The organism is Pseudomonas sp., assembly GCF_036387035.1.
Lineage (GTDB): Bacteria > Pseudomonadota > Gammaproteobacteria > Pseudomonadales > Pseudomonadaceae > Aquipseudomonas.
The window spans coordinates 1-40,729 of the sequence record NZ_DASVUM010000130.1; the positions used below are offsets into that span (position 1 = coordinate 1).

Annotated in this window: 39 protein-coding genes and 1 pseudogene; 19 read left to right on the forward strand and 21 right to left on the reverse strand. The window is 62.2% G+C overall.

The annotated features are described in order from the left end of the window. Positions 1-124: pseudogene (locus tag VF672_RS12485) on the reverse strand (GlxA family transcriptional regulator); the annotation flags it as partial. A gap of 234 nt (positions 125-358) precedes the next feature. Between VF672_RS12485 and VF672_RS12490 the strand changes: the two are divergent. The 4 genes from VF672_RS12490 to VF672_RS12505 all read left to right on the forward strand — a co-directional run bounded on the left by VF672_RS12490 (position 359) and on the right by VF672_RS12505 (position 3,551). Continuing rightward, a complete protein-coding gene (locus VF672_RS12490) occupies positions 359-883 on the forward strand; it encodes a GNAT family N-acetyltransferase (RefSeq protein ID WP_331104896.1) in 525 nt (174 codons plus the stop codon). Between the two features lie 459 nt (positions 884-1,342). Next, positions 1,343-1,696, forward strand: a complete 354-nt coding sequence (locus tag VF672_RS12495) for a hypothetical protein (protein WP_331104897.1) — start codon at positions 1,343-1,345, stop codon at positions 1,694-1,696. A 142-nt stretch (positions 1,697-1,838) separates the two neighbouring features. Further along, positions 1,839-2,321 carry a DUF2938 family protein gene (locus tag VF672_RS12500; RefSeq protein WP_331104898.1) on the forward strand — a complete coding sequence of 161 codons (483 nt, stop codon included), beginning with the start codon at positions 1,839-1,841 and terminating at the stop codon, positions 2,319-2,321. A gap of 168 nt (positions 2,322-2,489) precedes the next feature. Further along, positions 2,490-3,551 (forward strand): SDR family oxidoreductase, encoded by a 1,062-nt coding sequence (locus tag VF672_RS12505; protein ID WP_331104899.1) that lies wholly within the window; start codon positions 2,490-2,492, stop codon positions 3,549-3,551. A 104-nt stretch (positions 3,552-3,655) separates the two neighbouring features. Here the strand turns inward: VF672_RS12505 and VF672_RS12510 are convergent, their stop codons facing one another. The 3 genes from VF672_RS12510 to VF672_RS12520 are packed head-to-tail and all read right to left on the reverse strand — an operon-like array spanning position 3,656 to position 6,525. Then, a complete protein-coding gene (locus VF672_RS12510) occupies positions 3,656-3,865 on the reverse strand; it encodes a DUF2945 domain-containing protein (RefSeq protein ID WP_331104900.1) in 210 nt (69 codons plus the stop codon). Between the two features lie 16 nt (positions 3,866-3,881). Further along, complete coding sequence (locus VF672_RS12515) at positions 3,882-5,732, reverse strand: glycoside hydrolase family 15 protein (RefSeq protein WP_331104901.1); 1,851 nt, start codon at positions 5,730-5,732, stop codon at positions 3,882-3,884. Beyond that, on the reverse strand, positions 5,725-6,525 hold the full coding sequence (locus tag VF672_RS12520; RefSeq protein ID WP_331104902.1) for a glucose 1-dehydrogenase: 801 nt from the start codon (positions 6,523-6,525) through the stop codon (positions 5,725-5,727). The genes VF672_RS12515 and VF672_RS12520 overlap by 8 nt, the downstream gene beginning before the upstream one ends. A 347-nt stretch (positions 6,526-6,872) precedes the next feature. On the opposite strand from VF672_RS12520, the gene VF672_RS12525 reads away from it, so the two are divergent. The 8 genes from VF672_RS12525 to VF672_RS12560 all read left to right on the forward strand — a co-directional run bounded on the left by VF672_RS12525 (position 6,873) and on the right by VF672_RS12560 (position 16,359). Beyond that, a complete protein-coding gene (locus VF672_RS12525) occupies positions 6,873-9,305 on the forward strand; it encodes a type VI secretion system Vgr family protein (protein ID WP_331104903.1) in 2,433 nt (810 codons plus the stop codon). Further along, the gene (locus tag VF672_RS12530) at positions 9,302-10,129 is read left to right on the forward strand and encodes a DUF4123 domain-containing protein (protein WP_331104904.1); all 828 of its coding nucleotides are present in this window, start codon (positions 9,302-9,304) and stop codon (positions 10,127-10,129) included. Before VF672_RS12525 ends, VF672_RS12530 begins: the two co-directional genes overlap by 4 nt. Then, positions 10,126-10,599 (forward strand): DUF3304 domain-containing protein, encoded by a 474-nt coding sequence (locus VF672_RS12535; RefSeq protein ID WP_331104905.1) that lies wholly within the window; start codon positions 10,126-10,128, stop codon positions 10,597-10,599. The genes VF672_RS12530 and VF672_RS12535 overlap by 4 nt, the downstream gene beginning before the upstream one ends. 96 nt (positions 10,600-10,695) lie before the next feature. Further along, complete coding sequence (locus VF672_RS12540) at positions 10,696-11,169, forward strand: DUF3304 domain-containing protein (protein ID WP_331104906.1); 474 nt, start codon at positions 10,696-10,698, stop codon at positions 11,167-11,169. Between the two features lie 13 nt (positions 11,170-11,182). Next, on the forward strand, positions 11,183-13,084 hold the full coding sequence (locus VF672_RS12545; protein WP_331104907.1) for a DUF2235 domain-containing protein: 1,902 nt from the start codon (positions 11,183-11,185) through the stop codon (positions 13,082-13,084). After that, entirely contained in the window at positions 13,081-13,572 is a 492-nt protein-coding gene (locus tag VF672_RS12550) for an META domain-containing protein (RefSeq protein ID WP_331104908.1), read from the forward strand. Before VF672_RS12545 ends, VF672_RS12550 begins: the two co-directional genes overlap by 4 nt. Continuing rightward, positions 13,572-15,182 (forward strand): type VI lipase adapter Tla3 domain-containing protein, encoded by a 1,611-nt coding sequence (locus VF672_RS12555; RefSeq protein WP_331104909.1) that lies wholly within the window; start codon positions 13,572-13,574, stop codon positions 15,180-15,182. The genes VF672_RS12550 and VF672_RS12555 overlap by 1 nt, the downstream gene beginning before the upstream one ends. Positions 15,183-15,435: 253 nt before the next feature. Then, on the forward strand, positions 15,436-16,359 hold the full coding sequence (locus tag VF672_RS12560) for a LysR family transcriptional regulator (protein WP_331104910.1): 924 nt from the start codon (positions 15,436-15,438) through the stop codon (positions 16,357-16,359). A 92-nt stretch (positions 16,360-16,451) separates the two neighbouring features. On the opposite strand, the gene pstB is transcribed toward VF672_RS12560, so the two are convergent. The 8 genes from pstB to VF672_RS12600 form a co-directional block, all read right to left on the reverse strand. Next, positions 16,452-17,231, reverse strand: coding sequence for a phosphate ABC transporter ATP-binding protein PstB (pstB, locus tag VF672_RS12565; protein WP_331104911.1), 780 nt, complete (start codon positions 17,229-17,231; stop codon positions 16,452-16,454). After that, on the reverse strand, positions 17,231-18,109 hold the full coding sequence (gene pstA / locus VF672_RS12570) for a phosphate ABC transporter permease PstA (protein WP_331104912.1): 879 nt from the start codon (positions 18,107-18,109) through the stop codon (positions 17,231-17,233). Before pstA ends, pstB begins: the two co-directional genes overlap by 1 nt. Beyond that, complete coding sequence (gene pstC, locus VF672_RS12575; RefSeq protein WP_331104913.1) at positions 18,106-19,101, reverse strand: phosphate ABC transporter permease subunit PstC; 996 nt, start codon at positions 19,099-19,101, stop codon at positions 18,106-18,108. The genes pstA and pstC overlap by 4 nt, the downstream gene beginning before the upstream one ends. Positions 19,102-19,170: 69 nt before the next feature. Beyond that, the gene (gene pstS / locus VF672_RS12580; protein ID WP_331104914.1) at positions 19,171-20,193 is read right to left on the reverse strand and encodes a phosphate ABC transporter substrate-binding protein PstS; all 1,023 of its coding nucleotides are present in this window, start codon (positions 20,191-20,193) and stop codon (positions 19,171-19,173) included. Positions 20,194-20,589: 396 nt separating this feature from the next. Further along, complete coding sequence (gene bla, locus VF672_RS12585) at positions 20,590-21,480, reverse strand: class A beta-lactamase (protein ID WP_331104915.1); 891 nt, start codon at positions 21,478-21,480, stop codon at positions 20,590-20,592. Positions 21,481-21,669: 189 nt separating this feature from the next. Next, positions 21,670-21,873, reverse strand: coding sequence for a hypothetical protein (locus tag VF672_RS12590; protein WP_331104916.1), 204 nt, complete (start codon positions 21,871-21,873; stop codon positions 21,670-21,672). 33 nt (positions 21,874-21,906) lie between these two features. Next, positions 21,907-23,964, reverse strand: coding sequence for a pyridoxamine 5'-phosphate oxidase family protein (locus tag VF672_RS12595; protein WP_331104917.1), 2,058 nt, complete (start codon positions 23,962-23,964; stop codon positions 21,907-21,909). 28 nt (positions 23,965-23,992) lie between these two features. Continuing rightward, positions 23,993-24,616, reverse strand: a complete 624-nt coding sequence (locus VF672_RS12600) for a glutathione S-transferase (RefSeq protein WP_331104918.1) — start codon at positions 24,614-24,616, stop codon at positions 23,993-23,995. 293 nt (positions 24,617-24,909) lie between these two features. On the opposite strand from VF672_RS12600, the gene VF672_RS12605 reads away from it, so the two are divergent. Then, on the forward strand, positions 24,910-26,202 hold the full coding sequence (locus tag VF672_RS12605) for an MFS transporter (protein WP_331104919.1): 1,293 nt from the start codon (positions 24,910-24,912) through the stop codon (positions 26,200-26,202). Between the two features lie 4 nt (positions 26,203-26,206). Here VF672_RS12605 and VF672_RS12610 read toward each other — a convergent pair whose 3' ends face one another. From VF672_RS12610 to cydP, 5 genes are read right to left on the reverse strand one after another with little or no spacing between them, the layout of a single operon-like run. Beyond that, the gene (locus VF672_RS12610; RefSeq protein WP_331104920.1) at positions 26,207-26,509 is read right to left on the reverse strand and encodes a cyd operon YbgE family protein; all 303 of its coding nucleotides are present in this window, start codon (positions 26,507-26,509) and stop codon (positions 26,207-26,209) included. Then, positions 26,499-26,615 (reverse strand): cytochrome bd-I oxidase subunit CydX, encoded by a 117-nt coding sequence (gene cydX / locus VF672_RS12615; protein WP_331104921.1) that lies wholly within the window; start codon positions 26,613-26,615, stop codon positions 26,499-26,501. Before cydX ends, VF672_RS12610 begins: the two co-directional genes overlap by 11 nt. Before the next feature lie 24 nt (positions 26,616-26,639). Then, positions 26,640-27,782 carry a cytochrome d ubiquinol oxidase subunit II gene (cydB, locus tag VF672_RS12620; protein ID WP_331104922.1) on the reverse strand — a complete coding sequence of 381 codons (1,143 nt, stop codon included), beginning with the start codon at positions 27,780-27,782 and terminating at the stop codon, positions 26,640-26,642. 10 nt (positions 27,783-27,792) lie between these two features. After that, entirely contained in the window at positions 27,793-29,385 is a 1,593-nt protein-coding gene (locus VF672_RS12625) for a cytochrome ubiquinol oxidase subunit I (protein WP_331104923.1), read from the reverse strand. Continuing rightward, a complete protein-coding gene (gene cydP, locus VF672_RS12630; RefSeq protein ID WP_331104924.1) occupies positions 29,382-29,579 on the reverse strand; it encodes a cytochrome oxidase putative small subunit CydP in 198 nt (65 codons plus the stop codon). Before cydP ends, VF672_RS12625 begins: the two co-directional genes overlap by 4 nt. Before the next feature lie 658 nt (positions 29,580-30,237). Here cydP and VF672_RS12635 point away from each other — a divergent pair. The 5 genes from VF672_RS12635 (at position 30,238) to VF672_RS12655 (ending at position 35,796) form a co-directional block, all read left to right on the forward strand. Beyond that, entirely contained in the window at positions 30,238-30,975 is a 738-nt protein-coding gene (locus VF672_RS12635) for a substrate-binding periplasmic protein (RefSeq protein ID WP_414705600.1), read from the forward strand. Continuing rightward, positions 30,972-32,312, forward strand: coding sequence for a GGDEF domain-containing protein (locus VF672_RS12640; RefSeq protein ID WP_331104926.1), 1,341 nt, complete (start codon positions 30,972-30,974; stop codon positions 32,310-32,312). Before VF672_RS12635 ends, VF672_RS12640 begins: the two co-directional genes overlap by 4 nt. A gap of 15 nt (positions 32,313-32,327) precedes the next feature. Further along, the gene (locus tag VF672_RS12645; protein WP_331104927.1) at positions 32,328-33,068 is read left to right on the forward strand and encodes a transporter substrate-binding domain-containing protein; all 741 of its coding nucleotides are present in this window, start codon (positions 32,328-32,330) and stop codon (positions 33,066-33,068) included. A 244-nt stretch (positions 33,069-33,312) separates the two neighbouring features. Further along, a complete protein-coding gene (locus tag VF672_RS12650; protein WP_331104934.1) occupies positions 33,313-34,956 on the forward strand; it encodes a phosphoethanolamine--lipid A transferase in 1,644 nt (547 codons plus the stop codon). 6 nt (positions 34,957-34,962) lie between these two features. Then, positions 34,963-35,796, forward strand: a complete 834-nt coding sequence (locus tag VF672_RS12655) for an AraC family transcriptional regulator (protein ID WP_331104928.1) — start codon at positions 34,963-34,965, stop codon at positions 35,794-35,796. A 34-nt stretch (positions 35,797-35,830) separates the two neighbouring features. Here VF672_RS12655 and VF672_RS12660 read toward each other — a convergent pair whose 3' ends face one another. The 4 genes from VF672_RS12660 to VF672_RS12675 form a co-directional block, all read right to left on the reverse strand. Continuing rightward, positions 35,831-36,418 (reverse strand): LysE family translocator, encoded by a 588-nt coding sequence (locus tag VF672_RS12660; RefSeq protein ID WP_331104929.1) that lies wholly within the window; start codon positions 36,416-36,418, stop codon positions 35,831-35,833. Between the two features lie 107 nt (positions 36,419-36,525). Then, the gene (locus tag VF672_RS12665; RefSeq protein ID WP_331104930.1) at positions 36,526-37,995 is read right to left on the reverse strand and encodes an MFS transporter; all 1,470 of its coding nucleotides are present in this window, start codon (positions 37,993-37,995) and stop codon (positions 36,526-36,528) included. 338 nt (positions 37,996-38,333) lie between these two features. After that, positions 38,334-39,767 (reverse strand): NAD-dependent succinate-semialdehyde dehydrogenase, encoded by a 1,434-nt coding sequence (locus VF672_RS12670; RefSeq protein ID WP_331104931.1) that lies wholly within the window; start codon positions 39,765-39,767, stop codon positions 38,334-38,336. Positions 39,768-39,900: 133 nt separating this feature from the next. After that, on the reverse strand, positions 39,901-40,194 hold the full coding sequence (locus tag VF672_RS12675) for a helix-turn-helix domain-containing protein (protein ID WP_331104932.1): 294 nt from the start codon (positions 40,192-40,194) through the stop codon (positions 39,901-39,903). Between the two features lie 287 nt (positions 40,195-40,481). Here VF672_RS12675 and VF672_RS12680 point away from each other — a divergent pair. Continuing rightward, positions 40,482-40,729, forward strand: a 248-nt coding sequence (locus tag VF672_RS12680; protein WP_331104933.1) for an LEA type 2 family protein, incomplete at its 3' end; no start/stop codon positions are given.

The following is a 40,729-nucleotide window of genomic DNA, read 5'->3' on the forward strand; positions in this document are numbered from 1 at the left end:
AGGAGAAGTGTTCAAGCAGCACGAAGCCGGCTCGGGTCTGGGTCGATGGGCTTCGCTTGTCTTCATCCACGTAACGCAGGTTCTTGCCCTTCATGCACCCGCTGAATTCTCGCCGTTCGATCACTGCTGCCTCGCTTTTGCGTCCTGCCCAAGGAGTCGATAGGGGCTGCCGGGTGCGCCCAGCCTGAGGGCGGCTGAACCGGGTTGGCGTCATTCTAGCGGAACGGCGGGGCCATGGACGGTGAAGCGCTTTCGGGGCGAGACCGCTCAATACGGGGTGGACGAAAGCGAATTGAGGTGATAGATCACGGCCTTATCAGCAGCGATTCGCTGTGCACAGTTTGAAGGATGACCCACCATGCCCATGAGCAGTCCTCGCCTGATCTACCGCGCACCTACCCGGCATGACCTCCCCCGCCTGTTCGCCATCTACAGCGACCCGCAAACTCAGCTGTTCAATCCCTCCGGGCCGATGACCGAAGAGGCCCAGGCCAACGCGTTGCTGGAGCGCTGGATCGGGCACTGGGAAATACACGGTTATGGTTGGTGGGCGATCGCGCGCAGGGAAGAACCCGAGCACATCATTGGCTTCGGCGGCATCGCGCTGCATGATTTTCTCGGCGAACAGCGGCTTAATCTGGGCTATCGATTTGCGGTTGAGGCGTGGGGACAGGGTTTCGCTACAGAGGTGGGCAGAACGGCGCTGGAGCACGGATTTTCCAGCTTGAACCTTGATGAGGTGTATGGGTTCGTTAGACCGGCCAACGTTGCGTCGATTCGGGTGCTGGAAAAGATCGGCATGCAGCGCTGCGGCGACCTTGACGACGTGCCCGGACAGGCGCCGAGTCTGTTGTTCAAAACCGTCGTTGCGCCTTCACCGTGAGCAAATCGAAACAGTCGGTTTAGTGGGTGGACTGCATGGGGCAACTGGCGTCCAGTTCATCCCAGGGGTGGGCCGCTTCGCGGGCATAGCCGCACGTGGGCAAATGCACGAAGGTGGCTTCCCTTTCCGTCTCGCTTTGCCTGGCTTTGCAGGCCCTGCACAACACCGTGTGATCACTTAACCGCCAGTGGCTGTTCCACCGTATAAGATCGTCGGTCACCATCATACTTCCCCTGAACATCACTCACGTAACCAGTTGATCCACGTGGCCGTTCAAGGTTTCGTGGCGGCGACCGGTGGCTGATCGGCGGTCATGCGGTGACGCTGATCGATTCGACGATCGGGGCTTCGGGTGACCCCGGGGTTTACTCAACCTTTACCGATCCTAGACCTGGGTTTACACCGATTTGGTGTTTCATACGTCCATGGCGAACCCACTCTTTCGCCAAAGGAGACACCATGATTTCCAAGATGACCCAAGCCCTGATCCTGTCCGGTCTGCTCGCCAGCGCCGGTGCGGCGTCCGCCAGCGAACGCAACGTGATTGTGCCTGTCATCGCCGGAGCCGCCGTCGGTGCCGTACTCGCTGCCGTCATCAGTCAGTCGAACAATGACCGCCATGATCGCTACCAGGATTACCGCCCGCAACCGCGTTATGCGCCGCGCTATCAGCCTCAGTACCAGCCGGTTGCCTATGTGCCGGTGCGTGAGCGGGTCGAGTACCGCCGCTTCGCGCCACCGCCGCCCCGTGGTTACTACGACGGCGGTTACCGCAGGGGCTTTGACCACGGCCGTGGCAACGACCGCTGGTGATTGCCCATGCGCAGCGCTGACAGCCCTGCCTTGCCGTAAGGGTGGGACCTGTCCTTTCGCGCGGCGCCGCTTTTGCTGCCAAAACTGCTAACGTGTCCGGCCCATACTCGCCATCGCTCACTGACAACACGCAGGGACGGACATGTTCGAATTCATTTACCTGGCAATCCTCATCGGCATGGGCGGCACGGCGCTGCTTGATCTCTGGGCGCTGTTGCTCAAGACAGCGCTGGGTTTACCCACCCCGCCCTGGCACCTTGTCGGCCGCTGGTTCGCCGGGATGCCGACGGGGCGGTTCGTTCACGGCAGTGGCATCGGCAATTCCCCACCCATTGCCAGGGAGCTGGCGATCGGCTGGTTCATGCATTACGCCGTCGGCGTTCTCTTCGCTGCGGCACTGTTGTTCATCTGGGGCGTGCAGTGGGCCCACGCGCCGACCTTTCTGCCGGCGCTGATCGTCGGGCTGGTCACCATCGGCGCTGGCTGGTTCATCCTGCAGCCCGGCATGGGCGTTGGCGTGGCGTGCAACAAGGCGCCTAAGCCGAATGTTGCGCGACTGCAGAATGTCGCCGGGCATGTGGTCTTTGCGATCGGCATGTATGGGACTGCGTTGCTGATCGGCTGATCAAACCCCGTGCGGCCCCCGCGTACAACGGTTTACCCCAAGCGGCGCAGCGCGGTGTGGGGGCGCACCGGGGTAATCGCGCTGAACCTATTGGCCGCGATGCCGTTCTCACTCCTGAACGCTGAACCGTTATGAAGCCCGTTCAACTCGATCAATCAGGAGACCCTCATGACTCAAACGGCCTTGGTCGTCGGCGCCAGCGGCATCGTCGGCAGCGCAACCACTCAACTGCTGCTCGATAACGGTTGGCAAGTGGCCGCCCTCTCCCGCCGCCCTTCGCAAACACCGGGCGTCATCCCCGTCGCGGCAGACCTGCAAGACCCGGCATCGGTCAAGCAGGCCCTCGCGGACCTCAAACCCAGCCACGTTTTCATTACCACCTGGTCACGTCAGGCCACCGAGGCCGAAAACATTCGCGTCAACGCTGCCATGGTGCGCAACGTGCTGGAGGCCTTGAGCCCGGCCAAGAGCGTCCAGCATGTGGCACTGGTCACGGGCTTGAAGCATTACCTCGGCCCGTTCGAAGCCTACGGCAAAGGCACGCTGCCGCAGACGCCGTTCCGCGAGTCTCAGGGGCGGCTGGACATCGAGAACTTTTATTACGCCCAGGAAGATGAAGTGTTCGCCGCCGCCGAACGCGACGGCTTCACCTGGAGCGTGCACCGTCCACACACCGTCACCGGCGTCGCGGTGGGTAATGCGATGAACATGGCGACCACCCTGGCGGTGTATGCGTCGATCTGTAAAGCCACCGGCCGCCCGTTCGTGTTCCCCGGCTCCCGCGTGCAGTGGGACAGCCTCACGGACATCACCGATGCACGGCAACTGGCCAAACAGCAGCTGTGGGCGGCGACCACCCCGGCGGCGGCAAACCAGGCGTTCAATATCACCAACGGCGACGTGTTTCGCTGGAAGTGGATGTGGGGCCAGATCGCCGGGTACTTCGGTCTGCACCCTGCGGCCTTCCCGGAAAAGGTGTCACCGCTGGAAGAGCAAATGGCCAACGACCAGGGCGCATGGGACGACCTCGTGCAGGCTCACGGTTTGAAAGAGGCCGACATCACTCGCCTGATTTCGCCGTGGCACAGCGATGCCGATCTGGGTCGCCCCATCGAAGTGGTGACCGACATGTCGAAGAGCCGGGCCTTGGGCTTCACTGCCTTCCAGGCCAGCGACCAGGCCTTCTTCGACGTGTTCGATACGCTGCGGGCTCAGCGCCTGATTCCTTGATCGGCTGACCCGTACACAAAAAAACGCAGCGATGAGGGTGTTCATCGCTGCGTTTTTTGTTTCCGATCGCTGTGCCGTCAAAGAAAGCCCCTGGGCAAGCACATTCAAGCCTTCTCCAGCGCGTCCTCCTTGTGCATCGCCAGGTGGCCGGTCTTGTCGCTCTTGACCTCGTATTGCGGTGCGTCCGTCGAGGCATGGCGATGGCGGCCCATGAACTCGACCTCTTTGGTGTGCACTTTGGTGACCTTGCCGAGGATGTGCCCGGCTTCGGAATTCCAGCGCACGTGATCACCGACCTTGAATGCATGAGCCATGGCTCTTCTCCTGTTTTCAGGGCTGCCAGAGGGTCTGGCCGCCTTCGAGCTTGCGATCCAGAAAACTCGCCGCACTGATCAGCGCCAGGTGGCTAAGGGCTTGCGGCGTGTTGCCCAAATGATGGCCGTGGGCGTCGAACTCTTCGGCGTACAGGCCCACCGGGTTGGCGTAGCGCAGCAATTGCTCGAACTCCAGGTGAGCCTCTTCCACCCGCCCGGCACGGGCCAGGCATTCGACGTACCAGAACGAACAGGCGACGAACGCACCTTCTTTACCGCCGAGGCCGTCGTGGTAGTCATCGTCATTGCGGTAGCGGTACACCATGCCGTCGCGCACCAGCGCGCCTTCGATGGCGTCCAGGGTTTTGAGCCACTTGGGGTCGCTGGCGCCGACAAACCGCACCAGCGGCATCAGCAGCATCGACGCGTCCAGGTTTTTGCTGCCCTTGTGCTGGACGAAATGGCCAAGGTCGGCGTCCCAGAAGTTCTCCCAGATGTCGTCGTGGATGGCCTGACGCTCCTTGTCCCAGCGCTCGAATGGCGCCGGCAGCGAACGTTTCATCGACAGACGCAGCGCGCGGTCCAGGGCGACCCAGCACATCAGCCGAGAGTGAAGAAAATGCTGGTCCTCGCCGCGCATTTCCCAGATCCCGACATCCTTGTTGCGCCAGGTGCCGCACAGATCGTCGACCAGCCGGGTGACGTTCTTCCAGCCCTCGTGGGAAATGGCCTCGCCGTACTTGTTGGCCAGGTACACCGCGTCGAGCAGTTCGCCGTAGATGTCCAGTTGGGTCTGCTTGTAGGCCTCGTTGCCGATGCGCACCGGCGACGCGCCGCCGTATCCGGCGAGATGATCCAGCGTCTCTTCCGGCAGTTCCTCGCGGCCGTCGAGCGCATAAAGAATGCCCAGCTTGTTGGCGTCCTCACAGCAGTCGCCCATGCGGTCGCGCACCCAGTGCATGAAGGCGTTGGCTTCATCGGTGTAACCCAGGCGCATGAACGCGTACACGGTGAATGACGCGTCGCGAATCCACGTGTAGCGGTAGTCCCAGTTACGCTCGCCGCCCTCTTCTTCCGGCAGCCCGAAAGTCGCCGCCGCGACAATGCCGCCGTGCTTGCGCGAGGTCAGCAGCTTGAGGGCGAGGGCCGAGCGGTTGACCACTTCGCGCCAGCGCCCGCGGTAGTTGGAATGCCGACTCCAGTTCTGCCAGTACTTCACCGTGCTCTTGAGATCGCAATCGCATTGGGTCGCCTTGACCAGCGGATCCTCGGCGCCGCCCAGCATGAACTCGACGACATCGCCCTGTTTCATCTCGAACTCGGCCACCGCGGCCTGGCCTTCAAGCTTCAGTGCGGTGGTCGCCGCCAGACGCAGCGCCGGCTGGCCATCGGCGTCGAACCGCACGTCCTCGCCGTCCATCTGCGCGGTCGTGTCAGCGCGGCTGTAATCGTGCCGCACCCGGCACAGCATGCGCACTGCGGTCTGGCCGTGACGAACATGGATCCGGCGAATCAGGCGCGGCAGGTTGTCGACTTCCGAGGCGATGGGCATCAGGTCAGTGACTTCAACCACCGCGTCTTTGGCAATCCAGCGGGTCATCAGCACATTGGTTTGCGGCAGATACAACTGCTGGCGGCGGGCGTCCGGCAGGATCGGCGCCAGTTGGAAAATCCCGGCGTCAGGCGTGTCCAGCAGCGCGGTGAAAATGCTCGGGCTGTCGAAATCGGGCCAGCAGCAAAAGTCGATGCTGCCGGTGTCGGCGACCAGCGCCGCGCTGCGCATGTCGCCGATGATGCCGTGGTCTTCAATAGCGTTCTGCGGTTCTGGCCGGGTGTGATCGTCCGCCGTCGGCGTGTCTTCAGCCATTATTACGGAACTCCGGGTAAAGGCTCATCCCGCCATCGATGAACAGGGTCGTCCCATGCACATAGTCCGACGCATCCGAGGCCAGCCAGACGATGGCGTTCGCCACATCATCGGCCTCGCCCACCCGGCCGTACGGGATCAGCTCCAGCAGCTTTTTCTCCGCATCGCCGCTGGTGGCCTTGGTGTTGATCGCGGTGCGAATCGCTCCCGGCGCGATGCTGTTGACGCGGATGCGCTGCTCGCCGACTTCCTGGGCAATGCTGCGCATCAGCAGATCGACGCCGCCTTTTGAGGCCGCGTAATTGACATGGCCGGCCCAGGGGATGAGCTGATGCACCGAACTCATGTGGATGATCTTGCCGCGCGCACGCGACACGTCAGGGCGAATGTCCTGTTTGGCGAACTGCCGCAAGGCGGCGCGCGCGCAGAGAAACTGGCCCGTCAGGTTGACGTTGATGACGGTGTTCCAGTCTTTCAGGGTCATCTCGGCGATGGCGGCATCTTTCTGCAGGCCGGAGTTGGCGACGAGGATGTCCAGCCGACCGAACGCCTTCAGCGTCTCGGCAAACAGCTTCTCTACCTCCTCCTCGTTGGACACGTCGGCGCCGACCGCAATGGCCTGGCCCCCGGCATCGATAATGTCTTGCGCGAGCTTTTCTGCGGGTTCGGGTTGCGAGTGGTAGTTGATAACCACCGCCGCGCCGGACGCCGCCAGCCCCTTGGCCGCGCCGGCTCCCAGACCTGAGCTGGCGCCCGTGACGAGCGCGACCTGGCCTTTCAAGGAAATCTGCATGGAATGTCGAGCCTCATGGTGAGCGTTTTAATGCTGACTCACGGGGTTCTGCCGAAGTTCATCGGGATACCTGGATTGGAGGGTTCATTGGAATGCGGTGTGCAGATATGAAACCGACAGGACAAGTTCTCTAAAACCTTTAATGAGGAACGGTTTGTAAGGGAAGTCCCCTCGGCGAACCCGATCCCGCCTACGCCACGCCCAGAATCGGACTACATCCGCGCCTTGCTCGGGATGGTTGACTGCTGCCCGACTCTCGTCATCCCGCAATTCCTTGCATGGACGCAATGAACCCGATATCGCCTGCCTGCTGATCCCTCGGTCAGCGCGCAAGCGCAGGAGACCGCATGCCCAACACACTCGCCGAAATTTTCTCGCCGCAGAACCGCCGCCTGATCACCCTAAAGACCGCCCTTTGCGGCGAACAGGAATTGCTCCTCGATTCATTCACCGGCCGCGAAGCGCTGTCAGAATTGTTTACCTACGAACTGGAACTGCTTGCACTGGACGCACACATCGAGCTCAAGTCGCTGATCGGCACGACGGCGCAGTTGCAGGTCGAACTGGCGGACGGCGGGGCTCGCGTCATTGACGGCTGCATCAGCCGCTTCAGCATGATCAGCAGTGATGGCGGGCTGTGTCGCTACTCTGCGACGTTAAGCCCATGGGTATGGTTGCTGAGCCAGCGTCAGGATTCGCGGATATTTCAAGAGAAAACCGTCGAAGAGACTCTTCGCGCGGTGTTCGCCGCTTACGGCGCAGTTGCATGCTTCGAATTTCGCCTGTTCCACGAACTGAAGCCGCATAGCTATATCACTCAGTATTTCGAAAGCGATCTCGATTTCATTCTGCGCGTGCTTGAACACGAAGGGCTGCTGTTCTACTTCGAGCACGATGCGGACGGGCACCGGCTGGTGGTCACCGACCGCTCACGGGAACTGACCGAATTGCCGGAGCAGCCGCGCATTCGTTACCACCGCGCATCGGTCACCGAAACTGAAGACGCGATCACCCGATGGAGCGCCCACCGGCACCTGCAGTCCACCCGCATCAGCCTGCAGACCAACGATTACAAGCAGCCCGCCAACGCACTGCCGGTGAGCATGAACAGCCTCAATCGGCAGGGTGACGTGCTGCCATTGGAAATCTACGACCGTACCCAACCCTACTCCCATGGCGACTACCTGGCGGGCGAAGCGCTGCTGCGCCGGCGCATCGAAGCCCACGAGAGCACGGGCAAAAGCTTTACCGGCGCCAGCAACTGCCGCAGCTTGCGCGCGGGCTTCACCTTCGAGCTGACCGAGCACTTCGACCACGACCAGGACACAAGGGAGGAACGCCAGTTCCTGCTGCTGAGCGTTGAGCACGAAGGCCGAAACAATTACCGGTCCGCCAATCCCGCCGAGTACAGCAACACCTTCAGCTGCATTCGCCGCACGATCCCCTTTCGCCCGATGCTGACCGTGCCGCGACCGGTCATCAGCGGGCCGTTGACGGCGGTGGTGGTCGGGCCAGAAACCGAGGAAGTATTCACCGACGAGCTGGGACGGGTTCGTGTGCGCTTTCACTGGCAACGTCGTGTCGAAACCCCGGACAAGGCGGTGCGCGAGGACGCCGAAGACACCGCCTGGCTGCGCGTCGCGATGCCCAGCGCCGGCACCGGGTTCGGTCATCAGTTCGTGCCGCGTATCGGGCAGGAAGTCTTGGTGCAGCACGTCGCCGGTGATGTGGACCGGCCGGTGGTGACCGGCGTGATGTACAACGGCACCCACGCCCATCCTTATTTCAGCGGCGAGCCGGGCTTGCCTGGCAACAAGGCGCTGTCAGGCATCAAGAGCCGCGAGCACAGCGGCCGGGGCTACAACGAGCTACTGTTCGACGACACGAGCGGCGAACTGCGGACCCGCCTGGCGAGCACCCAACACGCCACCGCGCTGAACATGGGCAAACTGACCACCCCACGCGTGCGGGGCAGCGCCAGCCCCCGTGGCGAAGGGGCTGAGTTGCGCACCGACGCGGCCATCGCCTTGCGCGCGGCCCAGGGCATGTTGCTTACGACCTATGCACGCACCCAGGCCAACGGCGCGCAACTGGACCGGCGCGAGCTCCTCGACTTGCTGGCCGAATGCGGGGAACTGTTCAAGGCGCTCGGGCAGACGGCCGGTGCACAAGGCAGCCAGCCTGTCGACGAACGAGGCTTCGACGGTTTGCAGCAATCCTTGAGGCAATGGCCTGAACCGGACAGCGCTCAGTCCGGTGATCCCGTTCTGGCGATGGCCGCTGTCGCCGGGACAGTCAGCGCAACGCCCGCCTCGCACCTGCAGGTGGCCGGGGAAAACCACGACACCCTCGCCCGCCGCCATGTGCAAGTCACCAGCGGACAAGCAACGCGCATCAATGCCGGACAAGGCATCGCCCTGTTTGCCGAGGATCACGGCATCAGCGCCATCGCCAATCGCGGCGCGGTGCGGGTTCAGGCGCAGAACGCCGATATCGCCCTGACCGCGCAGCAAAACGTGCAGATCAGCGCGCAGCAGGGCGAGGTGGTGATCAGCGCGCCCAGCCTGCGGTTTGTCGCCGACGACGGCAGCTACATCAGGATCGGCGGCGGCATCGAGATGGGCACCCAAGCCAAGGTCGTGACCCATGCCAGCGCTTATCACTGGGTGGGCCCGAAAACCGATCGGGCGTCGGTGGCGATGCCGCCGCCTGGCGACCCGATCTGCTTGAAGTGCCTGCTCAAGGCCGCGCTGAGCGGCGCCGCCGAGGTGACCCTGTGAACGCGCTGCCCAGATCCTACACCGCTCTGGTCGAAGCGAAAGCGCTGAACAGCGTGATCTTGCTCGACGGCGCCATGCAGCAACGGCTCGGCGAACGACTGGCGCGGGACCCTGACGGCGCGGTGTCGCTGTTCGCCGACTATTCCAGGGCGGCCCAATCCCTCGGGCCTTGGTTGATGATTCCGGAGCGTGCCGCAACGCTGGGCATCGATGGCTGCGCACGCGGGGTCAACTGGCTGGCGAGCGCCCTGCCGATGGACGCGGTGCGCGAGCATTTGCTGCACTGGATGCGCAGCCCGGACCCGACCGTGCGGGCCTGGCTGCGCCTCGCCGATGGTCGTGCGCTGACAGCGCTGATGGGCGTATGGCGTCACAGCCAGCGCACCGCATTTTGCCAGCCCTGGCAAGCGTGGTGTTTCGGCGACCGCAACGGCATGGGCCGGCTGCTCGCTCTGCCCGACAAGCTGGAAATATTGACCCCCGTGTCGACGGCGCTTGATGCCGCGCAGCAGCAACGCGTGCACCTGGCGACGACGGCAGACCGGCTGATCCATGAGCTCAAGACCACGGTTGCTCTGCACGCCTCGATCAAGGGCTGTCGCGAAACCCGCCATGCCACGGTGCAGGGTGTGCTGTCCCAAGCGGCCGCTGCGGGGTATGCGGTTGAAAATGACCTTGGCCAGTTTGTGGTGTGGGCGTTGCGTACCGGCGCTACAGCGGCGCAGCGCTGTGCGGGATTGACCGCGGTCGAGTTGCAATTGACCGGCGCTGCATTGGCCAAGTCGCTTGGGGAGGACATGGGGCCAGAGAAGGCGACCCCGTGAAGCGCGTGCCGTTGGGGGTGTTTTGGGGGGTGACCGTGGCGCTGATCGGGCTGGCTCGGTGGGCGCTGATGCCGCCTTCGGAGCCTGTGTCGACGACGCGGTATTTCGGCAGCAGCGTGACGCCGATGGATCACGACATGAGCGATACGTTCGTGCGTCCGGTCTACGTGGATGGCCATTGGGTGGGTGAAGCTGGAACAGGTGGGAGCACGGTTGCAGGGGGTCTCAGCCTTCCAGCGCCTTGGCATCCCGGGCTGACCGTCCGCGTTAAATGGAGGCGCTGTGAACCCTATGGGAAAAATTGCAGGTGGAAAGAAAAGCATGTGCTGGTTCATCCGTACGATCATTCCGGCGGTACGAATCTGCATATTTTAGAGAATGATGACGTATTGATAATACCCAGCATGTTGTTCCCCAACCACCCTGATTATCCAGGACCTCATTACCCCCAAAAAGACTTTTACTACTGAAAGGAATACTCCTATGAGCAACCACGGATTGCTGGTTTCAAACCATCATGTTAGGCACGCCAGGAATCTCCGCATCTGGTGTCACGGACCTAGATCATGAAAAGAATCAACCTTGGCATGTTTCTGGGTGGGGCTGTCATATTAATTGCAGTTAGCAACTATGCGAAATACCCACGACCTGAGCCAGTTATCAAGAAACTGTCTTTCGGGAGTAGTGTCACGCCCATGGATCACGACATGAGCGATACGTTTGTGCGGCCGGTTTATGTTGATGGCCACTGGGTAGGTGCTGCTGGAACCGGAGGTAGCACGGTTGCCGGGGCTCTCAGCCTTCCTGCGCCTTGGCATCCAGGGCTAACGGTCCGCGTTAAATGGAGGCGCTGTGAACCCTATGGCAAAAATTGCAGGTGGAATGAAAAGCATGTCTTGGTTCATCCGTACGACTACACCGCGCGAACCTGGCTACATATTTTAGAGAACGATGATGTGTTGATTATCCCCAGCGGGATGTGGCCTCGCCATGATGACTATCCGGGTCCCAAGTTCCCGCAAAAGAATTTCTATAAATAAATGGAATGACATAATGAACAACCTCAGCTGGCGCCCATCGGACGCGCCGAAATCTCATTTGATTTTCCCGAAGCTATTCCCCCCCACAAAGAAGTTCCCATGCAGATTGAAAGCAAGTTTCTCAATCTATTTTGATGGCACTAGAAACAGCAAGGACGAGGACAAACCCAGCAGATCTCATAGCAACGTCGCGAGGCTTTTCGAACTTACTTTGGATAACGAACAAGAGTGCAAATACCGTCTTTATATTCAGGGTGTCGGAACACGCTTCCCCGAAATCGGTGAGCCCGAGCCACACCCGGACGGAGCCAAAGACGGCACTATGGGCGACCGCCGCATCCGTTATGCAATGTTGTTTGTCGCAAACAACGTGGCGTTCATTGTGGGAAATCAGTACCTCGTGGCGGAAGACTCTAAATCCATCACCCACGCCGTCAAAAACGACAACCTGATCCCCCGATGGCGTGACCAGATCACCACGATGCTGGTCCCCCGCGTCGGCGGCCCAAAAATAGACGAGATCACCCTCGACCTGTTCGGCTTCTCCCGAGGCGCTACCGCCGCGCGCTCTTTCCTCAATCAACTGCTAAAGCACTTCGGCAACAACGACAGCACCTTTTGCGGCGTCCCGCTGCGCGTGCGATTCATGGGTTTGTTCGACACCGTGGCCTCGGTTGGTCTTGCCGATGCTTACCCGCTGCCGGTAGACGGCCATCAGTTTTGGGGCGATCAGTCGCTGCTGACCATCCCACCGTGCGTGGAGCAGTGCGTACACATGGTCGCTGCCCACGAAAACCGCGCCTCTTTCCCGGTGGACTTGATTCGCGCCGGCGATACCTACTCACCCAATTGCCTGGAGATCGTCTACCCCGGTATGCACGCTGATGTCGGTGGCGGTTACGGTCCCAGAGATCAGGGTAAAGGTACCCAACAAGCCGATGGCAGCGTGCGTCATTCCACTGCGGACAAGCTGTCGCAAATCCCGCTCAACGATATGTATGAACGGGCGCTTAAAGCCGGCGTGCCTTTGATTAGCCTCGACAAAAAAGCGCGCGGCGATCTGTCGGACGACTTCGCCATCAGTCCCGAACTCCAGGACAGCTTCGACACCTACATGTCGCAGCTCACCGCCCAGCAAACCGGCGCCCCGGTCACTCAGCATTTTCTGGCTCACCGCAAGCTCTACCTGGGTTGGCGCAAGCAGGTCATCGCTGACGAGCATTTCTGTCAGTTGTCATTCGTTCGCGCCAGTGGCGATCAGGAGCGGGTGGACATGATCGAGGCCAATCGGCAGCTGCGTCACCGCGTCGAAGCATTTACTCACGACACCCAGCGGCAGAAATACCTCGAAAAACTGCAGTACAGCCTGGCCTCGCCCCTGGAAAAAGGTTTTCACCTGGAATGGCGTCACGCCCCTGCCCTGCACCCCGAGGTGGGGCTGTTTCTTGAGCAGTACGTGCATGACTCCCGCGCGCATTTCATGCTCACCGATCCGCAGACCGAGGACGAACGTCGGGTGTTGTTAGCGTCGCTGGAACGTCAGGACCATGAGTACCAGCAAGCGATGAACGTGTGGCGCGCTCAGCAAAAGGCTGACGAGCGCGCCGTAATGCAGGGCAAATCCGTGGTCCCGACCGTTCCTCCTCGTGACCCATTGAGTGGACCGGGACGGGAGATGTTGCGCCTGCACCGCGCCGGCCAGGCGGTCATCTTCAGCGATGCCACACCCGGCACGAGCGTGGACGGCTTGAACGACTTGCGCGACCTGCTCAACCGCTACTCCGGCCGCCGCGAAGACTGGAGTTACCTGCGCCTGCGACAGGTGTTCGCCGGCGCACGGGTGCACTACGCGCCCTACGCCCCACCGGCCGCCAAACCAAGACGATCCATCGTTGACCTCAGGAGAAGCGCATGAACCACAAAGGACTGTTGCTAGGATTCTTCCTCACGCTGGCCGCCTTGATGGCCTGCCTAGCAGGCTGCCAAAAAGAGCCGGAACCGGCGCCGGATAAATCCCGACCGCTGCAAACCACCGTCTGGAAACTCGCTCAACTGGACCTGGGCGGAACGCCCTATGCCCTTACCGATATTCCCCAGGAGAGCCATGTGGGTTTCGTGATCTTCAAGGCCGAGGACCAGACGCTGATCGGCTTCGCCGGCTGCCAGCAAGTCGACGGCCGCTACCGCGTCGAGGGCGAGCGACTTTACGTAGAGGGCATCACACTGACCGGTTCGCGCTGTCACAACCCGCGTTTCGATCACGTCGGTGATCGCTTCGCCCAGGCATTGCGTGGCGTGACCACGTATCGCCTGGCCAGCGACGACGCTCGTCTGGAGCTGATGACCGATGGCAGCGTCACCGCCGTGCTGCTGTTCCGCCAGCCAGAGAAGGACATGTGGTGATGGACGTTCAAGCCCCCAAAAATGGACGACCGGTGATCAAGACCCGGCGCGAGATCAATCAGCATGAGTTCCTCTGGCCTCGAGGCTATCTTCGTGTGCTCGCGTTGCTGATCGGCCTGTGGCTCGCCTTTCTCTACGCAGTGGCACGCAGTGTGGCTGCCAACGGATCGCCAATGCCAGACCTGCAGCATTGGGTCTGGGAAGGCTGTATCGGGATCGCCTTCGCGCTTGCCTTCCTCTTCTTAGCCCATAGCTTGATCAAGCTCATGCTGTGCGAGCGTCGCTACGACGCAGAGCGTCTGGCCCATCAGCAGTGGTTAAACAGCGAAGCCCAACGGGTCTTCAGCCTTGAAATTCAAGGCACCGGCTTGGGCATGCATGGCATTACGCTGAAGCGGATATGGACCTCGCTGAGCAATGGCGAGCAGACAGTCCCCTTCGCGCCCACCGCATCGCCCCATGACTACACCACCCGGGACTGGCTCTTCCCGCTTCGACGCGCCGCGTTTCGCGGTTCCGCCGCCCACGCCGTGACGTTCTGGCCGATCCCGACCTTCGTGGTCGGCTCACTGCGCCCGGCCCACGAACAGGTCAGCGCTGCCTGGATGATCAATGAGGGGCGCAACGCCGCCGTTCTCGGGCAGACCCAGTTCGTGGCGCAGTTCGCCGAGCGGGGTGACAAAACCCAGGCCATGATCGAGAAGCTGTTTGCCTTCATGGAGAAGCATCGTGGGGTGCCGCAGGCCCTGCTGGTCAGCGACGAGGAAGGCGGCGCGGCTCGCACCGGCGCGTCCCCCGTGGCAAACACCGCCGCGATGTTGCTGAGCAACCGCGTGTCAGGACTGGAGCGTAGCTCCGTCGACACCCCTACTGGCGAGGCATTCATGCGAACGGCGCCGGGCAGGCTGTGGACCTTCTTCTGGCAGACGGACAAGGCCTATGCGGCGGAGTATCAGCAGCGTCGAACGGCTGCGAGCGAGCCACCCGTGATCATCCCGAGGACAATGCCGACCGAGTATTGGCACGCGCACCTCCCCGATTTTATGAGCACTTATGAAGACGACGGCCCCTACTTCGAGCCAAGCCTGTGGCGGCCGGTGCGCTGGGGAAGGTTCCAGCTGGAAGCATACAAGTCCGCTCCGGTGCTGGGTTATCTGCATCGGCCGATCAAGGTCGCTATGCCAAAGACCGCGAGCGATCCAGCGTCGAGGCATAGCCTCGGTTTGTTTGAGGACGGCTGGATACACGCGCTGAACACCCTGCCCGTGGGCGAACGACCGGTGCGGGTGTTCTACGACAGCCGCCAGCAGGGATTTAAAACCATGCTCATGCAGGCACTGGGGGTTTTGGTTGGCAAGGCCGGGGTTGCCGAGGAGCCACCCCTGGAGATGTACGACTTGGGCATGCGCGTAGGCGTAACCGGCGTCGGCAGCACGTTGCTGCTGCTGAATGTCGCCACCGAGGCCAGTTATCAAAGCGGCGGTATTAGCGCGGTGGTGTATGTCGGTGAAGATCAAAGCATCACGGTGCAGATGGTGCGTCCGCCCGATGCCGACCGTAAAAAGCAAAACCAGCGTAATGCCGAAGCGGCTGAGGCTGGCCAAACATGAGCGGCGCGCAGAGTCAGTGGCAAGGGCTTCAGCCGGGTCAGCGTCAGCCATCACACCCTGAACCCATCGCCCCCCCGGACTGGCCCCTTCCCGGCTGAAGCCAGTCCCACTATTAGATAGAACGCGTATACCCCGCAGCCCTGACGTCAGCCGAGAAGGCTGGACGTCGGGCGACCGCGCTCCATAAACTGCGCGCATCATGCGACAGGCCTTTCACAGCGGGGTGACGAATGTCGGGCATTGGGGAAGATCTATGAATCGCAATGAGCTGCGCAAGGCCGACATCAATCTGATGGTGGTGTTCGAGACCTTGATGCAAGAGCGCAACGTGACCCGCGCCGCCGAGAAACTGTTCCTCGGTCAACCCACCATCAGCGCAGCCCTCAACCGCCTGCGGGCGTTATTCAATGATCCACTGTTCATCCGCGTCGGCCATCGCATGGAGCCGACCGCGCGGGCCAACGAGATCATCAGTCACCTGTCACCGGCGCTGGACGCGATGTCCGTGGCCTTGAGCCTCACTCGGGAATTCGACCCGGCCAGCAGTGACATGACCTTCCGCATCGGCCTGTCCGATGACGTCGAATACAGCCTGCTGCCGCCGATGCTGCGTGCAATTCGCAAGGAAGCGCCGGGCATCGTGCTGGTGATCAAGCAGGTCAATTTCTGGAACGTGTCGGAGCTGCTCATGTCCGGCGACATCACCGTCGGCGTCTGCCTGACCCGCGAGCTGCCGGCCAATGCCAAACGCAAAATGTTGCGCACCGTGCAGCCGATGGTGGTGCGGGCAGACTCGTCGCCAGACCCGATCACCTTGGACGAATACTGCACGCGGCCCCACGTCGTGGTGTCCCACGTGGCGAACATTTCGAGTTTCGCGGATGACTGGCTGGCGGCGATCGGACGCAAGCGGACCGCCGTGTTGTCGGTGCCGCAATACAGCACGTTGCCGGCGTTGATGGAAGGCACGGACCTGCTGTGCAACCTGCCGGATCACCTGACGCTGGCAATGAGCCGAACCGGTCTGCGCGGCGAGCCACTGCCGTTCATGACGCCGAACCTTGACCTGTCCATGGTCTGGCTCAGCGTGATGGACACCGACCCCGCCGAACGCTGGCTGCGCAAGCGGCTGGAGGAGTTCATGGGGGATTCAAGCGCTCCGGGCCCCGCGCGATAGCGCCCGACGCGTTCCCGGCTGAAGCCGGTCCTACTAACCAGCGACCAGATGTAGGACCGGCTTTAGCCGGAAGACCCCAGCAATATTCCCCATCAGCCAAAACGACCGGTGATGTAGTCCTCGGTCTGGGTCTTGGAGGGTTTGGTGAAAATGGTGTCGGTGTCGCCGTGTTCGATCAGTTCGCCCATGAACATGAACGCGGTGTAATCCGAGCAGCGCGCCGCCTGTTGCATGTTGTGGGTCACGATGATCACGGTGAACTGCTCTTTGAGTTCGGTGATCAGCTGTTCGATGCGGCCGGTGGAGATCGGGTCCAGCGCTGAGGTCGGCTCGTCCAGCAGCAGCACTTGCGGGCGCAGCGCGATGGTGCGGGCGATGCACAGCCGCTGTTGCTGACCGCCGGACAGGCTCTGCGCGCTCTGCTTGAGCTTGTCTTTGACTTCGTCCCACAACGCGGCCCCGCGCAGGGCCTGCTCGACGCGCTCTTCCATCTCGCGACGGGAGAGCTTTTCGTGGTGACGCACCGCGTAGGCAATGTTGTCGAATATCGACATCGGGAACGGCACCGGCTTCTGGAACACCATGCCCACATGGCTGCGCAGGCGGTTCATCGAATAGCCCGGCGCCAGGATGTTCTCGCCGTTGAGGATCACCTCGCCCTTGGCTTCCTGCTTCGGGTACATCGAGTAGATGCGGTTGAAGACGCGCAGCAGCGTCGACTTGCCGCAGCCCGACGGGCCGATGATCGCGGTGATGCGCTTCTCGGGGATGACCATGTCCACCGACTTCAGCGACCGCTGGCCGCCGTAAAAAAAGTCGAGACCGCGTACCTGGATTTTGGTTTTTTCGTCGGCGAGGGAAAGGTTGTTCATCAGGACGCCCTATTGCGCAAAAGGAGAAGACGGGAACTGAGGCTCAGTACCAGTACAAACAAGGTCAGAATCAAGGCGCCGGCCCAGGCCAGGGAATGCCAGTCATCGAACGGGCTCATCGCGTACTGGAAGATCACCACGGGAACGCTTGCGATCGGTTTGAGCAGGTCGCTGCTCCAGAATTGATTGCCGAAAGCGGTGAACAACAGCGGCGCGGTTTCGCCGGTGATGCGCGCCAGCGCCAGGAGGATGCCGGTCACCACGCCGGCCTTGGCCGCACGCAGGACAATCTGCAGGGTCAGCTTCCATTGCGGCACACCCAGCGCCAATGCGGCTTCGCGCATGGTCGAGGGTTGCAGCTGGAGCATTTCATCGGTGGTCCGCACCACCACCGGAATCACCAGCAGCGCGAGGGCGAGGGCCCCGGCGAAGGCGGAGAAGCCGACCTGGTGGTTGGTCACGGCGCTGAGCGGCAAGATCACCGCGGTGTACACGAACAGGCCCAGCACGATGGACGGTGCCGACAGCAGGATGTCGTTGATGAAGCGCACGGCGTTGCCGAGCTTGGTGTGTCGGGCAAATTCAGCGAGCCAGATACCGGCCATCAAGCCGATCGGCGTGCCGATCAGCAGGCCGATGCCGGACATCAGAAAACTGCCGTAGAACGCGTTGGCCAGGCCGCCCGAGGAGCCCGGTGGCGGGGTCATCTCGGTGAACAGCCGCAGGTTCAATGCTTCAAAGCCGTTGATGACCGTTGTCAGCAGGATCCACACCAGCCACAACAGACCGAAGGCCGTCGCGCCGCAACTGAGGACCATCGCGATCATGTTCTTGATCGCGCGGGCGCGGTACAGGTTTTCGTTATCGGCCTTACTCATAGACCCTCCTTGCGCGACAGACGAGAGAGCATCAGACGGGCGATGGCCAGCACGATGAACGTGACGATAAACAGCAGGAAGCCCAGCGCGATCAGCGAAGAACGGTGCAGGTCGGTGTAGGCCTCGCTGAACTCGTTGGCGATCACCGAGGCGATCGAGCTGCTGGGCATCATCAGCGATGCGGAGAACTGGTGAGCGTTGCCGAGTACGAAGGTCACCGCCATCGTCTCACCCAAGGCGCGGCCCAGACCCAGAAAGACGCCGCCGACCACCGCCGAGCGGGTGTACGGCAGGACGATGTCCCAGACCACTTCCCAGGTCGTGCCGCCCAGTGCGTACGCCGATTCCTTAAGGGCGATGGGCACGCTGCGGAACACTTCGGTCATGACCGAGGTGATGAAGGGCGTGATCATGATCGCCAGCACGATACCGGCCGTCAGCATGCCGATGCCCAGGGGCGGACCCTGAAAGACCGGGCCGATCAGTGGCAGCGCGCCGAGGTTGTCGTTGATCCACGGGGCCATGTACTGCGCCATGAACGGGCCGAACACGAACAGGCCCCACATGCCATAGATGATCGAAGGAATGCCTGCCAGCAGTTCCACTGCCGAGGCGATGGGCATGCGCAGCCAGGGCGGTGCGACTTCAGTCAGAAAAATCGCGATGCCGAAGCTCACCGGAACGGCGATCAGCAGCGCAAGAAAGGAGGTCACCAGGGTGCCGTAGATCGGGACCAACGCGCCAAAGTGGCCGTTGACCGCATCCCATTCGGTGCTGGTAAGAAATTCGAAGCCAAAGGTCTTGAACGCCAGGGCACCGCCCCAGAGTGTCGAGCCGGCGATGCTCGCCAGCAACAGCAGCACCAACAGAGCCGCTCCCAGCATCGTGCGCCGAAACCAGGCGTCGTGTCGGTGATCGCGGGCCGCGCGTTTATCGCTCTCGGATATTGCATCCGGAATCACAGCGGACAGGTATTGGGTGTTCTCAGTCATGGTAGGTCCACTCGCAAGGAAACCCTGTCACCGAGCGCTCGGTGACAGGGGTTAGCCGGATACGTCGAGTTACTTGGCGAACTCGGTTTTCCAGTAGTCTTCGATCTTGCTGACCAGCGACGCAGGCAGAGGTACGTATTCGAGTTTTTCAGCCGAGGTCTGGCCTTTTTCCAGGGACCATTTGAAGAAGTCGAAAGCGGCCTTGCTCTTCTCGGCGTTTTTCGGCTGCTTGTACATGATGATCCAGGTGGTCGCGGTGATCGGCCATGCGGTCTCGCCCGGGGCGTTGGTCATGATCAGATTGAAGTCTTTGGCGTTGGCCCAGTCAGCCGTATCAGCCGCCGCGGCGAAGGCCTTGGCGTCAGGCTTGATGAACTTGCCGGCAGCGTTTTGCAGCTGGGTGTAAGCAATTTTGTTCTGGGTGGCGTAGGAGTACTCGACGTAACCGATCGAACCCTTGATCTGTTTTACGTAGGCAGAAACACCTTCGTTACCCTTGCCACCCACGCCCACTGGCCATTGAACGGCCGAGCCGGTGGCCGGGCCCGATTTCCAGGCGTCGCTGACTTTGGTCAGGTAGCTGGTGAAGTTGAACGAAGTGCCCGAACCGTCCGAACGGTGAACGACGGTGATGGCGGTGGCCGGCAGGTCTTTGCCGCCCTTGTTCAGTTCGACGATTGCAGGGTCGTTCCACTTGGTGATTTTGCCCTGGAATATGTCAGCCAGTACCTGACCGCTCAGCTTCAAGTCATTGGCTTCAAAGCCTTCCAGGTTGACGATCGGCACGATGCCGCCGATCACGCTCGGGAACTGGCCCAGGCCGCCGGCCTTGAGGTCATCAGCCGACATCGGGGCGTCGGAGGCGCCGAAGTCCACGGTTGCTGCCTTGATCTGAGCGATACCGCCGCCCGAACCGATCGACTGGTAGTTGATACGGTTGTCGGCCGCTTTGCTGTATTCCTGCGACCACTGGGAGATAACCGGGAATACGAAACTCGAACCAGCGCCAGTGACATCCACGGCATGTGCCATACCCGACAGGCACATAGAAGCCAGTAGAAGCGACAGGCGTTTTTTAGTCAGCAGAATCACGGCAATACCTCAGCAGGAGAATTTGTGTGTGTGGTCACAGTTACCGACCCGAGGCAGATTTAAAACTGGAAACATTTCTGTTTGATGACAGTCCTGAGACTGGGCGTAAAAACGGAGATCTCCGGCAGCCTTTTCCCAGGCTCTGTAAGCGTGAGGTACCCGGTTTCGCTGGCTGGGACTGAGGTTGTCTAGCGACAGGAGAATTAATGTCAATGCGCCACACATTCCGCGCCGAAGCAGACGTTTGGTAGCAATTTTGTACCGTGCGGGCGCGCCAGGCCCGGCGCGGGGCCGAATCGACAATTGGCTGATGTTCAGCCAGACGCTTTCATCGCAGGCAATGTGTATCGAGACTTTGCAACACGGTCCGATGACGTCGCAGTCGGCCGCTGACGCTTACACCGAAGCGGCCAGGCGTCCGATATCCGCCATCAGCGCATTGATCTGCTCACTGCTGGCCTTCGAGCCCGTGTAATAGGCCGTCAGTAGAATAGGTGGCCGGTCGCCGGGCCACATGACGGCGATATCATTGCTCGCGTTGTTGGCACCCGAACCGGTTTTGTCGCCGACACGCCAGTTGCCGGGGACACCGGCGCGCAGCTTCTTGTCACCGGTCTGATTGTTCACCAGCCAGGCCGTCAACTGATCGCGGGACGGCAGCGTCAGTTCGTCGCCCAGCACCAGGGTGTTCAACGTGTGGAGGATGGCGACGGGCGTGGTGGTGTCGCGCAGGTCACCCGGCCGGTTTTCGTTCAGCTCGGGCTCGCGCCGGTCGAGTCGCGTCTGCGTGTCGCCGATCGACCGCAGCCACGCCGTCAGCCCCTCGGGACCGCCGAGGCTGTCGAGCAGCAGATTGGCGGCGGTGTTGTCGCTCAGCGTCAGGGCCGCCTCGCACAATGAACCGACGCTCAGCCCTTGTCCCCCCACGTGCAGCTCGGTGGTCGGTGAATACGGCACCAGTTGCTCAGAGGCATAAACGATGCGCCGCGCAAGGTCTTCCTGCCGCTGGTCGACCCGCGCCAGCACACGGGCTGCGGCCAGGCATTTGAACGTGCTGCACAGGGCGAAGCGTTCATCGCCACGGTGGCTGATCAGGCGTTGGCTGGCGGTGTCCAGGATGGCAACACCCAGTCGTCCGCCGTGACGACGTTCGAGGTCGGCCAGTCGCTGCTGGATGACCCGCTCGGAGGCCTGCTCGGCACGCGGCGCGGACGCTAATGAAGACAGGCTGAAAAAAGTGGGGACAGCCAGCAAAGAGGCGCCGATCAGGGTTCTGCGGGTGATCAAAATGAACGTCCTTGTGAAGGGCAACGAGCGCCGCACGGATCATGGCCACTCCCCCACCGGGAGACAAGCCCCCGGTTAGCCGCCGTGTCCGACGGGCCAACCGGCGCCCATGATCGGGCCAGACGCCGTTTCATTACAACCGTTGCGTCTGCTGCGTCGGGCAACGTCATGCTTGCCTCACCGTTGCCGTTATCGCAGCCGACCCGATACGGACACCAAACGCACCCAACTGATCAACCGCAGGGTGGCGGGATGCTCGACGTGCTCATGGCTCGCCGCCAGCTCGCCCGCCAGGGACGCCAGCGACTGCGGCAGCAACCAGGAAATTTCCTGCTCGGTCGCCGGATAGGGCATCGGGGCTTCATCTTTCTCGGACGCTGGCCATGGGTTCATCGCCGTCTCTCCCGCACATGCATGGATGGATGGTTAAAGATCAAGCACCAGCGGCCCTGAAGCCGGGACTGCGCAGCAGATCAACACGTGGTCCGGCGCCGGCCTTTCAGCGGGCGGGACCGGGTAATGCACCTGGCCGCTGATGAGCCGGGTCTTGCAGGTTCCGCAAGAGCCGCCACGACAGCTGAACTCCGGGCTCAGCCCTCGACTTTCGGCCAACACCAGCAAGCTGCCACTGTCGGGCTGCCAGCGCGCTTCCTTGGCCGAGCGTTCGAACAGCACCGGCACCGCTTCCGTTGCCGCCGGTGGCTGCTCAAAGGCAACCACCGCTGAGTCGCCGCTGCGCGTCAGGCTGGACGGGCCGAAAGTCTCCGCATGAATCCGCTCGTCGCGAATGTGCAGACCGCGCAGGCCGTCGTATATCTCTTGGGTAAAGGCGGCCGGGCCGCACACATAGAAATCGAAATCATCGAACGGCAGCAGCGCCTTGAGCAGGTCGAGGTCAATGCGGCCCTGCAGCTGAAAGTCCTCACCCACACGCGCCGACGTTTCCGGCTGGCTCAGCACGCGAACCGCCGTCAACTGGTCGCCTGCCCTGGCGATGAGTGTGTCCACTTCTTCGCGAAATGCCAGGTCGGCCAGACGACGTGCACTCTGGATGAACCACGTCGCCCGCCCTCCCCGCACCCGTTTTCCTTCGTAGATGACTTCCCGCAGCATCGACAGCATGGGCGTGACGCCGATGCCCGCACCCAGCAACACCAACGGCCGACGCTCTTGCGGATCCACCACAAAGCTGCCTTGGGGCGCCCGCGCCTGGAGCAGGTCGCCGACGTGGACCTGATCATGCAGGTACGCCGAGGCCAGACCGTCGCGCTTGACGCTGATGCGCAGGAACCCGTCGGACGGCGCGCTGGACAGGCTGTAGGTGCGGATCAGCGGCGGCGCGCCAGCCTCGAGCGAGAGGCGCAGCGGCAGGTGCTGGCCGGCCTTGAACCCGGGTAACCCCGCGCCATCGGCAGGCTCGAAGTAGAACGAACGGATGCCGTCGCTCTCGTCTTCGATGCGCGTCACCCGCAGCGGCCTCCATTGATCGCGCAAGGCATCGGCCTGCAAGCGCGCGGCGGTCTGCTGCCAGTCGCCGGTCATCAGGCTGTTGGGCGACCATCCCTGGAATTCCCAGCGCGAGCGCAACGCCCCCGGCCGCCGCACCACCTGCTCTACCCGCACCTGCCAGAGCCGTTCGGCGCCTTGAAACGCGGCGATTTCCGGCCCCTCAAGGATCAGCGTCACGGTGCCTGCGATGTGCAGCAGTTCGCCGCTCTGGAAATCGATGAACAACAGACCTGCCTTGGGATTGAGCTCGAAGTTGCCCAGCGTATTGAAATGCAGGTTGCCGGCGAAATCCGGGACGGTCAGCACGTCGCCTTCCACCCGCACGAACCCGGCCTGGCCGCCACGGTGGGACACGTCAACGGACCGATGGGGCTGAGGGCCGTCGAGGTCGACATAACTGGCGACGAAGAAGGTATCGGCGCCACGGACGGTGGCGATCGCGGCGTCATCCAGTGCGGCCGATCGCTGCGCCGGGGGGCGCTGCGCCACGGTCTGCAGCGGCACCTGCTTGAGGGCCCGCAGCTGAATGTACTGAGGGCAATTGCCGAACGCATGCTCCACGCCCACGGAGAAACCGCTGTCCCACACGTCGCTGATGTGGCCGTTGATGCGGTTGCGACGGCGGGTGTGCAGGTCGATGCCGAGCATGCCCACGGCGGCGCCCGGACCAAACCCGGCGGCGACCGGGTCCTCGGCATCGGGACGCCGGGTGATGTCCAGACGCCTCGCATCGGGGGACTGGATGAAACCCGGCGGGCCATCCAGCAGGCTCGCCCACGGCCGGCCGTCGGTGTCCACGGCGCCAACGATGAGGTACGGCAGATGCTCGTAGAACTCACGGTGCTGATCGGGCATGTAGTCACGGATGACCCGTTTGCCCAGGGTTTCCATACGCTCCGCAACGCCGACCTTAGCCTGCAGGACGCGTTCGCCGGAATGCCATGGCGATGCTGTTTGAGTGCGAATTTCGTTCATGGCGCGAACTCCCGGGGATCACTGAGGGTTACTTGACCAGCCCTGCCGCCGTGCGCGGCATTGGCACGAAGCCCGGCAGTTGCTCGATGCGTGACAGCCACGCCCGCACATTCGCGTAGTCGTCCAGCGCCACGTTGCCTTCAGGCGCGTGGGCGATGTAGCTGTAGGCGGCGACATCAGCGATGGTGGGGTGATCGCTGGCGAGGTATTCGCGTCCGTTCAGGTGCTGATCAATCACCCGCAACGCGTCGTGAGCACGCTGGATCGTGTCTTGCGGGTCAAAGCCGGCGCCGAATACGGTGATCAGACGCGCCCGCGCCGGGCCCAGATAAATCGCGCCGGACGCGGCGGACAACCAGCGCTGCACCTGTGCCGCGCCGTCGGGATCATTTGGCAACCAGCGGCCGGACGGGTCGTACTTCTTCGCCAGGTAAACAAGGATAGCGGTTGAATCGGCGACGATGACGCCGTTGTCGTCAATCACCGGCACTTGGCCAAAGGCGTTGACCGCGAGAAAAGCCGGCGCCTTCTGTTCGCCCTTCGCGAGATCAACGAATTCAATCTGCGGCTCGAGCCCCAGCAGCGACAGCATCAGCTCGGCGCGATGAGAGTGGCCGGACAGCGGGAAGTGATAGAGCGTGATGGCAGTCATGACGTGGGCTCCTGAAGACGAGGGAATCAACTCAGCGTGGGGCGGCGGTGCCGCCTTCGTGTGCCGCGCTGGTGAACCGATAGTGGGCCCGACCGCCGGATTGGGGAATGACCAGAAAAAGCAATCCACTGTTTCAGTAACTGAAATGCCGACCGCAGTAAGTCGAGCTACCGAGGTGAATGTCTGGCCTCTGCGTAACATTCGGAAATATCCGCTTGACGGAGCCCTGACGGCTGAGCGTTCATATTGAAGTACAGCCATCATCCAACTGCCTTGTTCTCTGGTGAATACCCATGGTTTCGTCCGTTCTGGCGGCTTCTCTGTCGCGCCGTCGCATTCACTACAGCTGGGTCATCCTGGCGGTGACGTTCCTGACCATGCTGGTCATGGCCGGCGCAGTCGGCGCACCCGGGGTGTTCATTCGCCCGTTGCAGGCGGAGTTCGGCTGGGACACCGCCGAGATTTCTTCGGCGCTGGCCATACGCTTTGCCCTGTTCGGTCTGGTCGGGCCGTTCGCCGCCGCGTTCATGAACCACTTCGGTGTGCGCAAGGTGGTGCTGACTGCACTGACGCTGGTGGCCAGCGGCCTGGTGGTCTCGCTGTTCATGACGCAGTTCTGGCAACTGGTGGTGCTGTGGGGCGTGGTGGTCGGGTTCGGCACGGGGCTGACGGCGATGGTGCTCGGCGCCACCGTTGCGACGCGCTGGTTCTCCACGCGTCGCGGGCTGGCGATGGGCTTGCTGTCGGCCAGCTCCGCCACCGGCCAACTGGTGTTCATGCCGTTGCTGGCGAATCTGACGGAGCATTTCGGCTGGCGCACGGCGCTGGCATGCATCTGCACGGCCATCGTAATCGCCGGTGTCGCGGTGCTGGCGTTGATGCGCAACCGCCCTGCCGATCTGCAATTGCCACTCTACGGCGACGAAGACGTGCAACCCGTTGCCGCGAGTACCCAGACTTTCCTTCAGCTCTTGATCACGCCGCTGCGAGTGCTGCGCGACGTGTCGAAGACCTGGACGTTCTGGGTGCTGTTCATGACGTTTTTCATCTGCGGGGCCAGCACCAACGGCCTGATCCAGACGCACTTCATCAGTCTGTGCGGCGATTACGGCCTGGCTGCGACCACGGCAGCCGGGATGCTGGCGGTGATGGGGATCTTCGACTTTTTCGGCACCATCGGGTCCGGCTGGCTGTCGGACCGGTTCGATAATCGCTGGCTGCTGTTCTGGTACTACGGCTTTCGCGGCGTGTCACTGGTGCTGCTGCCGTTCCTGGATTTCACCGTGTTCGGGCTGTCGGTGTTCGCCCTGCTGTACGGTCTGGACTGGATCGCCACGGTCCCGCCAACGGTAAAACTCACCGCCCAGCGATTTGGCGCAGAGCGCGCCAACATAGTGTTTGGCTGGGTGTTTGCGGGGCATCAGTTGGGCGCTGCCTTCGCCGCCTTCGGTGCCGGATGGACACGCACGCATTTCGCCACCTACCTGCCGGCGTTTTTCATCTCCGGCCTGCTGTGCGCGATTGCTGCGCTGATTGCGCTGTCCATCGTGCCGGCGGTGAAGACGGCCAAGGCTGCAACTCTGTGAATGCCTAGAGCCACTGACGGGCCGTGAGCCACATCCCGAAACCCAGGGCCATCAGCGTCCAGGCCAGCAGCGGGTGAAACACCAACCGCCAGGCCATCGCCCGCGGCGCGAAACCGACGCCGTGAACGAACCCACCGGCCACGCCCCACATGATCAGCATCAGCAGACCGTGGGAGTAATGGCCGTGGGCGTCAAGCATCGAGGCGGGGTGGATCAACAGCACCAGACTCAGCGGCACCGCCATCAGCAGGGAAAGCGCCCGGCCGATGGCGTGCCTGAACGGCGCACCGAGCGCTTCAACGGTCACGGTTGCTTTCCAGCGCAGCGGCGTCGGATGCCTCCAGCCATAACGCGTTGATGATGCCGAAGCTGCAGGCCAGCAACACGCCGAGAATCCAGGCGAAATACCACATAGTTGTCTCTCCTCTAAAAGCGGCTCAGTACAGGCCGTGCGGGTTGCGGTCGATGTGCGCGGTGGTGACCTTGCCCCACATCTTGGCGTAGCACCACAGCGTGTAGCAGAGGATCAACGGCACGAAGATGGACGCTGCAACCAGCATGATGATCAGGGTTTTATGGCTGGAAACGGCGTCCCATACGGTCAGGCTCGAAGCCGGGTCGAGACTGGACGGCATGACGAACGGAAACAATGCGAAACCCGCCGTACACAACGCGCCGACGATCGCCAGGCTGCTGCCCAGAAACGCCGTTCTGCCCTGCCCCGCGCTCGCGCCCAGCAAGGCCAGCAGACCACCGAAAATCCCCACCAGCGGGGCGGCGACCGTCAGCGGGTGCTGCTGATAGTTGGCCAGCCAGCCGTGGTTGGTGACCGTCACGGTTTTCGCCAGTGGATTGAGCGCAGCACCCGCATCGAACGCCGAGGTGATCGCCAGGCCTTGAATGCCGCCCAGCAGCAGCCACACGCCAGCGCCGATGAACGACAGCAGGAACAGCAATGACAGCCACTGCGCCGCGCGACGCGAGCGCCGGGCAATGGCGCCTTCGGTGCGCATCATCAGCCAGCTGCCGCCGTGCAGGCCGAGCATGCTCAGGCTGACCACGCCGGCCAGCAGGCCGAACGGGCTCAGCAGCTGCCAGAAGTTGCCGTGATAGCTGGAACGCAGGGTGTCGTCGAACTGGAACGGCACGCCCAGCAGCAGGTTGCCGAACGCCACCCCGAAGACCAGCGACGGCACCACCCCGCCAACGAACAGGCCCCAGTCCCAGCTCTGCCGCCAGCGGGTGTTTTCCAGCTTGCTGCGGTAGTCGAAACCCACCGGGCGCACGAACAGCGCAAACAGCACCAGCAGCAGCGCCCAGTACAAACCCGAAAACGCCGCGGCGTAGACCAGCGGCCAGGCGGCGAACAGCGCACCGCCGGCGGTGATCAGCCAGACCTGATTGCCGTCCCAGTGCGGGGCGATGGTGTTGATGACCACGCGCCGTTCGGTGTCGCTGCGACCGACGTAGGGCATCAGCATCGCCGCGCCCAGGTCGAAGCCATCGGTAAGCGCAAAGCCGATCAGCAGCACGCCGACCAGCACCCACCAGATCATCTTGAGTGTCTCGTAATCGAACATCGTGGGTTCCTCAGGCCAGGGCCGGTTGTTTGGCGTGAGCAGCGTCAACCTGCGCGCCTTGCTCGAAGTGATAGCGACCGGTGTGCAGGCTGCTCGGGCCGAGCCGGGCGAACTTGATCATCAGGTACATCTCGATGATCAGCAGCACGGTGTAAAAACCGACCAGGGCCAGGATCGAGCCGAGCACATCGCCCGCCGACAGGGTCGAGGCCGACAGGTGCACCGGCAGCACTTCGCCGATGGACCAGGGCTGACGACCATGCTCGGCGACCCACCAGCCGGTCTGGGTGGCAATCCACGGCAGCGGCAGGCTGAACACCGCCCACTTGAGCAACCAGCGCTTGCGGGTTTCGTTCTTGCGCGCCGACGCCCAGAAGGCACAGGCGAACAACAGCAGCATGAGCATTCCGCTGAGCACCATCACGCGGAAGGTCCAGAAAATCGACGCCACTTGCGGGATCGAGTCCAGCGCGGCCTGCCTGATCTGCACCTCGCTGGCGTCGATGACCTTGTCGGTGTACTTCTTCAGCAGCAGGCCATAGCCAAGGTCCTTCTTCACGGCATTGAAGGCATCGAGGGTCTGCTGGCGCTTGTCGCCGCCGCGCAGCTGGCCGAGCAAATCGTAGGCCGTCATGCCGTTGCGAATGCGGCCTTCGTGTTCGGTCACCAGGTCCTTGATGCCGGTGACTTGCTTGTCAACGGAACGCGTCGCGATGAGCCCCATGAGGTAAGGAATCTTCACTGCGTAATCGGTGCGCTGCTCGGCCTGATTCGGCAGGCCGAACAAGGTGAACGCCGCCGGTGCCGGTTCGGTTTCCCACTCCGCTTCAATGGCGGCGAGCTTGGTCTTCTGCACGTCGCCGATCTCGTAGCCGGATTCATCCCCGAGCACGATGACCGACAGGATCGACGCCATGCCAAAAGCCGATGCGATGGCAAACGAACGCCGGGCGAAGGCGATGTCCCGGCCCTTCAGCAGGTACCAACTGGAAATCGCCAGGACGAAGATCGCCCCGGTGACATAGCCCGACGCCACGGTGTGGACGAACTTGACCTGGGCGACGGGGTTGAACAGCAGGTCGCTGAAGCTGGTCAGTTCCATGCGCATGGTGGTGAAGTTGAACTCGGCGCCGACCGGGTTCTGCATCCAGCCATTGGCGATCAGAATCCACAGTGCCGACATGTTCGAGCCGATTGCCACCAGCCAGGTGACCGTCAGGTGCTGGACGCGGGTCAGACGGTCCCAGCCGAAAAAGAACAGGCCGATAAAGGTCGATTCAAGGAAGAATGCCATCATCCCTTCGATGGCCAGCGGCGCGCCGAAGATGTCCCCCACGTAGTGGCTGTAATACGCCCAGTTGGTGCCGAACTGAAACTCCATGGTCAGCCCGGTGGTAACGCCGAGGGCAAAGTTGATGCCGAACAGCTTGCCCCAGAACTTTGTCATGTCCTTGTAGACCTGCTTGCCGGTCATGACGTAGACCGATTCCATGATGGCCAGCAGGAAGGTCATGCCCAGGGTCAGCGGGACGAACAGGAAGTGGTACAAGGCGGTCATTGCAAATTGCAGGCGGGATAAGTCGACGACTGATTCCGAAATCATTTTGGGTTCTTCTCAGAAGATACGGGAGGGGCGCCCAGTACATGCAGGCCGGCTTGCACCCCGTCATCCCTGACCTCCACCGGTGCGTCGAACCAGACGCTACGGATGCCCATCAGCAGGACGAGTTTGATCAACAGGATCAGACCGATGTCTTTGGCCAGCGGGTGTTTGAGGAAGTCGAAAGGACCGGGCATGTTGAGGACTCGTCGGGGTGCGCGGTATTTTTCCTACAGGGCCTTCCGATACCGTTGATCCAGATCAATAAGGCGCGTTTACTCGGATGTGGCAGATCGCCACAGCTCTGCCTGACGGCAGAGGGTTTCGCCTTCGGCGAGTTACGTGGAAAGGCACCCAAGTCGCGATTTGTGTCGTCTGGATTTCCTGCGTAGGAAGATCAGAAGCAAAGGCGAGAGCAAAGCAAAGGCGAGAGCAAAGCAAAAGCTTCCCGGCTAAAGCCAGTCCTGCACCCTGGGTCCGCGCGACTCCCACTGAATGCACGCGCGGCTGTCAGTGGGACCGGCTTTAGCCGGGAAGAGGCCCGCCCGGGCACCGTTGATTAACGGTTGCCTGCGATGTACGGGGTTTGGACGACGGGTATTTTCAGAAAAGCTGGTGCGCCCGGACCACCGAACCGGTATGTGCCCAAGCTGTTAGGATGAACGGCAGGAAGCCGTCTCAAGTGGCGGATTATTCAGCCGATATCCCGGTGTGCAAGCCAGCAGGCCACCGACGATGCCCGACATTTACGGCCCGGAACCTGTCGCTTTGCAGCCCATGAGGTAGCTATCGATGACATCCCATTCGCTCATTCACACACTGGGCAGCGCACTCTGCGTGGCGCTGTTGCTGTGCATGGGCGTTGGCGGCTCAAAAGCTGAATCGATTCAGGCAGACCCGGTTGACCCTGCGCCAATCCACGTCGTCACTGAAGAACTGCCGCCCTACAACATGACGCGCAACGGCGTCGTCACCGGCATGAGCACCGAGGTGGTTCAGGCGGTGCTGAAGGAGGTCAACGTCCAGGCTTCCATTCAGTCGATGCCCTGGGCGCGAGCCTATGACCTGGCGCTGCATTCCCCCAATGTGCTGATCTACTCCATCACCCGCACCGGCGAGCGCGAACGGCTGTTCAAGTGGGTCGGCACCATAGCCGAGTCCCGCTGGTACCTGTATTCATCTGCCCGTCATCCTGTGAGCCTCCTGAGCCTGGACGACGCCCGGGACTGGCAGACCGCGACCGTCAATGAAGACGTCGGCGAGCAATACCTGATGGCGCGCCAGTTCCAGACCGGCCATCAATTGCAATCGAGCAACCGATACGAATTCAATTACCAGAAGCTGCAGACCGGCCACGTCGACCTGTGGATTTCCGACGAGCTCAATGCGTATTACATCGCCCGGCAGGCAGGCGATGATCCCGCTCGGACACTGGTTCAGTCCTTGCGCGTGCCGGAGCTTGAAGACGCCGGCGGTTTCAGCATGGCGTTCAGCGCCGGAACGCCCGACGCCACGGTCCAGCGGTTCAAGAAAGGCCTGGACGCCATTCGCGCCAACGGCACCTACGACGCCATCGCGCGCAAATGGCAATGAGCATGCCGATCGAGACGCCGTCCGCCCCCTCCGCTCCACCGCGCACCGGTTCGCTGGCGCGGCGTCTGGTGGTGGCGACCCTGGCGTTCTGCGTGTTATTCACGGCGGCGACGGTGCTGGTGCGCACCTGGTTCGCCTGGAACACCAACCTGGCAACCATGAACGCCGAACTGAGCCTGATCGATCAGGTGTTCCAGGGCACGCTGTCCAAGGCGGTGTGGGAAATGGATGACCAGGCGCTGCAGACCCAGATCGACAGCGTGGCCACGGCGGCGCCAGTGGGCAGGGTTCAGCTGAGAATCCTGCGGCCCGGTCGCGCCCCTGAAGTCCTGGAGCGCCAGCATCCCGGCCACACGGGTTCGTTCCGCGCGCCGGCGCTGCATCGGCAATTGGCCGTCACGCCCTACCCTGGCGCCAGTGAAGTGGTCGGCGAGCTGACCATCGAAGGCGACGAGAGCCTGCTGTGGAAACGTCTGTGGAAAGAGGTCGCGGTGATCATGCTCACCCAGATCATCCAGTCGCTGGCGCTGGCCGGCCTGATCATGGGCATGTTCAACCGCTCGGTGACCCTGCACGTGCGGCGCATCGCCCGGCACCTGGAACACCTGACGCCGCTCAACCTGAAGACGCATCTGACACTGGAGCGTCGCGGCAAGGCGGGCGATGAACTGGACCTGCTGGAAGCGGGCGTCAACGACCTGCAGGACAAACTGGCCGCGCACCTGGAGCGCCAGGCACGCGACGAGGTTGCCCTGTCTGCCAGCCGCGACCAGCTCGCCGAACTGGTCGAGCAACGCACCGCACAGCTCAAAGCCGCCAACACGCGGCTGGAAGCGCTGACCCGTTTCGACCCGCTCACCGGCCTGGCCAACCGTCGCCACTTCGATGAGCTCAAGGAGCTGGAATTCAACCGCGCGCTGCGTCATCGCCAGCCGTTGTCGGTGCTGATGTGCGACATCGATTTCTTCAAGCGTTACAACGACACCTACGGCCATGCCAAGGGCGATCAGTGCCTGCGCGACGTGGCGCTGGCAATGAGCGCCCTGTTTTCCCGCTCCGGCGAGCTGGTGGCACGGCTGGGCGGCGAAGAGTTTGCCGTCCTGCTGCCTGGGCAGAACGAACAGCAGGCGCTGGCCTCGGCGGATCGCCTGCGCGACCTGCTGGCCCGCCAACAACTGGCACACAGTGCCTCTTCTGTTTCGCCCTTCGTGACGCTAAGCATCGGCGTGGCCGAGCTTGATCGGGCGAACATGGAGCACTTCGATCAACTGCTGCAGAGTGCCGACCGTGCGCTGTACCGGGCGAAAAGCCAGGGCCGGGACCGCTGTGTGATCTGAACCGAGAGGAATGGCATGGGAAAGTTTCATCGTCCGCGCAACGTTCTGGCCACGTTCATGATGCTGTGCGTGTGCCTCACCGCTGGTGCCACGACACTGCAGGTGGTGACCGAAGACTCCTCCTACAGTGCGCTCGACGGCGACAAAGTGGTCGGAGTCGCCAGCGAAGTCGTCGAGATGACGCTGGCCAACGCGGGCATCACCGATTACCACATGGCGCTTTACCCCTGGGCCCGGGCCTATGACATCGCGCGCCTCGAAGCAAACGTGTTGATCTACCCGATCATCCGTAGCAGTGACCGCGAAGGACTGTTCAAGTGGGTCGGCGAGCTGGAGCACGTCAACCCCACGTTCTACAAACTGCGCAAGCGCCACGATGTGAGGGTCAACGCGTTGCAGGACGCCAGCCATTACACCGTCGGAGTGGTGCGCGACGATTCGCGGCATCAATATCTGGAAAGCAAAGGGTTCAGCAAAATGGTGGTCTCGGCCAATAACCTCGACAACCTGCGCAAGCTGATCAGCGGCCAGGTCGAGCTGATTCCCATGCCCGAGCGCGAGGCGCGGGAGCAATGTGCCGATCTGCACATTGATTACGACGACCTGGAAAGCGTCTTCGTCCTCGACGAACTGTCCAAAGGCCTCTACGTCGCCCTCAGCGCCAGCACACCGGACGAGACGGTGCAACGCATCACCGCCGCCTTTGCCAGGCTCAAGCAGGACGGCACGGTGGACAAGCTGATCGCGGGGCAGTAACCGCCAGCATCGCGAGCAATCGGGAGAGCGAACCGCCAGCCCGCAATGGCCCGTAAACCTGTTCAAGCCTTGGAAGCTGGCGGGTTATCGATTTCACAAAGTCTTCACAATCGTTTTGGAAAACTCCGCGCGATCTGTCTCGCCCGCCCCTTCCGGCAGCCTTCGACTAACGCTGCGCACGTCTGCGCAGCGAGAATGGAGCGGCCTGATGCACCCTCCTCCCAGGCACTGCGCAGTCCCTTATATGGAAATGAAATCGATGGTCAAACCGGTCACGTCTACTCGTCTGGTAATGGTGTTTTCCCTGTGTCTGGTGGTGTTCTACAACCTGGCGACGTGGCGCGCGCTGGTCGATCTGGCGCAGTTGCAGGGCGTCAAAGCCATCGCGTTCTATGCCTCGTTCGCCTTCCTGTTATGGGCCGCCATTACCCTGCTGCTCACGCCCTTTTCGTTTCGTCCGACGCTCAAGCCGGTGCTGAGCCTGGTTGCCCTGTGCTCGGCCGCCGCCGCGTACTTCATGAACAGCTACGGCGTCAGCATCGACACGACGATGATGCAGAACGTGCTCGAAACCAACCCGGGCGAGGCCGAAGCCTTGCTGAGCGGCAAGCTGTTTTTGTACCTCGGCCTGCTGGGCGTGTTGCCGACGGCGCTTGTCTGGTGGCTGCCGGTGACGTATCGCCGCGTGCTGCCCGGGCTGGTCAACAAAGTGCTGGTGTGCGTCGGCTGCCTGCTGGTGATCGCTGCCGCCGTCGGGCCCTTCTACTCGACCTACGCGCCGATCTTTCGCGATGAAGACAAGCTGACCCACTTTATCAACCCGACCAACTACCTCTACGCCGTCGGCAAGCTGACCAAGCAGACGGTCGCCATCAAAGAGACGTTGAAGATCCAGACCGTCGGCGCCGACGCGGCCCTTAGTCCCCAAGCACAACAGCGGGCGAAGAAAAGCCTGATGATCATCGTCGTCGGCGAAACGGCCCGGGCCGATCACTTTTCCCTCAACGGTTACCCGCGGGAGACCAACCCGGAGCTGAAACAGCAGGACATTCTGAATTTCACCCACGTGGCTTCGTGCGGCACCTCCACCGCCGTCTCGGTGCCGTGCATGTTTTCCAAATTCCCGCGCAGCGATTACAGCGACAAAAAAGGCAAGACCTACGAAGGCCTGCTGGACATGCTCCAGCGCGCCGGCCTCAAGGTGGTGTGGCTGGACAACAACAGCGACTGCAAGGGCACCTGTCTGCGTGTGCCGCACAGCGACATTCCGAAAAGCCAGCCGAGCCCCTTCTGCGATGGCAAGAACTGCCTGGACGAGTCGCTGCTGTTCGGCTTGCAGGATTACATCGATTCGCTGCAGGACAACGCCGTTATCGTGCTTCATTCTGACGGCAGCCACGGCCCGGAATACTACGATCGCTACCCCAAGAGCCTCGAGCGTTTCACGCCTTTCTGCCACACCAATCAGTTGGGCAGCTGCACGTCCGACGAGCTGAAAAACGTCTACGACAACACCATTCTGTACACCGACCATTTCCTGTCGCAGACCATCGAACTGCTCAAGCGCAATCAGGACAAGGTCGATGCTTCGATGATCTACGTTTCGGACCACGGCGAATCCCTGGGCGAAAACGGCATTTACCTGCACGCGGCCCCCTATGCCATCGCGCCGGTGGCCCAGACCCATGTGCCAATGGTGATGTGGTTCGGCCACTCGACCCTTGAAAACGCCCGGGTTGACCGCCGCTGCCTGGCCGCCAGGCAAGACCAGCCCCACCTGAGCCATGACTACCTATTTCATTCGGTGCTAGGCTTGCTCGGCGTCACCACCACCGAATACCAGCCGGCGCTGGACATCTTTCACAGCTGCACGCGCAACGAGGGGTAAGTTGCAATGACCTGTCAGAACCCGGTGAAACGTCTCGACACACCGGTGTTCTGGCGGGACCCGGCGTTGCCGTTCATTGAGGCGCGCTCCATCGAAGACGGGCGCAAGGTCTGTTATTCGCGCCATTCCCATGAGGTGTTTTCCATCGGTGCGATCACGGCCGGACGCAGCACCTACCTGCACGAGAAGACCACGCAAACCATTGCCACCGGCACCGTGGTGGTGATGAACCCCGCCGAGGTCCACGCCTGCAATCCCATCGACGACGAGCCCTGGTCCTATCTCATGCTGTACGTCAATGCACGGTGGCTGGGCGCACTTCAGCGGGATGACGGGGTGAGCAACGGGGGCGTTTTTCGCGGATATCCGGCGACGCACACTCAGGACTCGCAGCTGTTCGAGGGCTTGGTGGATCTGCATCGGCGCCTGGTGGACTCGCGGCTGGAGACGCTGGCGAAATACGAAGCGGCTGTCGCGTTTTTCACCCGGGTCGAAGAGCGCCTCGGCGGATCGTCGCCCGCGCCGAGACACGCCAACCCGAAGGTCGAACGCGCGGCGCGTTACATCGATGAGCATTACTTGCAACCGATTCGGCTGGAGGAATTGTGCGCCGTGGCAAATCTGTCGGAGGCCTACCTGATTCGCGCATTCGAGCAGCACTACCACATGACCCCGCACGCCTGGCTGGTCAACCGGCGCATTCAGCACGGTCAGGCCCAGTTGCGCAGCGGTGAGCCCATTGCCGACATCGCCCAGGAGACTGGCTTTGCCGATCAGGCGCACTTTCAGCGAGCATTCAAAAAACACCTGGCGGCGACGCCGGGTCAATACAAGCCCTGATTCATCCGGCGTGCCTGGGTTGCGCTGAACGCGCTCACAGGTAAAACAGCGACACGGCGCAGCCGGCCAACAGCGCGGCCATGCTGCGGTTGAACACGCGGATGCGCCGGGCGCTGCGCAGATAGCCGCCGAGGAAGGCGCCGGCGTAGGCCCAGCAGCCCACCGACACGTAGCACACCACGAAGTAGATCAGCGCGAACAGGCCAATCAGCCGCGCCTCGCCATCGGCCACGAACGCGCCCATCCCCGCGACTGCCGCCAGCCACGCTTTGGGGTTCAGCCACTGCATCGCCGCGCCGTGCAGAAACGAAGGTTTGCGCGTCGGTTTGGCGAGATCCAGGCGCCCGTCGTCAGTGGCCAGCTTCCACGCCAGATAAAGCAGAAACGCCACCCCGGCCCAGCGAATTATTTCGGTCAGCATCGGGTAACGCTGCAGCACCTCGTGCAACCCGAAACCCGTGAACATCAGCAACACGACGAAGCCCACTGTCGCGCCAAGCACGTGACGCAAAGTCGCTGCCAGCCCAAACTGCGCACCGGCGCTCAGCGCCACAACGTTCACCGGCCCCGGGGAAATGGACGCGGCCAGCGCGAACGCCGCCATGGAAATCATCAGGTTCATTGCACTGCTCTCCCTTCATTGACTGTCGGGAGAGTGTACGAAGCGCGATCGGGACGGGGATTGAACAAAACTGACCCATCACCGACGCCATCCTGGCGTCGGGGTAATCAGTCGTGGGCCTGGGACAGCGGTCGAGCCACTGCTTCGAGGGATTTGCCCTCCGAGGCCACGCCCCAGATCGCCTGCACGACTGCCGCGAATAACATCAGTGCCGCGCCGATCAGGTAGCCGAAGAAGACGGGGCCGCGTTCATGGGTGTCAATCAGCTCGCCGAACAGCGTAGGCCCGACGATGCCCCCGAGCGCCGTGCCGAAGGCATAGAACACCGCGATGGCCAACGCGCGGATTTCCAGCGGGAAGGTTTCGGCGACCGTCAGGTAAGCCGAGCTGGCCGCCGCCGACGCGAAGAAGAAAATGACCATCCAGGCGATGGCCTGTTGCGTCACGTCCAGCACGCCCTGCTGGAACAGATAGCCGCTGATGGTCAGCAAGACCCCGGACACGGCGTAAGTCAGGCTGATCATCACCCGCCGCCCGACCACATCGAACAATCTGCCCAGCAGCAATGGCCCGCAGAAATTGCCCAGCGCCAACGGCAAGACGTACCAGCCGATCGAGGCCGACGGCACCTGATAGAACTCGGTCAGCACCAGGGCGTAGGTGAAGAAAATGGCGTTATAGAAGAACGCCTGCGCGGTCAGCAGCGTCAGGCCCACCAGCGCGCGACGGCGATAGGTGTTGAACAGCGTGTGGAAAATTTCCTTGAGCGGCGTGTGGTCCCGCACGTGGAGACGCAGGGGCGGGCCCACCGGCGCGCTGAGGTCGTGACCCTGACGGCGCAAGCGGTCTTCGATGCCTTCCACAATCACCCTCGCTTCTTCGCCCTGGCCATGAATCAGCAACCAGCGCGGGCTTTCCGGCAACCACAGGCGCATCAGCAGAATGATCAGGCCGAGGACCGCGCCGATGCCGAAACACAGGCGCCAGCCCATGTCCTGGCCGACCCACGCGGCGTCCAATAGCACGAGGGAGCCGACCGCGCCCAACGCCGCGCCGATCCAGAACGTGCCGTTGATGGTCAGGTCAACCCAGCCCCGAAACCGCGCCGGGGTGAACTCCTGAATGGTCGAGTTAATCGCCGTGTACTCGCCGCCAATGCCCATCCCGGTCAGAAACCGGAACAGCAGGAAACTCCAGAGGCTGAAGGAGAACGCCGTGGCGGCTGTCGCTGCGATGTACAGCGCCAGGGTGATGAAAAACAGCTTGCGCCGGCCCAGACGGTCGGTCAGCCAGCCAAAGAACAACGCCCCCAGCACCGCGCCGCTGATGTAGGCGCCACCCGCCAGGCCGATGTCGGTGTTGGTGAGGTGCAGCACCGGGCTGTCTTTCAGCGCGCCGGAGACCGAGCCCGCCAGGGTGACTTCAAGCCCGTCGAGCAGCCAGGTAATGCCCAGCGCAAACACCAGCAACGTATGAAACCGCCCCCACGGCAGGCGATCGAGTCGGGCCGGCAGGTCCGTTTCAAACACCTCGCCCTTGAGCTCGGCCGCGACGCCCTGCCTTTTGCTGATCGCCATGACTCGTCCCCGTGTAAGGCAAGTGATCTGTGGGTTCAGAGTCCGCGAGCCGGTCAGGAGTTCAGCGCAGCGCCGGGACAACTTGAGATCGCAGCCCATTCGCTGAAGCTGCGGGACAGAGCTTGCTCCAAAAAGGCCGGGGTATTGATCGTTCCCACGCTCTGCGTGGAAACGCCGCTCAGGACGCTCCGCGTCCCGCTTCCAATGAGATGACGCGGAGCGTCATGGGATGCATGTCCACGCAGAGCGTGGGCACGATCAAATGCAAAGAACCTGCAGGAGCTCAAAAAAAACCCACCAAACGGTGGGCTTCTTTTTTCCAGCACTAGCACGTGACGTTAAACGTTAAACACCGTCACCAGCTTGGTGTTCAGGTACGCCTCGATGGCTTCGGTGCCGCCTTCGGAGCCGTAGCCGGAATCCTTGATGCCGCCAAATGGCACTTCAACCAGACCAATGCCCTGGTGGTTGATCGACAGCATGCCGGCTTCGATGCGGGTACTGAGGATGTGGGTGGTCTTCATCGATGACGTGAAGGCATACGACGCCAGGCCAAACGGCACACGGTTGGATTCCTTGACGGCGTCTTCAACCGTGTCGAACGGCACCAGTAACGCCACGGGACCGAACGGTTCCTCGTTCATGATGCGCATGTCGGTGGTCAGCCCGCTGATCACCGTCGGCTGGAAGAAGTAGCCAGGCCCTTCGATGGCCTTGCCGCCGACGTGAACCTTCGCGCCTTTATCGCTGGCGTCCTTGATCAACGCGCTCAACGCCGGAATGCGCCGCTCGTTGGCCACCGGCCCCATGGTCACGCCCTGCTCCAGGCCGTTGCCGACTTTCAGCTCATGGGTGTGGCCGACGAACTTCTCGGCGAACGCCTCGAACACGCCGCGCTGCACCAAAATGCGCGTGGGTGACACGCAGACCTGACCCGCGTTGCGAAACTTGGCGCCGGCCAGCGTACGCGCCGCCAGGTCGATGTCCGCGTCGTCGAAGACCAGCGCCGGAGCGTGACCGCCCAGCTCCATGGTCGCGCGCTTCATGTGCTGACCGGCCAGTGCTGCAAGTTGCTTGCCGACCGGCGTCGAGCCGGTGAAGGTGACTTTTTTGATGGTCGGGTGCGCAATCAGGTAACTGGAAATCTGCGCCGGATCACCGTAAACCAGGCCGATGACACCGGCCGGAACGCCGGCATCGACAAACGCACGCACCAGCTCGGCGGGCGATGCCGGGGTTTCTTCCGGGGCCTTGACGATGATCGAGCAGCCGGCCGCCAGCGCCGAAGACAGCTTGCGCACCACCTGATTGATCGGGAAATTCCACGGCGTGAACGCCGCCACCGGACCGACCGGCTCCTTGATGACTTTCTGCTCCACCGAAACGTTGCGCGACGGCACCAGGCGGCCATAGGCGCGGCGACCTTCTTCGGCCAGCCAGTCGATGATGTCGGCGGCCGACAGGGTCTCCATGCGGGCTTCAGCCAGCGGCTTGCCCTGCTCGCGGGTCATGATGTTGGCAATGTGATCGACCCGGTCACGCAGCAGATCGGCGGCCTTTTGCATGATCTTGTAGCGGTCGTAGGCCGGGGTGCTGCGCCAGGTTTCAAAGCCGAGCTCGGCTGCGGCCAGGGCCTGGTCGAGATCGGCGATGTTCGCATGGGCCACGGTGCCGAGCGTTTCGCCGTCGGCCGGATTGATCACATTGAGGGTACGACCGTCAGCGCTGGCACGCCATTGACCATCGATGAACAGCTGAACGTCTGGATACATGGGGAACTCCGGATGCGCCTGCGGGAGGCGGAGGGAAGAAAGGCGCGGCGGCCCGAGCGAGCGGGCGCCAATCGCGATCAAATCGGTTGCGGGACCTTTCAAGAGATAGGGGCGGCCACGGCCGTTTTCAATGCTAGATCTGCATCAACTGCCGGGCGTAGGCGTGCAGCACTTCGCGCTGGATCATGAAGCTGGCGTACTTGCCTTCGCGCAGCGTGAGGATGAGCCCGGCGCGCTCAAGCTCTTTGGTGTGATGGGAAACGGTAGCAGCGCTGATCGGATGCTCCTTGAGCACTTCGGCGCAAGGCAACGCCTGATCGCTGGCGCCGATCTGGACCAGAATACGGTAGCGGCGGCTGTCAGCCAGCGCCCGGGCAATCAATGCCACTTGCGAGTCACTCAACGGAAAATGCTGTGCCGTGCTCATGATGATCGTGACGCCTCAGTGGAAACCTCCTTGTCAGAGATACTGCTTAACAAACCCGACAGACCGATGACAGTCACCCCCCGACAGTCACCCCTATTGAGGCTGCCGGCCAAGGATGGTTCAGCGCCAAGGTCCAGGGCTTTGACAGACGTTGCAGAGTGGCGTCACGTTTGCCCCTGCCATCCGCCGACGCAGAACCTCTCGCCGCGCGTGAGGTCGCACAGTTGAATCGTCAGGCCGTTTGAAGGGGTGTGCTGCGCCCCAGCTGCCTGCCACGGGAGTCACCGATGCCGCTACGCCTGATCCGCACCCTCCTCGCCGGCCTGAGCATAGTGCTCGCACTGAGTGCCTGCGCGCTGTTTCCACATCGCGATCCGCTGAACATCAACGTGGTCGGCATTGAGCCATTGCCCGGTCAGGACCTTGAAATTCGTTTTGCCGTGAAGCTGCGGCTGCAAAACCCCAATGACACCGACATTCAGTACGACGGCGTAGCGCTGAATCTTGACGTTAACGGCACGTTGCTGGCCTCCGG

What these genes read in the sequence shown, in the direction of transcription:
- VF672_RS12490 (WP_331104896.1), top strand. Translation starts at nt 359, where the DNA reads ATGCCCATGAGCAGTCCTCGCCTGATCTACCGCGCACCTACCCGGCAT.
- VF672_RS12495 (WP_331104897.1), top strand. Translation starts at nt 1,343, where the DNA reads ATGATTTCCAAGATGACCCAAGCCCTGATCCTGTCCGGTCTGCTCGCC.
- VF672_RS12500 (WP_331104898.1), top strand. Translation starts at nt 1,839, where the DNA reads ATGTTCGAATTCATTTACCTGGCAATCCTCATCGGCATGGGCGGCACG.
- VF672_RS12505 (WP_331104899.1), top strand. Translation starts at nt 2,490, where the DNA reads ATGACTCAAACGGCCTTGGTCGTCGGCGCCAGCGGCATCGTCGGCAGC.
- VF672_RS12510 (WP_331104900.1), bottom strand. Translation starts at nt 3,865, where the DNA reads ATGGCTCATGCATTCAAGGTCGGTGATCACGTGCGCTGGAATTCCGAA.
- VF672_RS12515 (WP_331104901.1), bottom strand. Translation starts at nt 5,732, where the DNA reads ATGGCTGAAGACACGCCGACGGCGGACGATCACACCCGGCCAGAACCG.
- VF672_RS12520 (WP_331104902.1), bottom strand. Translation starts at nt 6,525, where the DNA reads ATGCAGATTTCCTTGAAAGGCCAGGTCGCGCTCGTCACGGGCGCCAGC.
- VF672_RS12525 (WP_331104903.1), top strand. Translation starts at nt 6,873, where the DNA reads ATGCCCAACACACTCGCCGAAATTTTCTCGCCGCAGAACCGCCGCCTG.
- VF672_RS12540 (WP_331104906.1), top strand. Translation starts at nt 10,696, where the DNA reads ATGAAAAGAATCAACCTTGGCATGTTTCTGGGTGGGGCTGTCATATTA.
- VF672_RS12545 (WP_331104907.1), top strand. Translation starts at nt 11,183, where the DNA reads ATGAACAACCTCAGCTGGCGCCCATCGGACGCGCCGAAATCTCATTTG.
- VF672_RS12550 (WP_331104908.1), top strand. Translation starts at nt 13,081, where the DNA reads ATGAACCACAAAGGACTGTTGCTAGGATTCTTCCTCACGCTGGCCGCC.
- VF672_RS12555 (WP_331104909.1), top strand. Translation starts at nt 13,572, where the DNA reads ATGGACGTTCAAGCCCCCAAAAATGGACGACCGGTGATCAAGACCCGG.
- VF672_RS12560 (WP_331104910.1), top strand. Translation starts at nt 15,436, where the DNA reads ATGAATCGCAATGAGCTGCGCAAGGCCGACATCAATCTGATGGTGGTG.
- pstB (WP_331104911.1), bottom strand. Translation starts at nt 17,231, where the DNA reads ATGAACAACCTTTCCCTCGCCGACGAAAAAACCAAAATCCAGGTACGC.
- pstA (WP_331104912.1), bottom strand. Translation starts at nt 18,109, where the DNA reads ATGAGTAAGGCCGATAACGAAAACCTGTACCGCGCCCGCGCGATCAAG.
- pstC (WP_331104913.1), bottom strand. Translation starts at nt 19,101, where the DNA reads ATGACTGAGAACACCCAATACCTGTCCGCTGTGATTCCGGATGCAATA.
- VF672_RS12590 (WP_331104916.1), bottom strand. Translation starts at nt 21,873, where the DNA reads ATGAACCCATGGCCAGCGTCCGAGAAAGATGAAGCCCCGATGCCCTAT.
- VF672_RS12595 (WP_331104917.1), bottom strand. Translation starts at nt 23,964, where the DNA reads ATGAACGAAATTCGCACTCAAACAGCATCGCCATGGCATTCCGGCGAA.
- VF672_RS12600 (WP_331104918.1), bottom strand. Translation starts at nt 24,616, where the DNA reads ATGACTGCCATCACGCTCTATCACTTCCCGCTGTCCGGCCACTCTCAT.
- VF672_RS12605 (WP_331104919.1), top strand. Translation starts at nt 24,910, where the DNA reads ATGGTTTCGTCCGTTCTGGCGGCTTCTCTGTCGCGCCGTCGCATTCAC.
- cydX (WP_331104921.1), bottom strand. Translation starts at nt 26,615, where the DNA reads ATGTGGTATTTCGCCTGGATTCTCGGCGTGTTGCTGGCCTGCAGCTTC.
- cydB (WP_331104922.1), bottom strand. Translation starts at nt 27,782, where the DNA reads ATGTTCGATTACGAGACACTCAAGATGATCTGGTGGGTGCTGGTCGGC.
- VF672_RS12625 (WP_331104923.1), bottom strand. Translation starts at nt 29,385, where the DNA reads ATGATTTCGGAATCAGTCGTCGACTTATCCCGCCTGCAATTTGCAATG.
- cydP (WP_331104924.1), bottom strand. Translation starts at nt 29,579, where the DNA reads ATGCCCGGTCCTTTCGACTTCCTCAAACACCCGCTGGCCAAAGACATC.
- VF672_RS12635 (WP_414705600.1), top strand. Translation starts at nt 30,238, where the DNA reads ATGGGCGTTGGCGGCTCAAAAGCTGAATCGATTCAGGCAGACCCGGTT.
- VF672_RS12640 (WP_331104926.1), top strand. Translation starts at nt 30,972, where the DNA reads ATGAGCATGCCGATCGAGACGCCGTCCGCCCCCTCCGCTCCACCGCGC.
- VF672_RS12645 (WP_331104927.1), top strand. Translation starts at nt 32,328, where the DNA reads ATGGGAAAGTTTCATCGTCCGCGCAACGTTCTGGCCACGTTCATGATG.
- VF672_RS12650 (WP_331104934.1), top strand. Translation starts at nt 33,313, where the DNA reads ATGGAAATGAAATCGATGGTCAAACCGGTCACGTCTACTCGTCTGGTA.
- VF672_RS12655 (WP_331104928.1), top strand. Translation starts at nt 34,963, where the DNA reads ATGACCTGTCAGAACCCGGTGAAACGTCTCGACACACCGGTGTTCTGG.
- VF672_RS12660 (WP_331104929.1), bottom strand. Translation starts at nt 36,418, where the DNA reads ATGAACCTGATGATTTCCATGGCGGCGTTCGCGCTGGCCGCGTCCATT.
- VF672_RS12665 (WP_331104930.1), bottom strand. Translation starts at nt 37,995, where the DNA reads ATGGCGATCAGCAAAAGGCAGGGCGTCGCGGCCGAGCTCAAGGGCGAG.
- VF672_RS12670 (WP_331104931.1), bottom strand. Translation starts at nt 39,767, where the DNA reads ATGTATCCAGACGTTCAGCTGTTCATCGATGGTCAATGGCGTGCCAGC.
- VF672_RS12675 (WP_331104932.1), bottom strand. Translation starts at nt 40,194, where the DNA reads ATGAGCACGGCACAGCATTTTCCGTTGAGTGACTCGCAAGTGGCATTG.